The organism is Pseudomonadales bacterium, assembly GCA_024234215.1.
GTDB lineage: Bacteria > Pseudomonadota > Gammaproteobacteria > Pseudomonadales > UBA5862 > JACKOQ01.
In genome coordinates, this window is record JACKOQ010000002.1 from 454,036 (window position 1) to 499,025 (window position 44,990).

44 protein-coding genes and 1 pseudogene are annotated in these 44,990 nt (G+C 66.8%); 23 read left to right on the forward strand and 22 right to left on the reverse strand.

Going from position 1 to position 44,990, the window contains the following annotated elements; genetic code table 11:
- The first annotated feature begins 242 nt into the window (after positions 1 to 242).
- Positions 243 to 1,634, forward strand: coding sequence for an aminodeoxychorismate synthase component I (pabB, locus tag H7A13_06530; protein ID MCP5332999.1), 1,392 nt, complete (start codon positions 243 to 245; stop codon positions 1,632 to 1,634).
- Positions 1,615 to 2,274: a CoA pyrophosphatase gene (locus H7A13_06535; protein ID MCP5333000.1), complete on the forward strand. Its 660-nt coding sequence runs from the start codon at positions 1,615 to 1,617 to the stop codon at positions 2,272 to 2,274. The genes pabB and H7A13_06535 overlap by 20 nt, the downstream gene beginning before the upstream one ends.
- A 20-nt stretch (positions 2,275 to 2,294) precedes the next feature.
- On the opposite strand, the gene trxC is transcribed toward H7A13_06535, so the two are convergent.
- Positions 2,295 to 2,726 (reverse strand): thioredoxin TrxC, encoded by a 432-nt coding sequence (gene trxC, locus H7A13_06540; protein MCP5333001.1) that lies wholly within the window; start codon positions 2,724 to 2,726, stop codon positions 2,295 to 2,297.
- 97 nt (positions 2,727 to 2,823) lie between these two features.
- Here trxC and H7A13_06545 point away from each other — a divergent pair, with 97 nt between their 5' ends.
- Positions 2,824 to 3,204, forward strand: a complete 381-nt coding sequence (locus H7A13_06545) for a hypothetical protein (GenBank protein MCP5333002.1) — start codon at positions 2,824 to 2,826, stop codon at positions 3,202 to 3,204.
- A 23-nt stretch (positions 3,205 to 3,227) separates the two neighbouring features.
- On the opposite strand, the gene H7A13_06550 is transcribed toward H7A13_06545, so the two are convergent.
- The 16 genes and pseudogenes from H7A13_06550 to H7A13_06625 all read right to left on the reverse strand — a co-directional run bounded on the left by H7A13_06550 (position 3,228) and on the right by H7A13_06625 (position 18,778).
- Entirely contained in the window at positions 3,228 to 3,872 is a 645-nt protein-coding gene (locus H7A13_06550) for a hypothetical protein (GenBank protein ID MCP5333003.1), read from the reverse strand.
- Complete coding sequence (ureG, locus tag H7A13_06555) at positions 3,869 to 4,498, reverse strand: urease accessory protein UreG (protein MCP5333004.1); 630 nt, start codon at positions 4,496 to 4,498, stop codon at positions 3,869 to 3,871. Before ureG ends, H7A13_06550 begins: the two co-directional genes overlap by 4 nt.
- 17 nt (positions 4,499 to 4,515) lie before the next feature.
- On the reverse strand, positions 4,516 to 5,202 hold the full coding sequence (locus tag H7A13_06560) for an urease accessory protein UreF (protein MCP5333005.1): 687 nt from the start codon (positions 5,200 to 5,202) through the stop codon (positions 4,516 to 4,518).
- Positions 5,192 to 5,644 carry an urease accessory protein UreE gene (ureE, locus tag H7A13_06565; GenBank protein ID MCP5333006.1) on the reverse strand — a complete coding sequence of 151 codons (453 nt, stop codon included), beginning with the start codon at positions 5,642 to 5,644 and terminating at the stop codon, positions 5,192 to 5,194. Before ureE ends, H7A13_06560 begins: the two co-directional genes overlap by 11 nt.
- 21 nt (positions 5,645 to 5,665) lie before the next feature.
- The gene (ureC, locus tag H7A13_06570) at positions 5,666 to 7,369 is read right to left on the reverse strand and encodes an urease subunit alpha (protein MCP5333007.1); all 1,704 of its coding nucleotides are present in this window, start codon (positions 7,367 to 7,369) and stop codon (positions 5,666 to 5,668) included.
- Positions 7,366 to 7,683 (reverse strand): urease subunit beta, encoded by a 318-nt coding sequence (locus tag H7A13_06575; GenBank protein ID MCP5333008.1) that lies wholly within the window; start codon positions 7,681 to 7,683, stop codon positions 7,366 to 7,368. The genes ureC and H7A13_06575 overlap by 4 nt, the downstream gene beginning before the upstream one ends.
- A gap of 108 nt (positions 7,684 to 7,791) precedes the next feature.
- On the reverse strand, positions 7,792 to 9,012 hold the full coding sequence (locus tag H7A13_06580; GenBank protein ID MCP5333009.1) for a class I SAM-dependent methyltransferase: 1,221 nt from the start codon (positions 9,010 to 9,012) through the stop codon (positions 7,792 to 7,794).
- Between the two features lie 70 nt (positions 9,013 to 9,082).
- The gene (gene ureA / locus H7A13_06585) at positions 9,083 to 9,385 is read right to left on the reverse strand and encodes an urease subunit gamma (GenBank protein ID MCP5333010.1); all 303 of its coding nucleotides are present in this window, start codon (positions 9,383 to 9,385) and stop codon (positions 9,083 to 9,085) included.
- Between the two features lie 24 nt (positions 9,386 to 9,409).
- Positions 9,410 to 9,562: a hypothetical protein gene (locus tag H7A13_06590; protein MCP5333011.1), complete on the reverse strand. Its 153-nt coding sequence runs from the start codon at positions 9,560 to 9,562 to the stop codon at positions 9,410 to 9,412.
- A gap of 141 nt (positions 9,563 to 9,703) precedes the next feature.
- On the reverse strand, positions 9,704 to 10,402 hold the full coding sequence (gene kdpE, locus H7A13_06595) for a two-component system response regulator KdpE (GenBank protein ID MCP5333012.1): 699 nt from the start codon (positions 10,400 to 10,402) through the stop codon (positions 9,704 to 9,706).
- On the reverse strand, positions 10,384 to 13,080 hold the full coding sequence (gene kdbD, locus H7A13_06600; protein MCP5333013.1) for a two-component system sensor histidine kinase KdbD: 2,697 nt from the start codon (positions 13,078 to 13,080) through the stop codon (positions 10,384 to 10,386). The genes kdpE and kdbD overlap by 19 nt, the downstream gene beginning before the upstream one ends.
- Entirely contained in the window at positions 13,077 to 13,664 is a 588-nt protein-coding gene (kdpC, locus tag H7A13_06605; GenBank protein ID MCP5333014.1) for a potassium-transporting ATPase subunit KdpC, read from the reverse strand. Before kdpC ends, kdbD begins: the two co-directional genes overlap by 4 nt.
- A 25-nt stretch (positions 13,665 to 13,689) precedes the next feature.
- The gene (kdpB, locus tag H7A13_06610) at positions 13,690 to 15,756 is read right to left on the reverse strand and encodes a potassium-transporting ATPase subunit KdpB (protein MCP5333015.1); all 2,067 of its coding nucleotides are present in this window, start codon (positions 15,754 to 15,756) and stop codon (positions 13,690 to 13,692) included.
- A gap of 12 nt (positions 15,757 to 15,768) precedes the next feature.
- Positions 15,769 to 17,561, reverse strand: a pseudogene (kdpA, locus tag H7A13_06615) (potassium-transporting ATPase subunit KdpA).
- Position 17,562: 1 nt separating this feature from the next.
- A complete protein-coding gene (kdpF, locus tag H7A13_06620) occupies positions 17,563 to 17,652 on the reverse strand; it encodes a K(+)-transporting ATPase subunit F (GenBank protein MCP5333016.1) in 90 nt (29 codons plus the stop codon).
- Positions 17,653 to 17,941: 289 nt separating this feature from the next.
- A complete protein-coding gene (locus H7A13_06625; protein ID MCP5333017.1) occupies positions 17,942 to 18,778 on the reverse strand; it encodes an urease accessory protein UreD in 837 nt (278 codons plus the stop codon).
- Between the two features lie 143 nt (positions 18,779 to 18,921).
- Here H7A13_06625 and H7A13_06630 point away from each other — a divergent pair, with 143 nt between their 5' ends.
- From H7A13_06630 to lnt, 6 genes are all read left to right on the forward strand, one after another.
- On the forward strand, positions 18,922 to 20,007 hold the full coding sequence (locus H7A13_06630; GenBank protein ID MCP5333018.1) for a Zn-dependent alcohol dehydrogenase: 1,086 nt from the start codon (positions 18,922 to 18,924) through the stop codon (positions 20,005 to 20,007).
- A gap of 68 nt (positions 20,008 to 20,075) precedes the next feature.
- Positions 20,076 to 21,401, forward strand: a complete 1,326-nt coding sequence (gene miaB, locus H7A13_06635; GenBank protein ID MCP5333019.1) for a tRNA (N6-isopentenyl adenosine(37)-C2)-methylthiotransferase MiaB — start codon at positions 20,076 to 20,078, stop codon at positions 21,399 to 21,401.
- A gap of 109 nt (positions 21,402 to 21,510) precedes the next feature.
- Entirely contained in the window at positions 21,511 to 22,521 is a 1,011-nt protein-coding gene (locus tag H7A13_06640; GenBank protein ID MCP5333020.1) for a PhoH family protein, read from the forward strand.
- Entirely contained in the window at positions 22,518 to 22,988 is a 471-nt protein-coding gene (gene ybeY, locus H7A13_06645; protein MCP5333021.1) for an rRNA maturation RNase YbeY, read from the forward strand. Before H7A13_06640 ends, ybeY begins: the two co-directional genes overlap by 4 nt.
- Positions 22,985 to 23,827, forward strand: coding sequence for a CBS domain-containing protein (locus tag H7A13_06650; GenBank protein MCP5333022.1), 843 nt, complete (start codon positions 22,985 to 22,987; stop codon positions 23,825 to 23,827). Before ybeY ends, H7A13_06650 begins: the two co-directional genes overlap by 4 nt.
- A complete protein-coding gene (lnt, locus tag H7A13_06655) occupies positions 23,824 to 25,344 on the forward strand; it encodes an apolipoprotein N-acyltransferase (GenBank protein MCP5333023.1) in 1,521 nt (506 codons plus the stop codon). Before H7A13_06650 ends, lnt begins: the two co-directional genes overlap by 4 nt.
- Here lnt and H7A13_06660 read toward each other — a convergent pair.
- A complete protein-coding gene (locus H7A13_06660) occupies positions 25,251 to 26,195 on the reverse strand; it encodes a YdcF family protein (protein MCP5333024.1) in 945 nt (314 codons plus the stop codon). The two genes, lnt and H7A13_06660, sit on opposite strands and share 94 nt — an antisense overlap.
- Positions 26,196 to 26,268: 73 nt before the next feature.
- Between H7A13_06660 and coaBC the strand changes: the two genes are divergently transcribed.
- The 5 genes from coaBC to slmA are packed head-to-tail and all read left to right on the forward strand — an operon-like array spanning position 26,269 to position 32,139.
- Positions 26,269 to 27,480 carry a bifunctional phosphopantothenoylcysteine decarboxylase/phosphopantothenate--cysteine ligase CoaBC gene (gene coaBC, locus H7A13_06665; protein MCP5333025.1) on the forward strand — a complete coding sequence of 404 codons (1,212 nt, stop codon included), beginning with the start codon at positions 26,269 to 26,271 and terminating at the stop codon, positions 27,478 to 27,480.
- Positions 27,477 to 27,932, forward strand: a complete 456-nt coding sequence (gene dut, locus H7A13_06670; protein MCP5333026.1) for a dUTP diphosphatase — start codon at positions 27,477 to 27,479, stop codon at positions 27,930 to 27,932. The genes coaBC and dut overlap by 4 nt, the downstream gene beginning before the upstream one ends.
- Positions 27,933 to 27,954: 22 nt before the next feature.
- A complete protein-coding gene (locus tag H7A13_06675) occupies positions 27,955 to 30,588 on the forward strand; it encodes a phosphomannomutase/phosphoglucomutase (GenBank protein ID MCP5333027.1) in 2,634 nt (877 codons plus the stop codon).
- Between the two features lie 34 nt (positions 30,589 to 30,622).
- Positions 30,623 to 31,522, forward strand: coding sequence for an acetylglutamate kinase (gene argB, locus H7A13_06680; protein ID MCP5333028.1), 900 nt, complete (start codon positions 30,623 to 30,625; stop codon positions 31,520 to 31,522).
- A gap of 5 nt (positions 31,523 to 31,527) precedes the next feature.
- Complete coding sequence (slmA, locus tag H7A13_06685; protein ID MCP5333029.1) at positions 31,528 to 32,139, forward strand: nucleoid occlusion factor SlmA; 612 nt, start codon at positions 31,528 to 31,530, stop codon at positions 32,137 to 32,139.
- Here slmA and H7A13_06690 read toward each other — a convergent pair.
- A complete protein-coding gene (locus tag H7A13_06690; protein MCP5333030.1) occupies positions 32,136 to 32,813 on the reverse strand; it encodes a DUF4124 domain-containing protein in 678 nt (225 codons plus the stop codon). The two genes, slmA and H7A13_06690, sit on opposite strands and share 4 nt — an antisense overlap.
- 45 nt (positions 32,814 to 32,858) lie before the next feature.
- Entirely contained in the window at positions 32,859 to 33,527 is a 669-nt protein-coding gene (gene pyrE / locus H7A13_06695; protein ID MCP5333031.1) for an orotate phosphoribosyltransferase, read from the reverse strand.
- A 72-nt stretch (positions 33,528 to 33,599) separates the two neighbouring features.
- On the opposite strand from pyrE, the gene H7A13_06700 reads away from it, so the two are divergent.
- Positions 33,600 to 34,376 carry an endonuclease/exonuclease/phosphatase family protein gene (locus tag H7A13_06700; protein MCP5333032.1) on the forward strand — a complete coding sequence of 259 codons (777 nt, stop codon included), beginning with the start codon at positions 33,600 to 33,602 and terminating at the stop codon, positions 34,374 to 34,376.
- Between the two features lie 24 nt (positions 34,377 to 34,400).
- Here the strand turns inward: H7A13_06700 and rph are convergent, their stop codons facing one another.
- Entirely contained in the window at positions 34,401 to 35,117 is a 717-nt protein-coding gene (rph, locus tag H7A13_06705) for a ribonuclease PH (GenBank protein MCP5333033.1), read from the reverse strand.
- 139 nt (positions 35,118 to 35,256) lie between these two features.
- On the opposite strand from rph, the gene H7A13_06710 reads away from it, so the two are divergent.
- The gene (locus tag H7A13_06710; protein ID MCP5333034.1) at positions 35,257 to 36,120 is read left to right on the forward strand and encodes a YicC family protein; all 864 of its coding nucleotides are present in this window, start codon (positions 35,257 to 35,259) and stop codon (positions 36,118 to 36,120) included.
- A 285-nt stretch (positions 36,121 to 36,405) separates the two neighbouring features.
- Positions 36,406 to 37,791 (forward strand): IgGFc-binding protein, encoded by a 1,386-nt coding sequence (locus tag H7A13_06715; GenBank protein MCP5333035.1) that lies wholly within the window; start codon positions 36,406 to 36,408, stop codon positions 37,789 to 37,791.
- 104 nt (positions 37,792 to 37,895) lie between these two features.
- On the opposite strand, the gene H7A13_06720 is transcribed toward H7A13_06715, so the two are convergent.
- The gene (locus H7A13_06720) at positions 37,896 to 38,126 is read right to left on the reverse strand and encodes a hypothetical protein (protein MCP5333036.1); all 231 of its coding nucleotides are present in this window, start codon (positions 38,124 to 38,126) and stop codon (positions 37,896 to 37,898) included.
- 286 nt (positions 38,127 to 38,412) lie between these two features.
- Between H7A13_06720 and H7A13_06725 the strand changes: the two genes are divergently transcribed.
- The 6 genes from H7A13_06725 to H7A13_06750 form a co-directional block, all read left to right on the forward strand.
- Complete coding sequence (locus H7A13_06725; protein MCP5333037.1) at positions 38,413 to 38,790, forward strand: hypothetical protein; 378 nt, start codon at positions 38,413 to 38,415, stop codon at positions 38,788 to 38,790.
- A 98-nt stretch (positions 38,791 to 38,888) separates the two neighbouring features.
- Positions 38,889 to 40,016 carry an efflux RND transporter periplasmic adaptor subunit gene (locus H7A13_06730; protein ID MCP5333038.1) on the forward strand — a complete coding sequence of 376 codons (1,128 nt, stop codon included), beginning with the start codon at positions 38,889 to 38,891 and terminating at the stop codon, positions 40,014 to 40,016.
- Entirely contained in the window at positions 40,016 to 43,099 is a 3,084-nt protein-coding gene (locus H7A13_06735; GenBank protein ID MCP5333039.1) for an efflux RND transporter permease subunit, read from the forward strand. The genes H7A13_06730 and H7A13_06735 overlap by 1 nt, the downstream gene beginning before the upstream one ends.
- The gene (locus tag H7A13_06740; GenBank protein MCP5333040.1) at positions 43,092 to 43,394 is read left to right on the forward strand and encodes a DUF3240 family protein; all 303 of its coding nucleotides are present in this window, start codon (positions 43,092 to 43,094) and stop codon (positions 43,392 to 43,394) included. Before H7A13_06735 ends, H7A13_06740 begins: the two co-directional genes overlap by 8 nt.
- Before the next feature lie 71 nt (positions 43,395 to 43,465).
- Complete coding sequence (locus tag H7A13_06745) at positions 43,466 to 44,635, forward strand: TolC family protein (protein MCP5333041.1); 1,170 nt, start codon at positions 43,466 to 43,468, stop codon at positions 44,633 to 44,635.
- Between the two features lie 155 nt (positions 44,636 to 44,790).
- Positions 44,791 to 44,990 (forward strand): hypothetical protein (locus H7A13_06750; GenBank protein MCP5333042.1); only part of this gene is annotated, 200 nt, incomplete at its 3' end.

The window sequence follows — 44,990 nt, forward strand, 5'->3', positions numbered from 1 at the left end:
GGCTGCCGCCAAGTCTGGAGAGAACGAGATGGTCATGCTGAACCGTGGATCTGGCCGGTTTTTTACCGGCTGTCCCGCCGCGCCGGGGCAAGGGGAACCACGCAGCCCGGCCGCTGAACTGGGGCATGGACTCTAATGATTCGCTCCAGTGCTGTCAACGCATCGAGGGTCTCAGCGACCACAATCCGTGCAGGGCTGTCGCCCTGGCGTGACCCACGCTCTGTCCCGCAGCCGATCCCGGAATGAGTGCACCCGAGCGCCTGGCAGTCGACTACCGGATCGACCGCGCCCGGCTGTTTGCCTCCCTCCGCCACTGGCCCGCTGCCGTCTGGCTCGACAGCAATGCCGAGCGGCGCGGCGATGGCGCGCATGATCTGATCTCGGCCTGTCCGACCGTGACGCTGCAGCAACGGCAGGAGCGCTGCTGGCTGCAACCGCATGATGGCGCAGCGGCAGCGGCGGCCGGAGAATTCCTCAGTCTGTTGCGCGAGCAGTTGGCCAAACGGAGTGATCCAGACGGCCACGCAGCCGGCGCCGCGATTGGCTACCTCGGCTACGACCTGGCCCGCAGCTGGGCGCATGGCGCCTTCTCGACCGATCTGGCGCGGGCCGACATCGACCTGCCGCAGGCCCGCATCGGCCTCTACGACTGGCTCTACGTGGCCGATCATCGACGCCAGCAGGCCGAAGTGCTGATCCATCCGGCCTGCCCGCCGGCGATTGCCGAGCGGGTGCGCGGCTGGGTGGCCGGGCTCGCCGGCGACACGGCCCCGCCGCCGGCGCGATTCAGGCTGGAGGGTGGCTGGCAGAGCGACCTGCCGCAAGAGCGCTATCGCACCGCCTTCCGGCGCGTGCATGACTACATCGAGGCGGGCGACTGCTACCAGGTCAATCTGGCGCAGCGGCTCAGCGCGCGCTATGTCGGCGACCCCTTCGAGGCCTACCTGCGGCTGCGCGCCGTCAGCCCCGCCCCCTATGCCGCCTTCATCGGGCTCGATGAGGGGGCCATTCTCAGTCTGTCGCCCGAGCAGTTTCTGCAGGTCACCGCCGGGGAGGTGACCACCCGGCCGATCAAGGGCACCCGGCCACGGCTGGATGACCGGCAGGCGGACGAGGCGATGCGCCAGAGCCTGCTGCACAGCGACAAGGAGCGGGCCGAGAATGTGATGATCGTCGACCTGCTGCGCAACGACCTCGGCAAGAGCTGCCAGCCGGGCAGCATCCGGGTTCCCAAACTCTGCGCGCTGGAGAGCTTCGCCAATGTCCACCATCTGGTCAGCACGGTGGTGGGCCGGCTGACCGCCGACCGCGATGCACTCGATCTGTTGCGGGGCTGCTTTCCGGGCGGTTCGATCACCGGCGCCCCCAAGCAGCGGGCGATGCAGATCATCGAAGAACTGGAGCCGCACCGGCGCGCCATCTACTGCGGCTCGATCGCCGCGATCGGCTACGACGGCTCGCTGCGCAGCAGCATCACCATCCGCACCCTGCTCTGTCAGCGCGGGACTGTCCATGTGTGGGGCGGCGGTGGCATAGTGGCCGACTCCAGTTGTGAGGCGGAGTATCAGGAGTCCCTCGCCAAGATCGACAACCTCTGCCAGGAGTTGAACCGGCATGAAAGCCCAGGGAATTGAGATCGACCTGCCACGCCTGCGGCCGAGTCGCGGGCAGTTGCTCGACCACTTCGCCAGCCAGAGTGGCGCGCCGGTCGCGGCCACCCTGAACCCCGACGATGTCACCGCCGGGCTGATCTCCCGCGAAAACAAGCGCGAATCGGCCATTCTGATGCCGATCGTGCAAAAAGCCGATGAACTGGAGATCATCCTCACCTGGCGCAGCGCCCACCTGCGCAGCCATGCCGGTCAGGTCAGCTTTCCCGGCGGCCGGGTCGATGAGAGCGACGCCAGCCGCGAGCACACCGCGCTGCGCGAGACCGAAGAGGAGATCGGCATCCCGATGAATCGGGTGCAGGTGCTGGGCCGGATGGGCGACTACTACACCCAGAGCGGCTACTCCATCACCCCGGTGGTGGGGCTGATCGACACGCCGGTCGAACTGCGGCCGAACCCCCATGAGGTGGCCGCCATCATCGAGGCGCCGCTGCACTTCTTTCTCGACTCCGCCGCCTACCGGATCCACCAGCGCGAGACCGACGGCACGGTGCGCTCCTTCTATTCGGTCACCTATGGCGACTACTTCATCTGGGGCGCCACCGCCGCGATGCTGGTCGAGTTCTACCGGCGGCTGGCGGCCTTCATGGGGGATCGAGGCTGAACCGGGCAAGGCGCATTGCTCTAAACCACCCCCGCCTGCTTCAGCCACTGGGCCAGTTGCGGTGGTGACAGGGCGCCGGCCTGGCGCTGAACCTCCTGACCGTTGCGGAACAGGATCAGGGTCGGGATGCTGCGGATCGCCCACTGCTGGGCCACCGCAGGAAGGGCCTCGGTGTCGAGCTTGGCGAAGCGGGCGTGGGGCTCATAGCGGGCTGCCGCCTGACTGAACGTCGGGGCGAAGCTGCGGCAGGGACCGCACCAGGCGGCCCAGCAGTCGACGACCAGCGGAATGTCGTTGCGCGTCAATGTCGCGGTCAGGTTGGCTTCGGTCAGTTCGAGCGGTGTGCCGGTGAAGAGCGGCTGCTTGCAGCGACCGCAGTTGGGCCGATCACCCAACCGCTGCGCCGGCAGGCGGTTGGTCACGAAACAGTGGGGACAGTTGATCTGCAACATGGCGCGACATCTCGGGTGGCGGTGCGGTCGATCTGGGGTGCCGCCAGCGGTTTTTCAACTTGAGGAGCGCTGGCGTGCGGTGAACCTGTGTTGGCTCGTGCAGTCCAACTCCGCATCGGAGGGCATCCTGCGCTCCGGAAGTCATCATCGAGGCCATCCCATGCACATTCGTTGGAAAACCGCCTGCAGCACCATTGTGCTTTTGAGTCTGAGCCTTGGGCTCTGCGCCGCACCCAAAGGAGGTCATGGCCCGGCCGAGCATGACCACGCCGCCACGCCACCGGCAAGCAGCAATCGCCAGTCGTTGCCCGAGGCGGAGCGGGGTGCGGAACGGGCGCAGGAGCGGCAGTCCGAACAGGCTCAGGAGCACTCCCGTGCCCATGAGCAGCAGATGGAGCAGGAATTGGAACAGCACAAAACGCAGCATTCTCATGGCCAGGGCAGCCAGGAGAATAAGGAGAATAAAAAGCTCGACTGAGGCAGCTCCGGCGCGGCTGCCGCTCAGTGGACGAGCAGCAGTCGCGCACCGATTGCCAGGGTGGTACAGGCAACCAGCCGGTGCAGCAGCCGGGCCACGCCATGGCTGCGGTGATGAATCCGCTGCCAGAAGTGGCCGATCAGAAAGCCGACCAGGCACATCGACAGCACCACTCCGCTGCTGAACAGCAGTACGAAGTAGAGCATCTCGACCGGTCTTTGCAGTTGAGTGAGCGGAATCAGCGCCAGAATCGGCGCCGAACCGGCCACGCCATGCAGCAGGCCAAGGGCGGTGGCCAGCAGCGGGGAGCGGTTCGGCCGCGGTGGGTCGCCGTTGTGGAAGGCTGCCCGATCGACGCTGGGATGCAGCGGATGCGCCAGCAGCCACAGGGCAATGGCGATCAGGCTGAAGCCGGCCAACTGTTCGGCCGTGCCGCCGAGCTGCTCGGCGAAGTTGCGCGCGGTGACCAGCAGCAGGGTGGCCAGCGCGATCAGCGACAGGGCATGGCCCAGCGCCCAGCGCAGCGTGAAGCCGAGGGCATGGCGCCAGCCGGGCCGGCGGCTGCCCAGTGAGGTGACCACGGCCAGGTGGTCGGCATCGAGCGCGTGCAGCGCGCCCAGCCCCATGGCCAGCGTCATGATTTGCAGGGTGCTGCCGTCGGTGATCACTGCGGCAGCCGGGGGGCGGGCAGCAGGCCGGCGGTGACAATGAAGTCGACCACCGCGGCGACGCCGTCGCCTTGCTTGAGGTTGGTGAACAGAAACGGCCGCTCGCCACGCATTTTCTTTGCGTCGCGCTCCATCACCGCCAGATCGGCGCCCACCAGCGGGGCGAGGTCGGTCTTGTTGATGATCAGCAGGTCGGAGCGGGTGATGCCGGGTCCGCCCTTGCGGGGAATCTTGTCACCGGCCGCGACGTCGATCACATAGAGGGTCAGGTCGGAGAGCTCCGGGCTGAAGGTGGCGCTCAGGTTGTCACCGCCGCTTTCGACGAAGATCAGTTCGAGGTCGCTGAAACGCTGTTGCAGTTCGGCCACCGCCTGCAGGTTCATCGAGGCATCCTCGCGGATCGCGGTGTGGGGACAGCCACCGGTTTCGACGCCGATGATCCGTTCCGGCGCCAACGCCTCGTTGCGCACCAGAAACTGGGCATCCTCCTGGGTGTAGATGTCATTGGTAACGACGGCGATCTGGTAGTGGTCGCGCAGGAGACGGCAGAGCCGCGCCAGCAGCGCGGTCTTGCCGGAGCCGACCGGACCGCCGACGCCGACCCGCAAGGCTTGAGCGCTGGACATGGTGGAAACTCCTCGATTCATGAACGGAACAATCGGCAATACTGGCTTTCGTGGCGGCCGCTGGCAAAGGCCATGCCCGGCAGCGCAGCGCCGATGGCGCTGTCGTCACACTGCAACGCCTGTTCGACCAGCGCGGGCAACCGTGGCAGAAAACCGCTCAGCAGCCGCTGCGCCCTGCTCTGCCCCAGTGGCATCAACTTGGTGGCAGCGGTGAGCTGGTTTTCGAGCCAGGCGAAGGCGAACCCTTCGAGCGCGGCAGCCGGTTCGATGCCGAAACGGGCGGCGGCCCAGCCGAACAGCGTGACCTGGGCGACACCGAAGCAGGCGGCTTCGTCGGCCAGCCAGTCGAGCACGTCGGCACCTTCGAGCGTGGTCAGCAGCCGCAGCAGGGCCGCGCCCAGTTGCCGGTCTTCGAGCCGCAGCTCGCCGCTCTCGCGGCTGGCGAGCAGATGGCGGTTCCAGCGCACTGCCTCGGCCTGCTGATCGGCCGCGCAGGCTTGAATCTGCCGGGCCAGAATCGGCAGGTCGAGCCGGCCCAGCCCATGGCTCAGCAGCCCGCCGATCCAGTCGGCCAGGCTGTCGGCATCATCGACCCAGCCGAGGGTTACCGCACTTTCGAGTGACTGGGAGCAGGCAAAGGCGCCGATCGGCAGGGCCGGGCTGGTCAGTTGCAGCAGCCGCAGCCGCGCCAGTTCAGTCGGCATGGTGGTGGCCGCCCTGGTAGGCGCCGGCTTCGGGCTCGAACGGCAACTGCTGCCGGTCGAGGGTCAACCCCAGGCCGATCACCATCTGGTCGAGCACGCTGTCGTGCTGATAGCGCAGCCAGCCGGGAGCGATCTGCAACGGGATGTGGCGGTTGCCGAGGTGGTAGGCGGCGCGCAGCAGCTGCAAGGGTTCGCCGCTGACGCAACTGAGCCACTCCGGCGCGGCGACCACCTCGATCAACCGGCCCCGGCTGTCGCGCAGCCAGTCGCCGCCGCGCAGCAGCGTGCCGCGCGGCAGCATCAGCGCGACCGCCTCGCCATCGGCCAACTGGACCCGCTGGCGGCTCTTGCTGCGCGCCTCGAAGTCGAGAATCAGCCGGGCATCGGCCTGATCGTGGTGGTGATGACCCAGCAGCTCGCTGACCTGGGTGAGGGTGGACATCGGCAAGCCTCCCGGCTTTGTTCAGAACAGAAAGTAGCGCTGTGCCAGCGGCAGCACGCTGGCCGGTTCGCAACTGAGCAGCAGCCCATCGGCGCGCACCTCGTAGGTTTGCGGGTCCACTTCCATTCTTGGCAGGTAGCTGTTGTGGACCATCTGCGCCTTGCCGATCTGGCGGGTGTTGCCGACCGCGACCAGGGTGCGGTTCAGGTCGAGCCGCTCCTTGATGCCCGCCTCGAGCGCCGCCCGCGAGACGAAGGTGAGGCTGGTGTGGTGCGGCGCGCTGCCGAAGGCACCGAACATCGGCCGGTAGTGGACCGGCTGCGGGGTGGGAATGGAGGCATTGGGGTCGCCCATCGGCGCGGCGGCGATCATTCCGCCCTTCAGGATCATCGCCGGCTTGACGCCGAAGAAGGCCGGCTGCCACAGCACCAGGTCGGCCAGCTTGCCCGGTTCGACCGAGCCGACCACATGGGCGATGCCATGGGCAATGGCCGGGTTGATGGTGTACTTGGCGACATAGCGGCGCACACGAAAGTTGTCGTGGCGGGCGCTGTCTTCGGCCAGCGCGCCGCGCTGCACCTTCATCTTGTGCGCGCTCTGCCAGCAGCGGGTGATCACCTCGCCGACCCGGCCCATCGCCTGCGAGTCGGAGGAGATCATCGAAAAGGCACCGAGGTCATGCAGGATGTCCTCGGCGGCGATGGTCTCCTTGCGGATGCGCGAGTCGGCGAAGGCGACATCCTCGGGAATGCCGGGGTCGAGGTGGTGGCAGACCATCAGCATGTCGAGGTGCTCATCGACGGTATTGACGGTATAGGGACGGGTCGGATTGGTGCTGGAGGGGAGCACATTGGGCTCGCCACAGGCCTTGATGATGTCCGGGGCATGGCCGCCGCCGGCCCCTTCCGTGTGGAAGGTGTGGATGGTGCGCCCCTTGAAGGCGGCCAGGGTCTCTTCGACAAAGCCCGACTCGTTGAGGGTGTCGGTGTGGATCGCCACCTGGATGTCGAAGCGGTCGGCCACCGCCAGACAGCAGTCGATCGCCGCCGGGGTGGTGCCCCAATCCTCGTGCAGTTTCAGTCCCATTGCGCCGGCCAGCAGCTGCTCCTCGAGCGCCTCGGGCAGGCTGGCGTTGCCCTTGCCGAGCAGGCCGAAGTTCATCGCAAAGGGCTCCAGCGCCTGCAACATGCGGGCGAGATGCCAGGGTCCCGACGTGCAGGTGGTGGCATTGGTGCCGGTGGCCGGTCCGGTGCCACCACCCAGCATGGTGGTGACGCCGGACATCAGCGCCTCGTCGATCTGCTGCGGGCAGATGAAATGGATGTGGGCGTCGATGCCGCCAGCGGTGACGATCAGCCCCTCGCCGGCAATCACCTCGGTGCCGGGACCGATGACGATCGTCACCCCGGGCTGGATGTCGGGGTTGCCGGCCTTGCCGATGGCATGGATGCGCCCGGCCTTCAAGCCGATGTCGGCCTTGACGATGCCCCAGTGGTCGAGGATCACCGCATTGGTGATCACCGTGTCCATGGCGATCTTGCTGCTGGCCTGGCTCTGGCCCATGCCGTCGCGGATCACCTTGCCGCCGCCGAACTTCACCTCCTCGCCATAAACCGTGAAGTCGCGCTCCACCTCGATCCACAGCGCCGTGTCACCCAGGCGCAGCCGGTCACCGCGGGTGGGGCCATACATTTCGGCATAGGCGCGCCGGTCGATGCGGCTCATGGCGCCGCCTCCAGTTCACCCATCACCTCGCCATTGAAGCCGTAGACGCGCCGCGTGCCGGCCAGCGCCACCAGTTCGACCGTGCGACTCTGGCCCGGCTCGAAGCGCACGGCGGTGCCGGCGGCGATGTCGAGGCGGTGGCCGCGCGCGGCGGCGCGGTCGAACAGCAGCGCCGGATTGGTCTCGGCAAAGTGGTAGTGCGAACCGACCTGAATCGGCCGGTCGCCACTGTTGGCCACCGTCAGCCGCAGCGTCGGCCGGCCGGCATTGAGCTCGATGTCGCCGCTGGCGGGATCGAGTTCTCCTGGAATCATCGGGCTCTCCTGGCAAGGTTGGCGGCAGCGCGGTCGATCGTGACCGCATGGCAGTGCGATGCCATCATAAGCCAAGGCAACCGCCACGCCAGAATCTGCCCGGATGTTTCAGCCACTGTCGTGATCCCGAACCGGTATCGGTTGACAGAGGTAGTCGCGGGTCAGCGGCACCGCATCGGGGCGGTGGGCGAGCTGAAGCTGGAACACCATCAGCCGGCCATGGCGAAAGGCCATCTCGGCACTGGCAAGATAGAACTCCCACATGCGACAGAAGCGCTCGTCATAGAGTGCCCGGGCACGTTCACGCCGTGCCTGGAAGCGCTCGAACCAGTGGCGCAGCGTCTCGGCATAGTGCAGCCGCAGGATCTCCAGATCGGTCACCCACAGGCCGCTCTTTTCCACCGCCACCAACACTTCGGAGAGCGCCGGGCAGTAGCCGCCGGGAAAGATGTATTTGCGGGTCCAGGCATTGGTGCCGCCCGGTGGATCGACCCGGCCGATGGCATGCACCAGCGCGACGCCATCGGTGGCCAGCATCCGGCCGAGTGCACGAAAAAAGTGCCGGTAGTGGTCCACGCCCACATGCTCGAACATCCCCACCGAGACGATGCGGTCATAGCGGCCCTGCTCCTCGCGGTAGTCGCGCAGCGCGAACTGAACCTGCTCAGCCAGACCGGCATCCTGTGCCCGCGACTGCGCCCACTGCAACTGCTCACTGGAGAGGGTCAGTCCGGTCACCACCACCCCATCATGGCGCGCCAGATCGAGCGCCAGGCCACCCCAGCCACAGCCGATGTCCAGCACCCGCATCCCCGGTGTCAGCAGCAGCTTGGCGGCGATATGGCGTTTTTTCAGCGCCTGGGCCTGCTCCAGCGTCTCATCGCCCCGCGCGAAATAGGCGCAGGAGTACTGCAGGTCGGCATCGAGGAAGAGCGCGTAAAACTCATGTGACAGGTCGTAGTGGTGGGCCACGTTGCGGCGTGCGCGCCGCAGCGGGTTGAACTGGTGCAGCCAGCGCAGCGGCCGCTCAATCCGATGCAACAGCCGTTGCCAGCCGGTGTGGCCCAGCGCCGTGGCACAGCCAGTCGCCAGCGCCAGAAAATCGCGCAGCGTGCCCTGCTCGACCGTCAGCCGTCCGGCCATGTAGGCCTCGCCCGCCGCCAGTTCAGTCTGCCACAACAGGCGGCGCGGCAGCGCCCGGTCATGCAGCCGCACAGTGACCTCGGGAGGTCCGCCCGGACCGAGTCGATGGGGGTGGCCGCGTGGATCGATCAAGGTCAGTCGGCCATGGTCGAGCGCCGATTCGAGCAGATGAAGAAGCAGCCGCATCGCACACCTCCTGATCAAACGGAACAGGATTCTGCTGGCGCCAGCGGTCGACTCACCGCCGGCTTGCCAGTCACGGAATCGGATCGTGCACCGTCACCAGCTTGGTGCCATCGGGAAAGGTGCCCTCGACCTGCACCTCCCGGATCATCTCCGGCACCCCCTCCATCACCTCGTCACGGCTCAGCAGGGTGCGCCCGCTCGCCATCAGTTCGGCCACGCTGCGGCCATCGCGGGCACCTTCGAGAATGGCGGCGCTGATGTAGGCCACCGCTTCGGGGTAGTTGAGCCTGAGACCGCGTGCCTTGCGCCGCTCGGCCAGCAGCGCCGCGGTGAACAGCAGCAGTTTGTCTTTTTCGCGCGGGGTCAGTTCCATGGTCGATCTCGACAGCAGAGGGTGTCAGCAGTTCCAGATTCTTGGCGGCAGCGCCGTGCGTCCGCTGGGCAGCAGTGGCCGCACGGCCTGCCAGAGCGCCCCGAACAGCAGTCGGGCCTGTTCGGTCGAGTGACCAAGATAGCGTGCCACCAGCAGTTCGTCGATGCGGGTCAGCACGATCGGGCTGTCATCCTGGTGCCACTGCGCCTGCCACGCCGGCAGCGGCAGATGTTCGGGGAAGGTAGCAATCAGGGTGCCGCAGACCAGCAGCCCCTGCAGCTCGCTGCGGTGGGTGACTCAGTTACCCTGTCGTGACATTCACCCCGCTGCAGGAAGATCGGGCACACAGCGATAGCCTACCCCGGTCTCGGTCACGAGATACCGTGGCCGGGCCGGGTCGGCCTCGAGCTTGTGGCGCAGGCGCGCCATGTAGATGCGCAGGTAGTGGCTGTGCTCGCTGCTGTTCGGGCCCCATACCTCGCGCAGCAGGTGGCGATGGGTCAGCACGCGGCCCGGCGCCTTCAGCAGTACGGTCAGCAGGCGGAACTCGACCGCCGTGAGGTGGATGTCCGCGCCGCCGCGCTGCACGCGCCGCGCCACCAGATCCACCGTCACCGGCCCGAGGTGCACCACTGAGCCGGCTTCGACGCCGCTGCGGCCGTGGCGCAGCGCTACGCGCACCCGCGCCAGCAGTTCCGCGACGCCGAAGGGTTTGGTGAGGTAGTCGTCCGCGCCGGCGTCGAGCGCCGCCACCTTGTCGGCTTCCTCGATGCGCGCCGACAGCACGATCACCGGCACCCGGCTCCAGGCGCGCAGCGCGGTGATGAAGTCGCGGCCGTCACCATCGGGCAGGCCAAGGTCGAGGATCACGAGATCCGGCCGCCGCGTGCCGGCTTCGATTAGCCCGCGCGCCAGCGTGGCGGCTTCCGCTACCTTGAGGCCCGCGTCTTCCAGCGTGCGGCGCACGAACAGGCGGATCGCCGCATCGTCCTCGACGATCAGTGCGGCGGCGTCGATGGCGCGGTCTCCGCGGGCGGCGCCGGCGGCGGCGCGAGCGGCAGGGTGAAGACGAAGCGCGCCCCGCCCGCGGGGCGATTTTCGGCGCGGATGTGCCCGCCATGTGCGGCGATGATGGCCTGGCAGATGGCGAGCCCGAGCCCGACGCCGGTGATGGCCGATTCGTGCGTGCCGCGCGCGAAGCGCTCGAACAGCAGCTGCTCCTGACCCGGCGGCAGGCCGGGACCCGCGTCCCAAACGGCGACCTCCAGCGTCTCGCCCGCGACCGCCGCCGTGATGCCGATCGGCGTGCCGGGCGGGGTGTACTTGATGGCGTTGTCGAGCAGGTTGACCAGCACGCGTTCCAGCATGACGGCGTCGCCCTGCACCAGCGGCAGGTCGGCCGGCAGCTCGGTCTCGAGCGGATGCCCGGCGAGCGCGGGTTCGAGCGCGCGCACCGCCGCGCCGACCACCTCCTCCAGCACCAGCCAGTCGTGGCGCGGCGTGACGGTGCCGGACTGCAGGCGCGCCATCTCCAGCAGGTTGTCCACCATGTGGCCGGTGCGCAGTGCCTGGTCGCGGATGGCGGCGGCGGTTTCATGCTCCGGCGCCTGCGCGGCGAGCAGGCGCAGCGTCAGCGTGTCGGCGAGGCCCACCAGCGCGGTGAGCGGCGTGCGCAAATCATGCGACAGCGCCGCCAGCAGCGAGCTGCGCAGGCGCTCGGAGGCGGCGCCCAGACGCGTCTCGTGTACCTGGGTGACGAAGTGCAGGCGCTCCAGCGCCATGGCGATCAGGGTGGCATGGGTTTCAAGCAGGCGGCGCTGTTCGGGGATGTGCAGCAGGCGCCGGTTGTCCGGCTGCACCGCGAGCACGCCCTGCATGCCTGCCGGGGCCCGCAGCGGCAAATAGGCGGCGGCGGCGGCCGGCAGCGTGTCGGTGCCGATGCCGGCCGGCTCCCCGTGATCGAAACACCACTGCGCGATGGCGAGATCGACCTGCGGCATTGCCTCGACGGGTGCGGCGAGCTTGCCCTGCGTGTCGGGCAGCAGGACCCGGACCTGGGCATGAAACGTCGCCACCAGCGACCGCGCGCCGATCTCGGCCACCTGCGCCTCGCCGAGCGCCGCCGACAGGTCGCGCGCCATCCGGTAGAGGCTCTGGATGCGCTGCTCGCGGTGGCCGGCGATGCGCGCCTGGTAGCGCACGGCCACCATCGACTGGCCGATGGTGAGTCCGACGATGAGCATGACCGCGAAGGTGACGAGGTATTGCATGTCGCTGACCGCAAACGTGAACCGCGGCGGCACGAAGAAGAAATCGAACAGCGCCACCGACAGCACCGCCGCCAGCACGGCGGGCCCGCGTCCCCAGCGGTAGGCCGCGCCCACCACGGCGAGCAGGAACAGCATCACGATGTTGCTGAGTTCCAGTGCGTACCGCAGCGGCGTCGCCAGCAGCGCTACCGCCACGCATAACGCGGCAGCCCCGGCGTAGGGTGCGACGCGCCCGGCCGGAGCGCTGGGTGGCGGTGCCGTCTGGCGCGGCGCGGGCGGCCATTCCGCCCGCCGCGCCACGGCAATGAGATCGATATCCGGCGCCCGCTCGCCGAGCCGCCGCATGAACTGGCCCCACCAGCGCCGCTGCGGGCGGGCGCGCCGGCCGATCACGATCTTGCCGAGGTTGTGGGCGCGGGCGTAGTCGAGCGCCGCATCGACCAGATCGGGCTCCGCCAGCACCGCGGTTTCGGCGCCCATCTCCTGGGCCAGGCGCAGCGTGGCGAGGATGGCGCTGCGCCGGTCTTCCGGCAGGCGCTGCAGACGCGGCGTTTCGATGTAGACGGCGTGCCAGCGCGCGTCGAGCTTGCTTGCGAGACGCGCCGCGCTGCGGATGAGCTTGCCGTCGGTGTCGCCGGGTCCGAGACACACCAGCAGCGACTCGGCGGTGGCCCATACCCGCGCGCCGGGCGCCGCCGCGCGCGCCGTCTGCACCTGCGCGTCCACGCGCTCGGCCAGGCGCCGCAGCGACAGGTCGCGCAGCGCGATGAGGTTGGCACGACGGAAGAAATTCTCCACAGCCATCGCGGCCTGTGCCGGCAGGTAGACCTTGCCTTCCTTCAGACGCGTGAGCAGATCGTCCGGCGGCAGGTCGACCAGCGCCACCTCGTCGGCGGCGTCGAACACCCGGTCGGCGACGGTTTCCCACACGCGCACACCGGTGATGCCGCCGACCACGTCGTTCAGGCTTTCGAGATGCTGGACGTTGAGCGTGGTCCATACGTCGATGCCGGCGGCGAGCAGTTCCTCCACGTCCTGCCAGCGCTTCGGATGCCGGCTGCCCGGCGCGTTGCTGTGGGCGAGCTCATCCACCAGCAGCAGCGCCGGCCGGCGCGCGAGCGCGGCGTCGAGGTCGAACTCGGCGAGCGTGCGCTCGCGGTAGTCGACGCGCCGGCGCGCCAGCACCTCGAGGCCCGCGAGCAGGGCTTCGGTCTCGGCCCGGCCGTGGGTTTCGGCGAGGCCGACCACCACGTCCACGCCGTTGGCCCGCGCGTCGCGGGCGGCGCCGAGCATGGCGTAGGTCTTGCCGACGCCGGGTGCGGCGCCGAAGAAGATCTTGAGCTTGCCGCGCCGCGCCGCCGCCGCGTCGGCAGTGAGTTGCGCCAGCAGCGCGTCGGGGTCGGGACGCGGAGGTTCTTCGGTCATCGCGCGCCGGCATCGAGCGCGAGGTTGAGCGCGAGCACGTTCACGCGTGGCTCGCCGAGCACGCCGAGCCACGGGCGCTGCGCATGGCGTTCGATCAGCGCCGTGATCTGCGCCGGCGGCAGGCCGCGCACGCGCGCCACGCGCGGCGCCTGGTAGTGCGCGGCGGCCAGCGAAATCTCCGGGTCGAGGCCGCTGCCGGACGCCGTCACCAGGTCCACCGGCACCGGCGCGGCGTTGCCGGGATCGGCAGCCTGGAGCGCCGCGACGCGCGCCTTCACGGCGTCGGTCAGTGCCGGATTGAGCGGCCCGAGATTCGAGCCGGTGGAAGCGGCGGCGTTGTAGGGCTGCGGGCCAGTGGCCGACGGCCGGCCCCAGAAGTGGCCGGGGTCGGTGAAGGACTGGCCGATCAGCGCGGAACCCACCGGTTTGCCGTCGCGCTGCACCAGCGAGCCGTTTGCCTGCCAGGGAAAGAGCAGTTGCGCCACGCCGGTGACGGCGAACGGGTAGGCGAGGCCGGTGACGACACTCAGCAGAATGAACAGCGCGAGCGCGGGGCGCAGGGTTTGCGTGAACAGCGTTTTCATGGCCGTGCCCTCACACCAGACCGGTTCACACCAGACCCATGGCCGCGAGGCCGAGATCGATCAGCTTGATGCCCACGAACGGCAGCGCGATGCCGCCGAGGCCGTAGATCGCGAGGTTGCGCCGCAGCACGGTGCCGGCGCCCTGTGGACGGTAGGCGATGCCGCGCAGCGCGAGCGGGATCAGCACGACGATGATCAGCGCGTTGAAGATCACCGCCGACAGGATCGCCGACTGCGGGCTCGCGAGACGCATCAGGTTCAGCGCGTCGAGCTGCGGGTACATGGCCACGAACAGCGCCGGCACGATGGCGAAATACTTGGCCAGATCGTTGGCGATGCTGAAGGTGGTGAGCGCGCCGCGCGTCATCAGCATCTGCTTGCCGACCGCGACCACCTCCAAAAGCTTGGTGGGATTCGAGTCGAGATCCACCATGTTGCCGGCCTCCTTGGCCGCCTGGGTGCCGCTGTGCATGGCGACCGCCACGTCGGCCTGGGCCAGCGCCGGCGCGTCGTTGGTGCCGTCGCCGGTCATCGCCACCAGCCGGCCCTCGGCCTGGTACTGGCGGATCAGCGCGAGCTTGGCCTCGGGCGTGGCCTCGGCTAGGAAGTCGTCGACGCCCGCCTCGGCGGCGATGGCGGCCGCGGTCAGCGGGTTGTCGCCGGTGACCATCACGGTCTTGATGCCCATGCGCCGCAGCTCGGCAAAGCGCTCCTTGATGCCGCCCTTGACGATGTCCTTGAGCGCGATCACACCGAGCACGCGGGCGCCATCGGCCACCACCAGCGGCGTGCCACCGCCGCGGGAGACCTCCTCGGCGATGCGGGTCGCCTCGTCCGGAAAGCGCGCGCCGGCCGCCTCGACGTGCCGGCGCAGCGCGTCCATGGCGCCCTTGCGAATCTGCCGGGCGCCGAGATCGACGCCGCTCATGCGCGTGTGCGCCGAGAACGCGACGAAGGTCGCGCCGAGGCCCTGGATGTCGCGCTCGCGCAGGTTGAAGCGCTGCTTGGCGAGCACCACGATGCTGCGCCCCTCGGGCGTTTCATCCGTGAGCGAGGCGAGCTGCGCGGCATCGGCCAGCTCCTGTTCCGGCACGCCGCGCAGCGGCAGAAAGGCCGCCGCCTGGCGGTTGCCGAGCGTGATGGTGCCGGTCTTGTCGAGCAGCAGCACGTCGACGTCACCCGCCGCCTCCACCGCGCGGCCGGAGGTCGCAATCACATTGGCACCGAGCATGCGGCTCATGCCGGCGATGCCGATCGCCGACAGCAGCGCGCCGATGGTGGTCGGGATCAGGCACACCAGCAGCGCCACCAGCGCGGTGAGCGTCACCGGCTGACCCGCGCCGGCGGCGGCCACCGCGAACAGCGAGTAGGGCAGCAGCGTGACCGTCGCGAGCAGGAAGATCAGCGTCAGCGCCACCAGCAGGATGGTGAGCGCGATCTCGTTCGGCGTCTTCTGGCGCTTGGCGCCCTCGACCAGCGCGATCATGCGGTCGACGAAGGTCTCGCCGGGATTCACGGTGATGCGCACCACGATCCAGTCCGACAGCACCGTGGTGCCGCCGGTGACGGCCGAGAAATCGCCGCCGGCCTCGCGGATCACCGGCGCCGACTCGCCGGTGATGGCGCTCTCATTGACCGAGGCCACGCCCGCGATCACCTCGCCGTCACCCGGAATCATGTCGCCGGCCTCCACCAGCACCACGTCATCGCGGCGCAGCGTGCTGCCGGGCACGGGCTCCACCGGCGCATCACGGCGCGGCTCGCGCAGCTTCTTCGCCGTCACCGTCTGCTTGGCGCTGCGCAGGGAGGCCGCCTGCGCCTTGCTGCGGCCCTCGGCGAGCGCCTCGGCGAAGTTCGCGAACAGCACCGTGAACCACAGCCACAGCGCCGTGGCGCCGATGAACCAGGCCGGGGCCTCGCCGTGTCCGGCGAGCGCCTGTGCCCACAGCGCGGTGGTGAACAGGCTGCCCACATAGACCACGAACATCACCGGGTTGCGCCACTGCACGCGCGGGTCGAGCTTGACGAAGGCGTCCGCGATGGCCGGGCGCAGCAGCGCGGGATCGAACATCGAAAGGGTCTGGGTCGTCATGGGGTGATCTCCTTACCAGCCGGCCCACAACATCAGATGCTCGACCGCCGGCCCGAGCGCCAGCGCCGGCACATAGGTCAGCGCACCGATCAGCAGCACCGTGCCCACCAGGAGCCCCACGAACAGCGGCCCGTGGGTGGGCAGCGTGCCCGGGCCCTGGGCGAGCGTTTTCTTGGCGGCGAGCGAACCCGCGATCGCCAGCACCGGCACGATCACCGCAAAGCGCCCGAACCACATGGCGATGCCGAGCCAGCCGTTGTAGAACGGGTTGTTGGCGCCGAGGCCCGCAAAGGCGCTGCCGTTGTTGTTGGCGGCCGACGAGAAGGCGTACAGCACTTCCGCAAAACCGTGCGCGCCGGGGTTGAAGATCGTCGCCCGGCCGGCATCGGTCACCACCGCGAGCGCAGTGCCGAGCAGCACCAGTGCCGGGGTCATCAGGATCGCGATCGACACCATCTTCATGTCGAAGGCCTCGATTTTCTTGCCGAGGTATTCCGGCGTGCGCCCGATCATGAGCCCGGCGATGAACACCGCCATGAGTGCGAACACCAGCATGCCGTAGAGCCCCGAGCCGACGCCGCCGAACACCACCTCGCCGAGCTGCATCATGAGCATCGGCACGAGACCCCCGAGCGGGGTGTAGGAGTCGTGCATCGAGTTGACCGAGCCGTTCGAGGCGGAAGTCGTGGCCGCCGCCCACAGCGCCGAGGCGCCGATGCCGTAGCGGGTCTCCTTGCCCTCCAGGTTGCCGCCCGATTGCAGCGCGCTCGCGGTCTGGTCGGCACCGAGCGTCGTGAGCAGCGGATTGCCCTGCTGCTCGAAGTGCATGGCCCCGATCGTGGCGCCGACGAAGATCACCGTCATCGCCGCCAGCACCGCGAAGCCCTGGCGGGTGTCGCCGACCGCTTTGCCGAAGGTATGGCACAGCGCGGCCGGGATCAGCAGGATCGCCAACATCTCGAGGAAATTCGCGAGCGGCGTCGGGTTCTCGTACGGGTGCGCCGAGTTGACGTTGAAGAAGCCGCCGCCGTTGGTGCCGAGCTGCTTGATGGCGATCTGCGAGGCCGCCGGGCCCATGGGCAGGGTCTGGGTTTGTGTGGTCGCGGGCTCGGTCACCGGCTTGCCGGTAGCATCCACCAACGGCTGGCCGGCGGCGTCGAGCCTGGGGGCATCGTAGGCCGTGGTTTCGAGCGTGGTCACATCCTGGTAGGCCGCGAAGTTCTGCACCACGCCCTGACTCACGAACGCGAGCGCCAGCACGAACGCCAGCGGCAGCAGCAGATAGGCGGTGATGCGATAAAGATCCGCCCAAAAATTGCCGATGGTCTGCGCGGAATGGCGCGCAAAGCCGCGGATCAGCGCGAACGCCACCGCGATGCCGGTGGCGGCGGACAGGAAGTTCTGCACCGCGAGCCCCAGCATCTGCGTCAGATAGCTCAGCGTCGTCTCGCCGCCGTAACCCTGCCAGTTGGTATTGGTGACGAAGCTCACCGCGGTGTTGAAGCTCGAATCGGGCGTGACGTTGGCGAAGCCCTGCGGATTCAGCGGCAGCCACGCCTGCAGGCGCTGCAATGCGTACACCGCGAGCGCACCGATCAGGCTGAACACCAGCACTGCGGCGGGTACTGTCGCCAGCCCATCTCGCCTTCGATGCCGCTCAGCCGGAACACTGCGGCCTCGCAGCGCGCGAGCGGCCGCCAGCGCGGCGCTTCCATGAGCCTGGCGAGATACAGGCCGAGCGGCTTCACGGTCGCCAGCAGCACCGCGAGGAACAGCAGCAGGAGTCCCCAGGATTGCCCGGTCATGTCAGAACTCCTCCGCGCGCAGCAGCGCGTAGACCAGATACCCGGCGAGCGCCAGCGCGATCAGACCGCCGATCAGGTAGAGGGCATTCACCGCGCCGCTCCGGGCAGGCGCGCGCAGGCTGCCAGCAGACCCAGCGTGAGACCAAGCAGAATGGTCATTACTGCCATCCAAACCACATCCATCGCAGCCTCCTCATGATTGACCACAGTGATGTGGACAATATGTGCCTCTGCGTAAACAAGTTGTCAAAAGATGGCTCGGCCATGCAAGGCGCATCGAAGATGATTGCCGCCCTTCAAGTTTTTTGAAAGAAATCACAGTGCCGGATCGTGCACACTGACCAGTCTGCTTTCATCGAGGAGGGGAAGACAAGAGGGTGTCAGCAGTTCCAGATTCTTGGCGGCAGCGCCGTGCGTCCGCTGGGCAGCAGTGGCCGCACGGCCTGCCAGAGCGCCCCGAACAGCAGTCGGGCCTGTTCGGTCGAGTGACCAAGATAGCGTGCCACCAGCAGTTCGTCGATGCGGGTCAGCACGATCGGGCTGTCATCCTGGTGCCACTGCGCCTGCCACGCCGGCAGCGGCAGATGTTCGGGGAAGGTAGCAATCAGGGTGCCGCAGACCGGCAGCCCCTGCAGCCCGCTGCGGTGGGTGACGAGCGGATCATCGGCCGCCAGCCGCAGCCGTTCGATGAAGAGCGGCCGCTCGTCGCGCCACAGCTCCCACTGCTGATCGAGGCGGCCGGCGACAAAGGGTGCATTGGCCGCCGGGCGACCCAGGCAGATGATCTCCCAGCCAACGAAACTGGCACCGGCCGCCAGCCTGACCCGGGTGCGAGTTTGGGCATTGGCGCCGGCGTAGTAGATGTTCTCCTGCGGCAGCCACTCCAGCGTGGCCTGCTCGCCGACATTCAGCTCGATGCATTGCCGCTGTGCCGGGCCGTCACCGACGCCATAGAACTTGCCCGCCGACGGCGTGGTCACCACGGCTTCGGCAGCGGCTTCGAGCGTGAGCGTGGTCGACAGCTCATCGCCCATCACCAGCCCGCCCGGCGGATGCAGCAGGCAGAGATGACAGACCGCACTGCCCTCGGGGTAGAACGGCCGTTGCAGCCGCAGTGGCCCGCTGTGCCGGTGCGCGGCCAGCACGGTGCGGGCGCCCTGGCGGTTCAGATGGATGTCGAGCCGGGCCTGCCATTGGCGCACCGGAGGGGGTGACATCGACGAAGTGCCGCCGTGGCGATCAGCAGCAGGTGCCGCCGCGCTGCAACCGTTCAAGTCAGCCTGATATGATATAGTTTCCAAACCAACCGTTCCTTTGTTCCTTCATTGATTCAACGACATAATAACCAAGGAGAAATCCGATGAAAGCAGCCCTTTACCGTGGCAGTGACAAGCCGATCGTCGTCGAGGAGATCGAGATCGACGCGCCCGAAGGCAGTGAAGTTCTGGTCGATCTGAATGCCTGTGGTGTCTGCCACAGTGACCTGCATGTGATGGGCATGATGGCGCAGCCGCCGGTCCCGATGGTGCTGGGCCACGAAGCCGCCGGCGTCGTGCGTGCGGTGGGCAAGGATGTGACCAGCGTGGCAGCGGGCGACCATGTCATCGTCGCCTTCCGTGGCGCCTGCGGCAAGTGTTTCTACTGTGTGAAAGGGATGCGCCAGCTCTGCGCCAACGCCGACCTGCCCGATCGGCAGGTGACCGGCCCGCGTCCGCGCCTGAAGCAGAATGGCGTGCCGATCGTGCAGGGCGTCTCGGTCGGTGGCTGGGCCCATCAGGTGCTGCTGCCGGAGACCAGCATGGTGAAGATCCGCAAGGATGCTCCACTCGACAAGGTGAGCCTGATCGGCTGCGGTGTGATGACCGGCATCGGTGCCGCCATCCACACCGCCAAGGTGGAGCCGGGCAGCGATGTCGCGGTGATCGGTTGCGGCGGCGTCGGCCTCAACGTCATCCAGGGCGCCAAGCTGGCTGGTGCACACCGCATCATCGCGGTCGATCTGCTGCCGAACAAGCTGGAGATGGCGCGTGAATTCGGTGCCACCCACTGCGTCGCCGCCGGCGAGGGTGATCCGGTGGCCAAGGTGAAGGAGATCAGCCCCTACCTCGACTACGCCTTCGAGGTGATCGGTCTGCCGGTCACCGCACAGCAGGCCTTCGCGATGATCCGCCCGGGCGGCACCGCGGTGGTGGTGGGTGTCGGCTTCGGCCGCGTGGCCGAGATTCCGCTCGGCGACTTCCTGCAGGAGAAGCGTCTGGTCGGCTCCTTCTACGGTTCGAGCCAGGTCCACGTCGACATTCCCCGGTTGGTCGACCTCTACATGGAAGGCAAGATCCAGCTCGACCCGCTGGTCTCGCAGGTGCGCCCACTCAGCGAAGTGAACGAAGCCCTCAAGGCGATGAAGGCGGGTGAAGTGGCGCGCACGCTGCTGTCGATGTCGCTTTGATCGACCCCAGGCCGCGACCTGCCGCAATGGCGGGTCGCGGCCCCTTTTTTTGACGAACCCGGCCGGTGATGAACAAGAAGCTGTACATTCAGACCCACGGCTGTCAGATGAACGAGTACGACTCGTCCCGCATGGGCGATCTGCTCGCCGCCAGCCATCAGCTCGAGCTGACCAGCAATCCCGAAGAGGCCGATGTGCTGCTGCTCAACACCTGTTCGATCCGCGAGAAGGCCGAAGAGAAGGTCTTTCATCAACTGGGCCGCTGGAAACGGCTGAAGCAGCAACGACCCGAGCTGATCATTGGCGTCGGTGGCTGCGTCGCCAGCCAGGAGGGCGCGGCACTGCGCAAGCGGGCACCCCATGTCGACCTGGTGTTCGGCCCGCAGACACTGCATCGATTGCCGGAGATGATCGACCGGCAGCGCAGGGCGCTGCTGCCGGTGGTCGATGTCAGTTTCCCCGAGATCGAGAAGTTCGACCTGCTGCCCGATCCCGGCGCCAATGGGCCGACCGCCTCGGTCTCGATCATGGAGGGGTGCAGCAAGTACTGCTCGTTCTGCGTCGTCCCCTACACCCGCGGCGAGGAGATCAGCCGGCCGTTCGACGACGTGGTGGCCGAGGTGTTCCATCTGGCGCAGCAGGGCGTGCGCGAGGTCACGCTGCTGGGCCAGAACGTCAATGCCTACCGCGGCCGCACCCACCAGGGCGAGTTGGCCGATCTGGCCGAGCTGCTGCACTACGTTGCCGCCATCGACGGCATCGAGCGCATCCGCTTCACCACCTCACATCCGCTGGAGATGAGCGACAGCCTGATCGCCGCCTACGCGACACTGCCCAAGCTGGCTCCTCATCTGCACCTGCCGGTGCAGAGCGGCTCCGACCGCATCCTGGCGCGGATGAAGCGCAACTACACGGCGGCCGACTATCTGGCCATCATCGACCGGCTGAAGGCGGCCTGCCCGACCATTCAGCTCTCCTCCGACTTCATCGTCGGCTTCCCCGGCGAGGAGGAGGCCGACTTCGAGGCCACGCTCGACCTGATTCGCCAGGTCGGCTTCGATCAGTCATTCAGCTTCATCTACAGCCCGCGTCCCGGCACGCCGGCCGCCGAACTGCCCGACTCGGTGCCGCTGGAGGTCAAGGGCGAGCGTCTGGCGCGGCTGCAGGCGCTGATCAATCAGCAGGCCCAGGCGATCAGCGCCGCGATGCTCGGCAGCCAACAGTCGATTCTGGTCAGTGGGCCGGCCAAGCGGGGGGAGGGAGAGCTCTGCGGCCGCACCGGCAACAACCGGGTGGTCAACTTCCCGGCCAGCGATGTCGGTCTGATCGGCCGGATGGCCAACGTGGAGATCGTCGAGGTGCTGCCCAATTCGCTGCGCGGGCAGCTGCTCTGAACGGGCCGCATCGCCATGACATTGTCATCAAAAAGGACTTTTCTCGGTCACCGTGCAGCGTATATGCTTGAAGCCATCCGCCTGAGTCACGGGGTTGCCCACCGCCATCTTGAACAGCCAACTGGAAATCCGCCAGCTTCTGCTTGAGCCCGACAACGCCCGCCGGCTGGCGAGCCTGTGCGGTCAGCTCGACGCCAACCTTCGCCACATCGAACAGCGACTGGACATCGAAATTCACAACCGCGGCAACGAGTTCAAACTGCTGGGCAGTTCCCAGTCGGTGTCGACCGCACAGCGGCTGTTGCAGCAGCTCTACGCAGAGACCGCCCGCGGCACCGAAATGACCCCCGATCTGCTCCACCTTCACCTGCAGGAGTCCAGCTTGGAAGCACTCAACCAGAGCGCCGTCGAGACCGTTGCGCCAAGAAACCTGCTGATCCGCACGCCGCGCCTGGCGGTCAAGCCGCGTGGCAGCAACCAGCAGCTCTATGTCCGCGCCATTGATGAGCATGACATCAACTTCGGCCTGGGTCCTGCCGGCACCGGCAAGACCTTTCTCGCCGTCGCCTGCGCGGTCAGGGCCTTGGAGGAGGAGCGGGTCGGCCGCATCCTGCTGGTGCGCCCGGCGGTCGAGGCCGGTGAAAAGCTCGGCTTTCTGCCCGGCGATCTGGCCAGCAAGATCGACCCCTACCTGCGGCCGCTCTATGACGCCCTCTATGAAATGATGGGCTTCGAGCGGGTCGGCAAGCTGATCGAGCGCAATGTCATCGAGGTGGCGCCGCTGGCCTTCATGCGTGGCCGCACACTGAACAACGCCTTCATCATCCTCGACGAGGGGCAGAACACCACCGGCGAGCAGATGAAGATGTTCCTGACCCGCATCGGTTTCGGCTCCACCGTGGTGGTCACCGGTGACCTGACCCAGACCGACCTGCCGCGCGGTGTCCGCTCCGGACTGTGGCAGGCGGTGCAGATTCTGCAGGGCATCGCCGGCGTCAGTTTCACCCGGTTCGACTCAAAGGATGTGGTGCGCCATCCACTGGTGCAGAAGATCGTCGAAGCCTACGACCGCCTGCAGACCGATGAGGATGAGGGCAGTCGCCGCTCGGTCACCGGATGAAACTTCAGCTCGACCTGCAACGGGCCACCACGCTGACCCCGCCCAGCCGCCCGACCCTGCGCCGCTGGCTGCTGCGCGCCCTGACACCCCACCGCGACCGTGCGCAGCTGACGCTGCGGCTGGTCGACGAGGCCGAGAGCGCCGAACTGAACCAGCAGTACCGCGGCAAGCCGGGCCCGACCAATGTGCTCGCCTTCCCCAGTCCGCTGCCGGAGGGGGTGCAGGCCGACTTTCTCGGTGATCTGGTCATCTGCGCGCCGGTGGTGGAGCGCGAGGCGCGCGAGCAGGGCAAGTCACCGCGGGCACACTGGGCGCACATCGTCATCCATGGCGCACTGCACCTGTGTGGCCATGACCATCAGAATGACGCCGAAGCCCAGCGGATGGAGCAGCTCGAGATCGAACTGCTCCGCAGCCTGCGAATCGCCAACCCCTATCAAAGCCGCCACATCGAGTCGACACCATGAACCGCTCCGCCAAGGAGGCCGCCGAACCACTGCTGCCGCGTCTGCTCAGGCTGCTGGGCTACACCCCGCCCGGGCGCACCACCCTGCTCGAACATCTGCATGCCGCCGAGCAGCGCAACGAGCTGGATGCCGATGCCGTCGGCATCATCGAAGGGGCGTTGCAGGTCGCCGAGATGCAGGTGCGCGACATCATGATTCCACGTGCACAGGTGGTCAGCATCGATGCCGACGAGCAGCTGGAGCAGTTTCTGCCCAAGGTGATCGAATCGGCCCACTCCCGGTTTCCGGTGATCGACTCACCGGACGAGGTGATCGGCATCCTGCTGGCCAAGGATCTGCTGCCGCTGCTGCTGAGCGGCAGCGGCCGGGGTTACTTCTCGATCAAGGAGTATCTGCGCCCGCCGGTCTTCGTGCCCGAGAGCAAGCGGCTCAACGTGCTGCTGCGGGAGTTCCGCGCCAACCGCAACCACATGGCGGTGGTGGTGGATGAGTATGGCGGCATGGCGGGCGTCGTCACCATCGAGGATGTGCTGGAGCAGATCGTCGGCGAGATCGAGGATGAGCATGACATCGACGACGAGAACTTCATCAAGCAGTACGACCAGCAGACCTTCGTGGTCAAGGCGATCACCCCGGTCAGCGACTTCAATGCCCGCTTCGCCACCCGCTTCGACGAGGATGAGTTCGACACCATCGGCGGCATCGTCATTCAGGCCTTCGGCCGGCTGCCGAAGCGCAACGAGAGCATCACCATCGATGAGCTCACCTTCAAGGTGCTCAACGCCGACCACCGCCGTATCCGCCTGCTCCGGGTGCACCGTACCGCGGGCAGCGAGTGATTCGCGCACTCGATCCCGACCGCCAGCCGCTGCGGGGTGATGCGCTGGCGCTGATCGCCGGCCTGCTGCTGCCGCTGGCATTGGCGCCACTGGCGTGGCGGCCACTGGCGCTGCTCAGTCCGGCATTGTGGCTGTGGACCCTGCTGGACGCCACGCCGCGCCGCGCCGCCTGGCGTGGCCTGCTGTTCGGCCTTGGCAGCTTTGGTCTTGGCGTCTCCTGGGTCTTCGTCAGCATCCACCTCTATGGCCATGCGCCGGTGGTGCTGGCGGCGCTGCTGACGCTGCTGTTCGTGGCGGCCATGGCGCTCTATCCGACGCTGCTGGCCTGGCTGCTGGCCCATCTGAGCCGCCATGTTCCAGGTGCTGCGTTGACCCTCTTTCCGCTGCTGTGGGTGGCCATCGAGTGGCTGCGCGGCTGGCTGTTGACCGGGTTCCCCTGGTTGCAGCTCGGCACGGCCGTGCTGGATACGCCATGGGCCGGCTGGCTGCCGCTGCTGGGGGTGCTGGGTGGCAGCTATCTGCTGGCACTGCTGGCAGCGGTTGCAGTGCAGGCGCTGCGCGGCAGCCTGCACTGGGGCTGGCCACTGCTGGGACTGCTGCTGATCAGTGGCGCAGGACTCTGGTCGCAACAGCAGGCGTGGACCCGACCATTGCCACAGAGCCGCGTCACCGTCGGGCTGGTGCAGCCGAACATTCCGCAGGATCTCAAATGGACCCCCGAGCAGCGGCAGGCGACGCTGGAGCGGCTCGATCAGCTCAGCGCGCCGCTGTGGGGCGTCGACCTGCTGCTCTGGCCCGAGGCAGCCGTACCGCTGTTCTTTCATCAGGCGCAGGATTATCTGGCGCAGGCGGGTCAGCGCGCCGAGCAGAGCGGCAGCGCGCTGCTGCTGGGCATCCCGTTCATGACGATGGCAGCGCAGGGCAGCGGCTTCGTTGCCCACAACAGCCTGATTGCGCTCGGCAACGGCGAGGGGCTCTACCACAAGCAGCGGCTGGTGCCCTTTGGCGAGTATGTCCCGCTGGAGCGCTGGCTGCGCGGACTGATCGCCTTCTTCGATCTGCCGATGTCCGACTTCACAGCGGGAGCGGCCGGTCAACCGCCGATCAGCACCACCAAGGGCTGGCGCATCCTGCCGCTGATCTGCTACGAAGTGGCCTATGCCGATCTGGCCCGGGCTCAGCCGGCGGACCTTCTGCTGACGGTCAGCAACGATGCCTGGTTCGGCGACAGCTTCGGCCCCTGGCAACATCTGGAGATCGCCCGGCTGCGTGCCGCCGAAAATGGCCGACCGCTGCTGCGCGCCACCAACGATGGCATCTCGGCGCTGATCGACCATCGGGGGAGACTGCTGCTGCAAAGTGAGCGCTTCGTCGCACAGAGTCTGCATGGCGAGGTCGTACTGACCGCCGGAGAGACCCCCTATCACCGCTTCGGCGACTGGCCGCTGCTCGGCGTCGGCCTGACCACGCTGGCAGCGGCGCTGTACCGGCGCGCGAGGCGGCGGTACCAGAGATAGCCGAGCAGTTCGTGCAGCAGATAGAGGCTGAGCCGCAGGGCGGTCCGGCTCGGCCAGCCACTGCGCAGCGCCTGAACCTCGACGGCGCGCGGCTCGACCGCCACCGGCCAGATCATCATGCCGTCCTGCGCGAAGGCCAGGCAGGCGCGCCGCAGGTGCCAGCCATGGCTGACCAGATAGATCGCGTCGATCTGCTGGTCAGCCAGCAGCGGCGTGCTCATCCGGGCATTCTCCCAGGTGGTGCGTGACTGCTGCTCCAGCCACTGCGGCGTGAGGCCGAGCTGCTGGACGAGATAGTCCTGCATCAGGGCCGCTTCACTCGGCTGCGAGGACGCTGCCCCGGCCCGGCCACCGCTCAGCAGCAGCGGCAGGCCACTGCTGCGCGCCAGCGCCGCACCACGGTGCAACCGCTCGATGCCGAGCCGGGTCAGGCAGTCACCACTGCGCCGATGACGGCGGCCCGCGCCGAGAATGACGATGGCGGCTGGCGGCCGCGCCGCCCCGGCACCGGCCAGACGGGTCGGCAGCGACCAGCGCCGCTGCCAGCGCCGCACGATGGAGCCCGAACTGAACAGCAGCAACAACAGCAGCGAAAGCGCGACCAGCAGAAGGCCGGCAATCGGCCAGCCTGGCCAGAGCAGCAGACCGATCGACACCAGCAGCAGATTGAGGCCCGGTGGCAGCAGCAGCCACTTCACCCGCTGCCGCAGCCGCATCATGGCAGCGCGCGCCGCAGCTGGGGCGTCGCGATGCCAAGGGCTGCTGCCGGCGCGGAACCGATGGTTGCGGGAGCGGTCATCGCCGTTCTTCGGGTTGGATTGCGGCATCATGCCATGATAAAAACCGGTCACGGTGGTATCTTACCGCCGCGTTTTGCGGTTGGCGAAGCGGTCACCCATCTTCAGCGAGAGTCAGGGAACATACATGCAACGGCTGCGCGGCAAGCAGATCCTGCTCGGCATCACCGGTGGCATCGCCGCCTACAAGAGCGCCGAACTGACCCGCGGATTGAAGAAGGCTGGCGCGCAGGTGCGGGTGGTGATGACCGCGGCCGCCCGTGAATTCATCACCCCGCTCACGCTGCAGGCGCTCTCGGGCCATCCGGTTCACACCGACCTGCTCGACCCGGCGGCCGAAGCGGCGATGGGCCACATCGAGCTGGCACGCTGGGCCGATCTGGTGCTGATCGCGCCGGCGTCGGCCGATTTTCTGGCGCGACTGGCGCAGGGTCAGGGTGATGACCTGCTGGCCACACTCTGTCTGGCCACCCGGGCCCCCATTGCGGTGGCGCCCGCCATGAACCAGGCGATGTGGCAGGCGGCATCAACCCAGCACAACATCGCCCTGTTGCGTGGTCGCAACGTCGCCATCTGGGGACCGGCCGAAGGGGAGCAGGCCTGCGGCGAGAGCGGTCCGGGCCGCATGATCGAAGTGGATGAGCTGCTGCGGTCGGCGGCGGAGTCGTTTGAAAGTGGCCTGCTGACCGGCCTGAAGGTGGTGGTGACGGCCGGGCCGACCCGCGAGGCGATCGACCCGGTGCGTTACATCAGCAACCACAGCTCGGGCAAGATGGGCTATGCGCTGGCCAGCGCCGCCGCCGAGGCCGGTGCCGAGGTGGTGCTGATCAGCGGCCCGACCATGCTGGCGACCCCGGAAGGGGTGCGCCATGTCGATGTCACCACCGCCTGCCAGATGCTCGATGCCACGCTGGCCGAGCTCGACGGCTGCGCGCTGTTCATCGCCACCGCCGCGGTGGCGGACTACCGGCCGCAGCAGGCGGCCATGCAAAAGATCAAGAAGCGCCAGGGTGAGGAGAGTCTGACCCTGACGCTGGTGCGCAACCCCGACATCGTCGCCACGGTCGCCCGCCAGACGCCACGACCCTTCACGGTCGGCTTTGCCGCCGAGACCGAGCAGCTGCTGGCCCATGCACGGGCTAAACTGATCGACAAGAAGCTCGATCTGGTGATCGCCAACGATGTCTCCGACAGCCGCATCGGCTTCAACAGCGACCAGAATCAGGTGACGCTGGTCTCGGCAGCGGGAGAACTGGAGTTGCCCTGCCTTGCCAAGGGGCGGCTCGCCCATGAATTGATCGGCCACATCCACCGGCTCTATCAGACACGTCCACAGTGAAACCGGTACAGATCAGGGTGCTCGACCCACGCCTCGGCAGCGAGATTCCGCTGCCGGCACACGCCACCAGCGGTTCGGCCGGCATGGATCTGCGTGCCCTGCTCGATGCGCCGCTGACGCTGCTGCCCGGTGCCAGCGAGCTGATTCCCACAGGGTTGGCGATCCATCTGGCCGATCCGCAGCTGGCCGCGCTGATCCTGCCGCGCTCCGGCCTCGGCCACCGACATGGCATCGTGCTCGGCAACCTCACCGGGCTGATCGACTCCGACTATCAGGGGGAGCTGCTGATCTCCTGCTGGAACCGCTCGGCGCAGCCCTTTGTGATCAGCCCCGGCGAGCGGATCGCGCAACTGGTGATCGTGCCAGTGGTGCAGACGCAGTGGGAGCTGGTCAGCGAATTCCCACCCACGGCCCGGTCCGAGGGTGGTTTTGGTCACACCGGACAGCAGTGATCTTCTCCTCAGGGTATCCAGCATGAAGTTACGGCGAAGCGCAACGGCACCCGCGCAGCCCTCCGGCGAGGCGGCGGCCGGGCAGACCGCCACCCGCATCACGCCGGGTGGCGGTGGCTGGCGCTGGGGCCTGCTGCTGTGGCAACTGCTGGCAGTGGTCGGCGCCGCCCTGCTGCTCGATCACTGGCTGATTGAGCCGATTGCCCGACAGCAGGGGCGGCTGGTCAGCGAGCAGGTGGCCGGGCGTTATCAGCAGGCGATCAATCAGACGCTGCATGGCCTGCAGCAATCCGCACAGCAACTGGCCCAGCAACCGCAATTGATCAGTGCGCTGCAGGCAAATGATGCAGCGATGCTGGAGCAGTTGAGCGGGCAAGGCTGCCAACTGCTGCCGCTGTGCGAGCGCGTCATCGTGGTGCCGCTGGGGCAGGCCCTCGAGCAGAATCAACATCAGCCACAGGCGGCGATCGGCTTCGCGCTGCTGGAGATGATCCACCGCAGTGAAGCGGGCGAAGCCGTGGCCCCGCAGCTGCATCCGCAACCGCAGCGGCCGCAGTTGCATCTGGTCGAGGCGGTGGTCGATCCCGCCACCCGGCAACGCTTGGGCACTGTGGTGGTCAGCCAGGATCCACGGTTGCTGAACCAGGCGCTCAGCCGCATCGATGCCGATCTGGGCAAGGTGGTGCTGCGCCAGCGCATTCCCGGTGTCACCGAGCAGAAGCTGCTGGAGCAGGGCAACGATGCCGGCGGTGAGCGGCTCACCCTCCCCACCAGCAACCCCTTGTGGCAGCTCGATTTTTCCGGCACTCCGGCCAGCGTCGCTTCCGCTGCGCTGCGCTGGCTGCTCCATGAAGTGATGGCCGGCGTGGCGCTGCTGCTGCTGCTGGGCACCCTGCTGATCGACTGGCTGCGCGGCCGCCAGCTCGTCGGCGATGCCACCACCTTCGAGCGGCTGCTGATGGAGCGTTTCGCCAGCCATGCCGCGGCCACGCCCCGCTTCAGTCTGCCGCTGTTCACCACGCTGGCCACCGTGATGAGCCGGCTGTTTGCCGAACAGCAGCGCACACAACCGGCCAGCGCCGAACCGCCCCGGCAATCGGTCACGTCCGAACCAGCCACGGCGGTCGCAGTACCAGCGGACGAGACGCTGCTCTCCAGCGCCGCGCTGCAGGTCGGTCTGCTCGACAACGGTGACAAAACCGCTGCAGTCAGGGCGAGACCCGCTGCATCGCGTCATCCGGCAACGCCGCCCGCCAGACCCGCCACCACACCGCTGCTGGCCGCACCGGCAGCGGAGATCTTTCGCGCCTACGACATCCGCGGCAAGGTGGGCGAAAACCTCTCGGCCGACGATGTGCGCCTGATCGGTCAGGCGATCGGCAGTGAAGCCTACATGCGCGGCGAGGAGAAGGTGATCGTCGGCCGTGACGGACGGCTCAGCAGTCCAGAACTGAGCGCGGCGCTGATCCAGGGGCTGCTCGCCGCCGGAAGAGAGGTGCTCGACATCGGCGAGGTGACGACGCCGATGCTCTACTTCGCCACCCATCTGCTCGACAGCGGCACCGGCGTGATGGTGACCGGCAGCCACAATCCGCCCCACTACAACGGCCTCAAGGTGGTGATGGAGCGCCAGGCGCTGCATGGCGCCGACATCACCGCGCTGCACCAGCGCATCATCGAAGGCGACCTGATGAGCGGGGCCGGCAGCGTCTCACAGCTCGACATCAGCGACAGCTACTTCGAGCGGATCGTCGAGGACATCGCGCTGCTCTCCGATCCGCTGCCGGTGGCGGTCGATTGCGGCAACGGCATCGCCGGCCGCTACGCGCCCCGGCTGCTGGCGGCGCTCGGCTGCGAGGTGACGCCGCTGTTCTGCGAGGTGGATGGCCGCTTCCCCAACCACCTGCCCGACCCCAGTCAGCCCAGGAATCTTCAGGCGCTGATCGAGACCGTGCAGCGTGAGCGAATTCCGCTGGGGCTCGCCTTCGACGGCGATGGCGACCGGTTGATCGCCGTGACCGGCAGCGGCAAGGTGGTCCCCGCCGACCAGTTGCTGATGCTGTTCGCCCGCGAGGTGCTGGTGCGCAATCCCGGCGCCGATGTGCTGTTCGACATCAAGTCGAGCCGCCACCTCAACCGCGTGATCAGCGAGGCCGGCGGCCGGCCGGTGATGTGGAAGAGCGGCCATTCGCTGATGAAGGCGAAGATGCGCGAAACCGGCGCGGTGCTGGGCGGCGAGCTGAGCGGCCACCTCTTCTTCCATGACCGCTGGTATGGCTTCGATGATGGCCTCTACGCCGCTGCCCGGCTGATCGAACTGCTGAGCGGTGAGCTGGAGGATCTCGACCATCTGCTGTCGCTGCTGCCGGCCAGCGTGACCACCCCGGAGCTGCTGATCGAAGTGGGCGAGTCGGAGAAGTTCGCGCTGATCGATCGTCTGATCAGTGAAGGGCAGTTCGAGGATGGCATCGTCACCACCCTCGATGGCATACGGGTCGACTATCCGGATGGCTGGGGGCTGGTGCGCGCCTCCAACACCACCCCGGCGCTGACGCTGCGCTTCGAGGCGCAGGACAACAGCAGCCTGCAACGGATCATGGCGCTGTTCCGCGCCCAGTTGCAACAGCTCGCCCCCCGACTCGACCCCGGTTTCTGACCACGCCCGACCCTCAACTTCCAAGACCATTGCCATGTCCATCACTGCTGAATCTGCCCACAGTGTCGCCCAGGTATTGACCGAGGCGCTGCCCTACATCCAACGCTTCTCCGGCAAGACCATGGTGGTCAAGTACGGTGGCAATGCGATGACCGATGACCCGCTGATGCAGGGCTTCGCCCGCGACATCGTGCTGATGAAACTGGTCGGCATGAACCCGGTGGTGGTGCATGGCGGCGGCCCGCAGATCAACCGGCTGCTCGATCAGCTCGGCATCGAATCACGCTTCATCGACGGCATGCGGGTGACCGACAGCCGCACCATGGAGGTGGTGGAGATGGTGCTGGGCGGCAGCGTCAACAAGGAGGTGGTCAACACCATCAACCGCTGTGGCGGTCGGGCGATCGGACTCACCGGCAAGGATGGCCAGCTGCTGCGGGCGCGCAAGCTGCACGCCACCCGCCAGGGCAGCGCCGAACCGGTCGATCTGGGCCAGGTCGGCGAGGTGGCCGAGGTCAACACCGCGCTGATCGACATGCTGGTCAACAGCCACTTCATTCCGGTGGTCGCGCCGATCGGGGTGGGTGACGATGGCACCGCCTACAACATCAACGCCGATCTGGTGGCCGGCCGGATCGCCGAGGCGTTGCAGGCCGAAAAGCTGATTCTGCTGACCAATGTCAGCGGGCTGACCGACCGTGATGGCAAGGTGCTGACCGGACTCTCGACCGCAGAGGTCGATGCGCTGATCGCCGATGGCACCATCCATGGCGGCATGTTGCCGAAGATTCGCTGCGCCCTCGATGCGGTGAAGGGCGGCGTCCGCTCGGCCCACATCATCGATGGCCGGCTGCCACACGCGGTGCTGCTGGAGCTGCTGACCGACCAGGGCATCGGCACCCTGATCCGCGGTGCGCAACCGGTGGCGGGCTGAACGGCATGCTCGATCGCCAGGCCCGCGAACAGCGGCAGTCGCGCCGCGAGCAGATTCTGGAGACCCTGGCAAGGATGCTGGAGGCACGGCCCGGCCACCGGATCACCACCGCACTGCTGGCCGCCGAGCTGGGAATCTCCGAGGCGGCGCTCTACCGCCACTTTCCCTCCAAGGCGAAGATGTTCGAGGCGCTGATCGAATTCGTCGAAGAGAGCCTCTTCTCCCGCATTCAGCGCATCCACAACGAGATTCCGGCCGGCACCGACCGCTGCCGGCAGCTGCTGACCCTGCTGCTGCTGTTCTGTGAGCGCAACCCCGGCATCACCACGCTGCTCAATGGCGACGGATTGATGGATGAGACCCACCGGCTGCGGCTGCGCACGCGACAGCTGTTCGAACGGCTGGAGACGGAGCTGCGCAGGATGCTGCGTGATGCCGAACTGAACGAGGGGCTGAAAACCACACTGCCGCAGGGGGCCACTGCCGCCCTGCTGCTGGCGCAGGCCGAAGGGCAGATCGCCCGTTTCGTGCGCAGCGGTTTTGAACTGAAGCCGACCCGCCACTGGGAGCAGCAGTGGCAGGCATTGGAGTCAGCCTGTTTCGTCGGTGCGAGCTAGGGCGACCGATCCGTCCCGGGGTTGGGATGTTCACCCTCACCGCTCTTGCGGGTGAGTTGCTGAAAGCGGGCGATATCGCGGTCGAAGTCGCTGCGCACGCGCTGGCTCTCGTTGCGCAGGAACTCGATCTTGCGGTCAATCTCACTCAGTTGCAGGCGGATGTTGTCGATGTTGTCCCGCGCCAGTTGCGACACCGGCTGGCCATTCAGCTCGAGCTGGGCCGCCTGTGACAGTTGCCGGTCCAGCTCACGCTGCAATGCGGTGCGGTTGTGCGACTCCAGTGCCTGGCGGGCGTCGATCTCGGTCACCTTGCGCTGCCGCGCGGCCTCGATGTCACGGACCGAGCTGTAGCGGTTGAGCAGCGAGCGGTCATACTCCTGCTGCTGTTTCTGCTGCTCCAGCTCCACCTGACGACGTTCGGCCTCCTCTTTCGACAGCGTCTTGGGCACCACCTTGATCACCCGGCCACTCGGCGTCAGCACGCTGTACTCCTGCCCCACCTGTTCGGGTGGAATCTGCTCGCTCAGCACCATCACCCCCTGCTCGTTCCGGTAGCGATAGAGCAGCCGGCCGCCCTCGTTGGCAGCCGGCAAATCGGTGGCGAAGAGAACCGACGCCAGCAGGCCGAACAGGCAGCAGCGCGATGCGGGGACAAGGGAAAGTCTGATGGACAACGACAACCGGAACCTGGGTGAATAGGGATGGATATGCTTTGAAGTCTATCCCATTGTGCCGATTTTGCCTGTCTCCACCCCGTACTGCTCACGGTAGGCGAGCAGTTGCGGCAGATGATGGCGCAGGCCGGACGCCTCTTCGAGGTAGCGGATCAGCTCTGCCAGCGTGACGATGCTCACCACTTCGATGCCGACATCCTGGCGCAGCTCCTCGATCGCCGAGCGCGGTCCGCTGCCGCGCTCCATGCGGTCGAGCGCCACCACCATGCCGGCCGGGATGGCGCCGGCGGCGCGAATCATCCCGATCACCTCACGGGCCGCGGTGCCGGCGGTGATCACGTCGTCGATGATCGCCACCCGCCCCTGCAGCGGCGCGCCGACCAGCAGTCCCCCTTCGCCATGCTGCTTGGCCTCCTTGCGGTTGAACACCACCGGCAGGTCGCGGCCATGTTGCCGCGCCAGCTCGATGGCGGTGGCCACTGCCAGCGGGATGCCCTTGTAGGCCGGTCCGAACAGCAGGTCACAATCGAGCTGGCTCTGCAGCAGGGCCGCGGCATAGAAGTGGCCCAGCCGCGCCAGGTCGGCGCCGCGCGAGAGTTCACCCATGTTGAAGAAGTAGGGGCTGCTGCGTCCCGACTTCAGCGTGAAGGTGCCGAATTTCAGCGCCGAGCGCGCCAGGGCGAATTCGATGAAGTCGCGTTGATAATCGTGCATGGATCAGGTCACAACGTTTAATGGAGCAGTGCTGCTCCGGTATGATACCGGTTCCAAGGATCGCGACCCATCATGAAAATAATCAGCTTCAATCTCGACGGCCTGCACAACGCCGCCCAGCGCGGTTTCTTTGACTGGATGGTCGCGCAGCAGGCCGATGTGGTCTGCCTGCAGCAGACGCTCAGCCACGAACATGAACTGCCCGAGCCGTTGCGGCAACCCGGCGGTTACTTCAGTTACTTTTACGATGCCTATGAAAAAGAGCACGGCGGCGTCGCCATCTACTGCAAGCGGCCGCCCAAGGCGGTGATGCGCGGGCTCGGCCTGATGGAGGCCGATGTCGAAGGGCGCTACATGCAGGTCGACTATGACCAGATCAGCATCGTCTCGCTCTGCCTGCCGGCGGTCACGCTGCAGGATGAGCACAATCGGCAGTTGCGGCAGCAGATGCGCAAGAAGCTGCTCAACCATCTGGGCAAGGTGCGCAACAAGCGGCGGGAGTTCATCTTCTGCGGCGATTTTCAGGTGGCCCACCTTGACATCGACTCGCTCAACTCGACCGAGGCCCAGGACAACCACTGCCTGTCCGACGAGCTGGGTGAGTGGATGGATGACCTGCTCGATGGCGCTGGCTACGTCGATGCCTTCCGCGAGCTGAATGACGAAGCCGGCCACTACAGCTGGTGGCCGCCCCAGGACAAACCCGATCACCTGCGCGATGCCTGGCGGGTCGACTACCAGCTCATCACCTCGACCCTGCGGCGCAAGCTGGTCGCCGCGCAGTTCGACTACGGCCTGAACTTCTCCAGCCACGCCCCGCTGATCGTCGAGTACGCGCTGCCGCTGTGAAGGGTGCCGGCGGCGCCCGACGGCTCACTCGTCCAGCGCCTGCCGCTGCCGTTCGATCAACCGGGCAATGCCGCGCTCGGCCAGACCCAGCATCGCATCGAGCTGCCCACGGGCGAAGGGCGCCCCCTCGGCCGTGCCCTGCAGGTCGATCAGTCCGCCCTGCTCCGACATCACCACGTTCAGATCGGTCTCGGCGGTCGAGTCCTCGGCGTAGTCCAGATCGAGCAGCGCCCGGTCGCGCCACACCCCGACCGACACCGCCGCCACCAGAAAGCGCAGCGGATCGCTGTTCAGCAGCTTCTTGCGTTGCAGATGACGCAATGCATCGACCAGCGCCACGCAGGCGCCGGTCACCGAGGCGGTGCGGGTGCCGCCATCGGCCTCGATCACATCGCAATCGAGCGTGATGGTGAAGTCGCCAAGCCGCTTCAGATCGACCGCCGCGCGCAGCGAGCGGCCGATCAGCCGCTGGATCTCCAGCGTCCGTCCGCCCTGCTTGCCGCGGGCGGCTTCGCGCGCGTTGCGGCTGCCGGTGGCGCGCGGCAACATGCCATACTCGGCGGTGATCCAGCCCTGTCCGCTGCCCTTCAAAAACCGGGGCACACCCGGCTCGACCGAGGCGGTGCAGATGACGCGGGTGGCGCCGAACTCCACCAGCACCGACCCTTCGGCATGGCGGGTGTAGTGGCGGGTGATGCCGATCGGGCGCAGATCTTCGGGCTGTCGACCACTGGGACGCATCGTGTACCGCCATCGTTGCTGAAAAGGGCGGCCATTATAGCCGAACGCAAGCCCAAGGCCGCCCGGACTTGTTCCCCACCGGAGGCTGCCGTAGAGTCGCGGCCCCACCCTCTTTCAACAACCCGACGGAGCCGAACCGATGGTTGCCAGCATGACGGCCTATGCCCGCTGCGAATCGAACCACGCCTGGGGCAACCTCACCTGGGAACTGCGCTCGGTGAACCACCGCTATCTGGAGCTGAGCCTGCGCCTGCCCGAAGCAGTGCGGGAGATCGAGCAGCCACTGCGGCAGCAACTGCGCGGTCAACTGGCGCGCGGCAAGGTCGACGCCACCCTCTCGCTCAAGCTCGATGAGACGGCCGCGCACAGTGCGCTCAACAGCCTGTTGCTCGAAGAGTTGGCTGGCTTGCAGCGGCAGTTGCTGGAGCGGCTCCCCACCGCTGCGCCACTGAGCGTGCATCAACTGCTGCAGTGGCCCGGCGTCATCTGCCGGCAGCAGGTCGAGCAGCAGGAGTTGACTGCCGCCGCGCTGGCGCTGTTCGAAAACACACTGCGGCAACTGGGCGACCAGCGTGACCGCGAAGGCAGCAGCTTGAGCCAACTGCTGCGCCAGCGGCTCGACGCCATCGGGCAGCAGGTCGCCGTGGTCCAGCACCATCTGCCGGAGGCCGCCGCGCAGCAGCGCGCCCGGCTGCTCAACCGATTGCGTGAAGTGAGTGAACAGTTCGATCCGCAGCGGCTGGAGCAGGAGCTGCTGCTGCTGGCGCAGAAGTCCGACGTCGCCGAAGAGCTCGACCGGCTGACCCTGCACCTGCATGAAACCCGCGAGGTGCTGCGCCAGGGGGGCGCCATCGGCCGCCGGCTCGACTTCATCATGCAGGAGCTCAACCGCGAGGCCAACACCCTGGGCGCCAAATCGACCGCCGCGCCGATCACCCGTGCGGTGGTCGAGATCAAGGTGCTGGTGGAGCAGATGCGCGAGCAGGTGCAGAATCTGGAGTAGCAGGATGCAGGACGATCCCCGCCTGCATAGAGTGTCAACATATTTTACACAATTGAATCATGGCGACTTGGAAAGAGAAATTGTTTTACGCTAACTTATTGATATAAATTCAATTAATCCGAACATGATTGATTGGCATATAAAATGCTTTTTTGATTGTAGGCGCAACATTGTTCTTTCCTGCTGAAAAGAGTGAGAACAGGCTGCCCGAAACGAATGCCGCGCAACCTGCCAGTTTAGCAACGAGCTCAGCGCAGATCACAACCAATCAGTGAGGCAGATAACATGATACCGAAAGACAAACAGGGCAGACTGCTGAAACGCCCACTGGCGGCCATGGTGGCTATTTTAGGCATGGGCAGCTTGGCTGCAGAAGCCGGCGTACTGTACTTCGATTTCAACCAAAATTATAATCCACCGAATGCCTCCGTATTCCTGTTCGGCCAATCCGGACAGACGGCGACGGTCTCCAACCTGGACGGCTTCAGCCAGAATGTCGCACTGGGCGTGGATGGTTTTTTTAACCTTTCGATTCCAAACAGCCACCAGCAGAGTGGCACCGGGATCAAGACCAGTGGATTCCAGGTGGTTTCGCCCAATCCGATCGCCGGTTACTTTGTCAACCGCGCACCCGCCACCACGGACATGACCTACCTCTTTGACAGCAATGCACTGGGCAACAACTATCTGGTGTCGAGCCAGGGCGGTGGCTTTGGCGAAGGCAGCCAAGTCATGATTCATGCGACCCAGGACAACACGGCAGTCACCTTTACACCGAAAGGCGGTGCGGCGATCAATGTCGTGCTCAATGCGGGTGAAACTTACAAGCACGCAGGAGGCAGCGCAAATCTCACTGGCTCCCTGGTCAGCGCCGACAAGCCGGTTGCCGTCTTCGGGGGGCACTCGTGCGCGCAGGTACCGGTGGGTACCGCTTTTTGCGATAACCTGCTCGAACAGATGATCCCGACCAACAGCCTGTCGAAAAACTATCTGCTCACTGCTTCCCAAGGCGCCACGCTCGCCGCGACGCAGAGTGATTTGGTGCGCGTGATCGCCAGTGCCAGCAATACCGAGGTCAAGGTGGATGGCGTGGTTGTCGCGACTCTCGCCAATGTCGGTGACTTCCATGAGTTTTCGCTGGCGGCAAACAGCGGCGCCTCCGTCGATGCCTCGGCGCCGGTGATGGTCGCCCAGTATCTGAAGGGTGGCCAGGGCCAGCAGACCGACCCCGCCATGGCGCTGGTGCCGGGTTCTGATACCTGGCTGAAGGAGTATCGACTCTCAACCCCATCGGGCAGCCAGGCGTTCAACCTGAACTATGCATCGGTGGTGGCGTCGACAGCTGACCTGGGCAGTCTGCTGCTGGATGGTGTGGCGGTGAACACCGCAGGATTCTCGGCCATCGCAGGCACACCATTCAGCCGCGGCATCATAGACCTGCCACTTGGCCTGTTCGACCTGGTCGGCAGCAGTCCCTTCCTGGTGATGCTGGGTGGGGGTAGCAGTGCCGACAGCTACTTCACTTTTGGCGGATCGACCTTTGCCCCCGGGATTTCGCCGCCTCCACCTCCGCCAAACCCCAATCCTGTGCCTGAACCCGCCTCCTTGGCGCTGGTCGGCGTGGGCCTGGCTGGTTTGGCCGCTGCGCGTCGCCGCCGCATGAAAAGCTGAGCAGCGCAAAGCACATCAATCAAAAAGCCCGGCAGAGCCTTCTGCCGGGCTTTTTGATTTTGTTGATGGGACGGGACCCATGCACGCATCCTCACAGAGATCGCTCAGCCACGCTGCCGGCGGTTGAAACCCGCCAGCCCGGAATCCAGCAGCCAGACCGCGCCCGGTACCGGCATGCAGTCAGTTGCTGTGGCGGGTAGCCGACCAGCGTCTTGCATCGGGGTGATGGCGAGCCCTTCCATGCCCTTGTTGGCGGTGCGGCCGAATATCGATTCGCAGAGGCCGTTTTCCAACGTGCCGGTCAGGCCGGAGCGGCCGCTGCTGCCGTTCAGCACCCCGATGCCGATCAGATCCAGTGATGCGATGGTGTGGGCGGCCGGGGCATGGCCGCGGCCGTCAGCAGTGTGGGCAGCAACAACAGTGCTCTTTTCATCACATCGACTCCTTGAAAACGGTGAGTGGACATCTCATCCAGTTCGAGACGATATGACAGTTCGAAGCAGGGCGCAGCAGCGTGCTTGACCCCGCACTGGCGACCGGCCGAAAATGGTACTCGCACCCCTTGCCCGGGAGCGTTCAGGTTCATTCCCTCTCTATCGACGAAACCCCGCAAGCCAATCAATGCGCAGCCTCCAGCGAACGATCATCCCCCTGCTGCTGCTCAGCTTCGTGGTGGTGAGCCTGGGCGCCTACAGCCCTGGTTCCAGGGCGCTGCTGCATCAGCTCGACCATGAGCGCCATCTGTTCGGGCTCTCTGGCGAACATGCGCACCAGCTTGCGCCGAAAGCGGATGACCCGGCGAAACCGCAGCCATTGAGTGATCTGGAGCATCGGCTGCTCCATGCACTGAGCCATTTCGAACCCGTGCTCGATGCGTCGGTGCCGATGCCGGCACCGCTCCATGCCGACATCATCCCTTCACCGCCTCGCCCGCTTTCGCTGCCACCCAGAGTGGCCGAGTCGCCGTTCCGCCCACCGCGAGGCCTCCTCCAGAGCTGATTCCGCCCGCGCGGAGTCGATCTTGCCGAGGACCGTCGACCCGGTTGAATGGGTCGACGGTGCTTCGTTGCGATCCCTGAAGCCATTCGAGGTCTCTGATGAACAACAGAATCGCTGGTGCGCTGCCATTGCGCCGCTGGGTGGCGCTGGCCATCTGTCTCTCTTTTGCCACGGCCGATGCGGCCGAGCCACCGATCCGCCTGACCATCGCCGACAGCCAGGTGCAGGCACTCGGCATCCAGACCCAGCCGCTGTCGCCATCGAGCGGCGCGGTGACGGCCCGCTTTGCGGCCGAGGTGACGCTGCCGCCACAGGCTGCGCGGCGGATCAGCGCGCCACTGGCAGGAATGGTCACCGAGTTGCTGGTGCAGCCAGACCAAGCCGTGCGTGCCGGAGATCCACTGCTGCGGCTGGCTGGTGAGCAGTGGGGCGCATTGCAGTCAGCGCTGCTGCAGGCCGATGCCCGCGCCAGACTGGCCCGGCAGAGCCTGCAACGCGAGCAGGCGCTGTTCGCTGAAGGCATCATCCCGCAGCGGCGGTTGCAGGAGGCGCAGACGGCACTGGCCGAGAGCGAGGCAGTGCTGGGCCAGGCGCGGATGGCGTTGCAGGCAACCGGCCTGCCAATGGCGCTGGTCGAGCAGCTGCTCAGCGCCGCAAAACCACAGCAGAACCTGACGCTGACCGCACCCACGGCGGGCAGGGTGAGCCAGATCGAGGTGCAGCCGGGACAGCAGGTCGAAGCGGCCGATGCGCTGCTGCAACTGACACAGCCCGACCCGTTGTGGCTGGCGATCCGGATGCCGGTGAGCGAAGGCGACCGCTGGCAGCCGGGCACTGCGCTGACAGTGGCCGGCAAGGCGGTGACCGCCCGTCTGTTGCGGGCTGGAACCATCCTGGCCGCCGACAGCCAGACCTTCGTCTGGCACGCCGTGGTCGAGCGCGGTGGTGAGCAACTGCGGCCGGGCGAGTTCGTCGCTGTCGAACTGGCGGTCGCCGAGGGCGAAGGGAGTTGGGAGGTGCCACTGGCGGCCATCGCCCGCGACGGCGATCAGGCCTGCCTGTTCGTGCGCACCGCCGAGGGTTTCGAGGCCCGGCCGGTGCGGATTCTGGCCAGCGGCGGGCAGCAGGTGCGGGTGCAGGGCCTGCTGCAGAGCGGCGAACAGATCGCCGTCAGCGGTGTGGTCGCGCTCAAGGGTGCCTGGCTCGATGCCCGGGGAGGTGAGTGATGCTGGCGCCACTGATCCGTTTTTCGCTGTCACAGCGGCTGTTCATCCTGCTGGCGACACTGCTGGTCGCCGCCCTCGGCTGGATGGCCTTTCGCGGGTTGCCGATCGATGCCTTTCCCGATGTCTCCAGCACCCAGGTGAAGGTGATCATGAAGGCGCCCGGCATGACGCCGGAGGAGGTCGAGAGCCGCATCGCCGTGCCGATCGAGGTGGAGATGCTCGGCATCCCCCACAGCAAGATCCTGCGTTCGGTCACCAAGTATGGGCTGGTCGATGTGACCATCGACTTCGAGGATGGCACCGACATCTACTGGGCGCGGCAACAGGTGAACGAGCGGCTGGCGGGGTTGGGTGAGAGTCTGCCCCCGGGAATCACCGGCGGCATGGCACCGGTGACCACGCCGCTCGGTGAGATGTTCATGTTCACCGTCGAGGGCGAGGGGCTGTCGCTGACCGAGCGGCGCAGTCTGCTCGACTGGGTGATCCGCCCGGCGCTGCGCACGGTACCGGGGGTGGCCGAGGTGAATGCACTGGGTGGGGTGGTCCGTGCCTTCGAGGTGGTGCCCGATCCGCTCAAGCTGGCCGCCAGCGGGGTGACCCTCGGTCAGCTGAAGGAGACGATCCAGGCCAACAACCGCAACGACGGTGCCGGTCGGCTGGGTGAGGGCGAAGAGGTGCTGCTGGTGCGCAGCGAGGGCAGCGTCACCACGCTGGAGGATCTGCGCAGCATCGTGGTGGCCCGCAAGGCCGGGGTGCCGGTGCCTCTCGGCGCACTGGCCGAGGTGAGAATCGGCACCATGACCCGTTATGGCGCGGTGACCCGCAGCGGTCAGGGTGAGGCGGTTCAGGGGCTGGTGCTGGGGTTGCGTGGCGCCAACGCGCAGCAGGTGGTCGAAGGGGTGCGGCAGAAGATCGCCGAGTTGCAGCCCAGCCTGCCGCCGGGCGTGCGGATCGACACCTTCTACGACCGCGCCGCACTGGTGACCCAGGCGGTGGGCACGGTCTCCTCGGCCCTGATCGAGGCAACGCTGCTGGTGGTCGTGCTGCTGGTGCTGTTCCTCGGTGACCTGCGCGCCGCGCTGACAGTGGCGCTGGTGCTGCCGCTGGCGGCGCTGATCACCTTCATCCTGATGCGCAATTTCGGCATGTCGGCCAACCTGATGAGCCTGGGCGGTCTGGCGATCGCCATTGGCATGCTGGTCGACGCGGCGGTGGTGGTGGTCGAGAACATCGTGCAGCGGCTGGCCACCGACCCCAGTGGCGGCAGGTTGCCGCGGCTGCACATCATCTACCGGGCAGTGCGCGAGGTGGTGGTGCCGGTCACCTCCGGCATCCTGATCATCGTCACGGTGTTCCTGCCACTGCTGACATTGCAGGGGCTCGAAGGAAAACTGTTCACACCGGTGGCGCTCACCATCGTCTTCGCGCTGCTCGCCTCGCTGCTGCTGTCACTGACGGTGATTCCGGTGCTCGCCTCCTACCTGCTCGGTGAAGCGCGGCATGAAGAGCCCTGGCTGCCGCGCAAGCTGTTGACACTCTACGAGCCGGCTCTGGCCTGGGGCATGCGACGACAACCGCTGGTGGCGGCCGTGGCGCTGCTGATGCTGCTGCTGGCGGCGCTGGTCTATACCCAGATCGGCAAGAGCTTCATGCCGACGCTGGATGAGGGCGACCTGATCGTCGGCATCGAGAAGCTGCCGTCGATCAGCCTGGAGCAGAGCGTCGCGCTCGACCTGAAGATCCAGCAGGCGATCATGCAGGCCATTCCCGAGGTGACCGGCATCGTCGCGCGTGCCGGCGCCGACGAGATCGGTCTCGACCCGATGGGGCTGAACCAGACCGACACCTATTTGCTGCTGAAGCCGCGAGATGAGTGGAATCTGCCGGACAAGGCGGCATTGATGGAGGCGGTGCGCAAGGTGCTCGACCCACTGCCGGGCATCGAGTACAGCTTCACCCAGCCGATCGAGATGCGGGTGTCGGAGATGGTGATCGGCGTGCGCGGCGACCTGGCGGTGAAGATCTTCGGGCCTGATCTGGCCAGACTGAATGACCATGCCGGACAGATCGAAACGCTGCTGAAGCGCATCCCCGGCAACCAGGATGTCTACACGGTACAGAATGATGGCGTGCAGTACCTGCGGGTGGTGATCGACCGCCTGCAGGCCGGGCGGCTTGGGCTCACGGTCGAGGAGATCCAGGATGCATTGCGCATCCAGATCGAAGGAGCACGTGCCGGCGTCGTGATCGAGGGCAACCAGCGCACACCGATCGTGCTGCGTGGCGCCGAGGCGGTGCGGCTGTCGCCGGCCGAATTCGCCGCGCTGCGCATCACCACCGCCGAGGGCGCGACCGTGCCGCTTGCCAGTGTCGCCCGGCTGGAGCGTGCTGCAGGGCCGGTCAAGATCGACCGTGAGATGGGCAGCCGTTACAGCGTGGTGATCGCCAATGTCAGCGGCCGCGATCTGGTCAGCTTCGTCGAAGAAGCCAAGGCATTGATTGCGCAGAAGGTGGCGCTGCCGAGTGGCTACCGCATCACCTGGGGCGGACAGTTCGAGAACCAGCAGCGGGCGGCCGCCCGGCTGACGGTGGTGGTGCCAGTGGCGCTGGCACTGATCTTCGTGCTGCTGTTCTCCACCTTCGGCTCGGTGCGGCAGGCGTTGCTGATTCTCAGCAACATCCCGTTCGCACTGGTGGGTGGCATCGTCGCGCTCTGGCTGACCGGCGAGTATCTGTCGGTGCCGGCCTCGGTCGGCTTCATCGCGCTGCTGGGCATCGCCGTGCTCAACGGGGTGGTGCTGGTCAGCCATTTCAACCAGCTGCATGGTGAGGGACTGCCACTGGCCGAGGTGGTGGTGCAGGGCGCCAGACGCCGTCTGCGGCCGGTGCTGATGACGGCGCTGATCACCGCCTTCGGACTGATCCCGCTGCTGTTCTCGACCGGGCCCGGTTCGGAGATCCAGCGGCCACTGGCGATCGTGGTGATCGGCGGCCTGATCACGGCCACCGCGCTGACGCTGATGCTGCTGCCGATCCTCTATCTGCGCTTCGCACTGCCGAAACCGGAGGTGTCCGATGTCTGAACTCTGTCTGACCCTGCTCTGTCCTCCGCAGATTGCCGAAGCACTGCTCGATCTGCTGCTGACCTGGCCGCAGAACCTGCTGTTCACCAGCACGCCGATGGCCGCCCATGGACTCACCGTCGATGTGCTGGATCAATCCGAACAGGTGATGGGGCGGGCACGGGCCATCGCCATCACCGTGCTGCTGAGCGATGCCGACAAGCGCATGCTGCTCGACACCCTGCATCAACAGTTTGCCGGCAGCGGATTGCGCTACTGGCTGACCGCCGTCACCGAAACCGGAGAGATCGCATGAAGGCGCCACTGCTGGGCATGGTGCTGACCCTGATCGCACCGATGATTGCCGCCGAACTCGCACCACCGCCAATGACCGGGCTGCTGCCCACCGAACTGGCGCGGCCGCTGCTCGACCAGGATCCTGGCGTGGCGGCAGCACAGGCCGATCTGCAGGTCGCGCTGCACGAGGCTGGCATTCTCGAACGCTCGCCCCATGAGTGGAGCCTGCGCACCACCGGTCAGCAGCGCAACCTCGACCGCGGTCCGACCCATGACGAATGGCATCTGGCGCTGGAGCGGACACTGCGCCTGCCGGGCAAGGCCGCGGCTGACCGCGGTCTGGGTGCCGCCACTGTCGAGGCTGCCCAGGCCCGCCGTGGCGAGCTGCTGCACGAAACCGCCCGTGAACTGATGACGCTGTGGCTGGAGTGGCTGGCGGCCGAGCAGACCCGTGAACTGGCCGCTGACGCCCTGCTCGCAGTCGAGCGCGCGCAGGCAGCGGTGCACAAACGGGTCACCGCCGGCGACGCCGCCCAACTCGACCTGAGCCTGGCCCAGGCGGAGCTGGCGACGCAGCAGGTGTTCAGCAACGATGCCCAGACCCAGGCCGCCGCGAGCTGGGCACGGCTCTCCACCCGCTTTCCGGCCACTCCCCGACAGCCGCTGCCAATGGCCGAGCCGATACCGGTCGAAGGGACGGTCGCGCTCTGGCAACGCCGCATTCTCGAACAGAGCGACGCCCTGAAACTGACCGAGGCCGCGCTGCAGGGTGACGAGGCCCGCGCAGCCCGGGCCCGGAGCGAGCGGCTGCCCGACCCGACCCTCGGCGCCTTCACCGCCTCCGAGGCGAGTGGCCATGAACGCATCGCCGGCGTCAGCCTCAGCCTGCCGATTCCGGGTGGATCACGCGCGCTGCGCGATGCCCAGGCGTACGCCATGGTCGAGGTGTCGCGGCAACGGGTCGAGCTGAAGCGGCGTCAACTCGAAAGCGAGATCGCCAGCGCCGTCATCACCGCCCAGGGCGCCTATCGCAGTTGGCAGACCGCCCGTGAGGGTGCAGCGGCAATGCAGCAGAATGCCGCGCTGGTGGAGCGTGCCTACACGCTGGGTGAAACCGATCTGCAGACCCTGCTGCTGGCGCGCCGTCAGGCGATTTCGGCACGACAAGGCGCGCTGCAGGCGCGGACGGCGGCACTCAACAGCCACTATGGACTGCTGATCGACGCCCATCTGGTCTGGGAACTGGCGCACGAAGAGTGAGCATCGCCGGCCGCTGCTTGCCCTGCTAGCGCAAAAAGTCGAGAATGGCAAGCACCGCGATGGGGCGAGCAGTCGAAGCGATCCATCGCAGCGTGATTTTCGCACCGAAGTACGTTTCGTTACCGACATAACCATAGCAATAGAGGAGAACGACGATGAGCACAGGCGTAGACAAGGTGGCTGAGCGGGTCGTGGAGCAGGCGGCGCAGGATCCCCGCAGCATGTATGGCAAGGATCCCTATTCGATTCCACTGGAGCAGTATGACGTCGCGCAGTCGGCGCTGTTCCACACCAATACCATGTGGCCCTTCTTCGACCGGCTGCGCAAGGAGGAGCCGGTTCACTACTGCGCGAG

What these genes read in the sequence shown, in the direction of transcription:
- pabB (MCP5332999.1), top strand. Translation starts at nt 243, where the DNA reads ATGAGTGCACCCGAGCGCCTGGCAGTCGACTACCGGATCGACCGCGCC.
- kdpC (MCP5333014.1), bottom strand. Translation starts at nt 13,664, where the DNA reads ATGAAAACGCTGTTCACGCAAACCCTGCGCCCCGCGCTCGCGCTGTTC.
- miaB (MCP5333019.1), top strand. Translation starts at nt 20,076, where the DNA reads ATGAACAAGAAGCTGTACATTCAGACCCACGGCTGTCAGATGAACGAG.
- pyrE (MCP5333031.1), bottom strand. Translation starts at nt 33,527, where the DNA reads ATGCACGATTATCAACGCGACTTCATCGAATTCGCCCTGGCGCGCTCG.
- H7A13_06675 (MCP5333027.1), top strand. Translation starts at nt 27,955, where the DNA reads ATGAAGTTACGGCGAAGCGCAACGGCACCCGCGCAGCCCTCCGGCGAG.
- H7A13_06735 (MCP5333039.1), top strand. Translation starts at nt 40,016, where the DNA reads ATGCTGGCGCCACTGATCCGTTTTTCGCTGTCACAGCGGCTGTTCATC.
- H7A13_06650 (MCP5333022.1), top strand. Translation starts at nt 22,985, where the DNA reads ATGAACCGCTCCGCCAAGGAGGCCGCCGAACCACTGCTGCCGCGTCTG.
- H7A13_06745 (MCP5333041.1), top strand. Translation starts at nt 43,466, where the DNA reads ATGACCGGGCTGCTGCCCACCGAACTGGCGCGGCCGCTGCTCGACCAG.
- H7A13_06740 (MCP5333040.1), top strand. Translation starts at nt 43,092, where the DNA reads ATGTCTGAACTCTGTCTGACCCTGCTCTGTCCTCCGCAGATTGCCGAA.
- H7A13_06700 (MCP5333032.1), top strand. Translation starts at nt 33,600, where the DNA reads ATGAAAATAATCAGCTTCAATCTCGACGGCCTGCACAACGCCGCCCAG.
- kdbD (MCP5333013.1), bottom strand. Translation starts at nt 13,080, where the DNA reads ATGACCGAAGAACCTCCGCGTCCCGACCCCGACGCGCTGCTGGCGCAA.
- H7A13_06625 (MCP5333017.1), bottom strand. Translation starts at nt 18,778, where the DNA reads ATGTCACCCCCTCCGGTGCGCCAATGGCAGGCCCGGCTCGACATCCAT.
- slmA (MCP5333029.1), top strand. Translation starts at nt 31,528, where the DNA reads ATGCTCGATCGCCAGGCCCGCGAACAGCGGCAGTCGCGCCGCGAGCAG.
- rph (MCP5333033.1), bottom strand. Translation starts at nt 35,117, where the DNA reads ATGCGTCCCAGTGGTCGACAGCCCGAAGATCTGCGCCCGATCGGCATC.
- trxC (MCP5333001.1), bottom strand. Translation starts at nt 2,726, where the DNA reads ATGTTGCAGATCAACTGTCCCCACTGTTTCGTGACCAACCGCCTGCCG.
- H7A13_06730 (MCP5333038.1), top strand. Translation starts at nt 38,889, where the DNA reads ATGAACAACAGAATCGCTGGTGCGCTGCCATTGCGCCGCTGGGTGGCG.
- ureE (MCP5333006.1), bottom strand. Translation starts at nt 5,644, where the DNA reads ATGTCCACCCTCACCCAGGTCAGCGAGCTGCTGGGTCATCACCACCAC.
- ureA (MCP5333010.1), bottom strand. Translation starts at nt 9,385, where the DNA reads ATGGAACTGACCCCGCGCGAAAAAGACAAACTGCTGCTGTTCACCGCG.
- H7A13_06715 (MCP5333035.1), top strand. Translation starts at nt 36,406, where the DNA reads ATGATACCGAAAGACAAACAGGGCAGACTGCTGAAACGCCCACTGGCG.
- coaBC (MCP5333025.1), top strand. Translation starts at nt 26,269, where the DNA reads ATGCAACGGCTGCGCGGCAAGCAGATCCTGCTCGGCATCACCGGTGGC.
- kdpB (MCP5333015.1), bottom strand. Translation starts at nt 15,756, where the DNA reads ATGACGACCCAGACCCTTTCGATGTTCGATCCCGCGCTGCTGCGCCCG.
- ureG (MCP5333004.1), bottom strand. Translation starts at nt 4,498, where the DNA reads ATGTCCAGCGCTCAAGCCTTGCGGGTCGGCGTCGGCGGTCCGGTCGGC.
- ybeY (MCP5333021.1), top strand. Translation starts at nt 22,518, where the DNA reads ATGAAACTTCAGCTCGACCTGCAACGGGCCACCACGCTGACCCCGCCC.
- ureC (MCP5333007.1), bottom strand. Translation starts at nt 7,369, where the DNA reads ATGAGCCGCATCGACCGGCGCGCCTATGCCGAAATGTATGGCCCCACC.
- H7A13_06580 (MCP5333009.1), bottom strand. Translation starts at nt 9,012, where the DNA reads ATGCGGCTGCTTCTTCATCTGCTCGAATCGGCGCTCGACCATGGCCGA.
- H7A13_06535 (MCP5333000.1), top strand. Translation starts at nt 1,615, where the DNA reads ATGAAAGCCCAGGGAATTGAGATCGACCTGCCACGCCTGCGGCCGAGT.
- H7A13_06560 (MCP5333005.1), bottom strand. Translation starts at nt 5,202, where the DNA reads ATGCCGACTGAACTGGCGCGGCTGCGGCTGCTGCAACTGACCAGCCCG.
- H7A13_06710 (MCP5333034.1), top strand. Translation starts at nt 35,257, where the DNA reads ATGGTTGCCAGCATGACGGCCTATGCCCGCTGCGAATCGAACCACGCC.
- H7A13_06630 (MCP5333018.1), top strand. Translation starts at nt 18,922, where the DNA reads ATGAAAGCAGCCCTTTACCGTGGCAGTGACAAGCCGATCGTCGTCGAG.
- H7A13_06725 (MCP5333037.1), top strand. Translation starts at nt 38,413, where the DNA reads ATGCGCAGCCTCCAGCGAACGATCATCCCCCTGCTGCTGCTCAGCTTC.
- H7A13_06575 (MCP5333008.1), bottom strand. Translation starts at nt 7,683, where the DNA reads ATGATTCCAGGAGAACTCGATCCCGCCAGCGGCGACATCGAGCTCAAT.
- argB (MCP5333028.1), top strand. Translation starts at nt 30,623, where the DNA reads ATGTCCATCACTGCTGAATCTGCCCACAGTGTCGCCCAGGTATTGACC.